This window comes from Beduini sp., from assembly GCF_047239305.1.
Lineage (GTDB): Bacteria > Bacillota_I > Bacilli_A > Erysipelotrichales > Coprobacillaceae > Beduini.
Map to the genome: position 1 here is coordinate 1 of NZ_JBKTEM010000005.1, position 57,671 is coordinate 57,671.

Consider the following 57,671-nt stretch of genomic DNA (forward strand, 5'->3'; position numbering starts at 1 on the left):
CTTTTTTTGTGTTGAGGAGAGATAGATTTCTACTCATTTTAGTGTACTATTTCTCTTTTTTTGTGTATAATAATAGTAACGAAGGGGGAATATTTATGAAACTCGTTATCGCAATTGTTAATAAGGATGACAGCTCTGCTGTTGCTTCTACTCTTAACAAAGCCGGACATTACGTCACTAAATTGGCTTCTACCGGTGGTTTCTTAAGTAAGGGAAACGTTACGTTATTGATCGGTACAGATGAAGATAAAGTAGATGCTGTTATTGAGTTAATTAAGTCAGAAGCTAAACAGAGAGTAGAGAAAATGCCTACAATGAACTCTTTAGCTTTACCAGAAGTTTCTTTAGCCACTATGATTGATGTTGTCGTAGGGGGAGCTACAATCTTTGTAATTGACGTTGATCAATTCAAAAAATTCTAATAATAGACTTCTATTGAGCATATGCCATAGCGTATATGCTCTTTTTCTTGTGCTGATTGTAAAATATAGTATAATAGGGCATATGAAGGAGGAATTTTATGCCAATAAATAGAATTCGACTTAAAGATAACGCAAAAGATTTTTTGAGAAGTCATTATATTTTCGCAACGATTATCTGTGCGGTTATCCTTATTGTATGTGGAAATGATACATTTCTATCTATTCGTTTTGACTGGAATACAACTCAGGTTATACATTTTTCTTTTAGTGGGTTCCTGCTGTTTATTACGGGTCTTGTTTTCTCACTGATTACTTGGATAGTTGTTTATCTTCTGCGTATATTTGTTTTTAATCCGCTGATTGTTGGGAAGGCCCGTTATTTTACAGGAGATAATTATGATTCTGTAGGGGACTTGTTTTATGCTTTTAGCGGCAGACACTATTTTAATATTGTTAAAACATTGTTTGTGAGAGATATTATTGTTTTTGTATGCACACTATTCTTTATCATTCCGGGTATTATTAAGCTGTATCAGTATAGAATGGTAGATTATCTGCTGGCTGAAGATCCGACGATGGATACCTCTGAGATTTTAAATCTATCTAAAGAAATGACGATGGGAAGAAAGATGGAGATTTTTTATTTGGATTTATCTTTTATTCTTTGGCGTTTCGTCGGCTCTTTTTTAGGTGGGTTGCTGCTGTTTTTTATTCAGCCCTATTTCGATGCAACTTATGCTCAGCTTTACTTTGAATTGCGTGATGAAAGAGACTATATTACTTATAAATAAATGAAAGGAAGTCTATTTTTAGATTGGTGAAAGAAATATGCTATTTATTGAATACCCAAAATGTTCTACTTGTCAAAAAGCAAAGAAGTTTTTAGTGAGTCATGGAGTAGATTTTACAGATCGTCATATTGTAGAAGAAACACCTACTGCAAACGAATTAAAAGAGTGGATGGAAAGATCTGGCTTGCCAATCAAACGCTTTTTTAATACAAGCGGTAATGTTTATAAAGAAATGAACCTAAAAGAAAAGGTAGATCAATTGACAATGGAAGAGGCATGTGAGCTGCTCAGTCTTAACGGAATGCTGATTAAACGTCCGCTGCTAATTACTGAAGATGCAATTTTGGTTGGATTTAAAGAAACTGAATATGAAATGATTATTAAATAATAAGAGGCTGTGTTTCTCTTATTATTTTTTTAAAAAATTGTTACTTTTTGCTTTACATCTGAAAAATTTATGATATACTAGTAAATGTAATAAATAGTAATGATTACTATTAATAAAGAGGAGGAAAAAATAATGGCAAAATATGTATGTTCAGTATGTGGATATGTTCATGAAGGAGATTCAGCACCGGAACAATGTCCGATTTGTAAAGTAGGAGCTGATAAGTTCGTAAAACAAGAAAGTGGAGAAATGACTTGGGCTGCAGAACATGTGTTAGGTGTAGCTGAAGGGGCTCCTGAAGATATTATCATGGGATTAAGAGCTAACTTTGAAGGTGAATGCACTGAAGTTGGGATGTACTTAGCAATGGCGAGAGTTGCACATAGAGAAGGATATCCAGAAATTGGTCTTTACTATGAAAAAGCAGCTTGGGAAGAAGCAGAGCATGCTTCAAAGTTCGCTGAATTATTAGGTGAATGTGTAACTAACTCAACTAAGAAAAATCTTGAATTACGTGTAGACGCTGAAAATGGAGCAACTGCAGGTAAGGTTGAATTAGCTAAACGTGCTAAAGAAGAAAACTTAGATGCAATTCATGATACAGTTCATGAAATGGCTCGTGATGAAGCACGTCATGGTAAAGCTTTTGCCGGATTATTAGAAAGATATTTCGGAAAATAAAAATTTATGAAAAAAGATCGAGTCTGGTGGACTTGATCTTTTTCTTTATCAGCAAAGTGGTTAGTCACTTTGCTTTTTTCTGTTTCAAAGAGATATTGGATCTATAATAATGGCAAATTATTAGAGAAACAGAAAGTTAGCTTTAACTAACTATATATTTACATTAAAGCATTAATGATATAAAGTCAATAGTTTGTTTTGTAAAAAATGACCATAATAGGTAAAATGACGTTAAATTAAAAAGATTTACAGAATATAATAAAACTAAATAGAGAATATCTAACATAAATTTAAAAGTAATATTGGAGGCATGAGATTATGAAATGGTTTCATCGGTGGGGGATTGCAGTTGTTTTAATAACCAGTATGCTGTTCGCTCTTATACAAGTACCCATATATGCGAATGGTATAGGAATAACTGTTGAGGGCAGTACGATTTATGCCAATGGGACCTCTTTTCGATTGAAAAAAGATAGTGATGGAAAAAATTATATTTACAATCTTAATGGGGAAACAAAATTGTTGGATACAGCAGTCAGCCCTTCAGCCATTTACGGGGGAAGTAAAAACAGTACAGTCAACAGCAATATTGAAATAATCATAGAAAACGTTAATGTAGGAACCATTCACGGTGGTGGTTATAGTGATGGTACGGGAAACGCTGATGTGAATGGGAGTGTTGTGGTACGTGTCATAGGTAACACAAATGGCGGTACTATTTACGGCGGTGGATACGCCTATGCACAAAAGGGTAATGCCCAAGCCAATGTAACTGGGTCTGTAAAGGTTGAGGTATCAGCAATCCCTTCCACTAATCATGGTAATATTACATGTGGCGGACATGCTTACACAAATGGAGCTTATCAGGCAATTGCACAGACAGGCAGTACTAACGGCTATGTGACAGACAGAACCTATTCGATCCGTGGAGGTGGCAGTGCTGTCTCAGGAAGCGGAGCTGCAGGCTATGCCAATGCGGATGTTAATGGCAATGTCACACTGAATGTGGATTATGCAGATATTCGTGAGGTTTACGGTGGTGGCTATGCTTCCGGGAATGCACAGGCAAATGTAAATTTGGTAACAGCCAATATCTATAATAATACCGAAATTATGATTCTTCAGGGAGGCGGACAGGCGAGCCAAGGCATCGCGAATGCAAATAAGGTTGCTTTATCGTTAAATAATTGCAGTAATATATATGGCTATATTCGTGCCGGTGGGACTGCAGGCAGTGGGGGCTCAGCGAATACAAATTCGACTAGTCTGAGTATTCAAAATTCAGTGATACCAGCTGATACACAATTTGGAAATATTGTGGCAGCGGGAATTTATGGCGGTGGATCAGCCAGCGGAGCAGGGGCGAACGCTGCGGTAGGACATGTTACTATGGACATTGGCAATTCTAGCACTGCCGGAACTATCTACAGTGGAGGAGAGACCTATAATGGCGGAAATGCAACTGTGACTTCGGCAAATGCCTACTATCATCAATTAACAGGAAATAGCTTTAATGGCAGCACTTATTATTCCACTATTATTGGCGGAGGAAGCGGAGCCGACGCTAATGCCATCAACCTGTCAGATACTCAAATTAGGGTTCAGGGATGTGCTTTGGAAAATATTTGGGGCGGAGGAGAAAACAGCGGTAATCCCCTGAGTCTAAGCGGAAATGCTGATCTAATGCTTGATGATGGGATAACATTACAGTCCCTTGCTAACTTTGACTCGATCACGCTGAACGCATCACTGCATGCTTCTATGATGATGGGTAAAACATTGGATAGTCCTACTCTTTTAATTGCGAATGATGAACTGGCAGTAGGGACACCGTTAGTTTATTGTGATGATATTGTGGACATGGAAAACACTTTCTTGTTAAATAATGGTAAATTAGATTATGCGATAGAGGAAAATCAGTCTGTTTGGAAAGTGGGGCAGATGATTTATACGATTGAAACGAAAGCAAGCAGTGGCGGAAAGATTACAGAAACACAACGCGTTAATAAAAATGGTACATCTACTATACAATGGGTGCCTGACGATGAATATGAGGTTATTCGTGTGGTCATTGATGGTCAGCCTTATGATATAACTGAAAATTCATGCACCTTTACAAGTGTCAGAGAAAATCATAATATTGAAGTCATGTTTAGAAAAATACCGGGCATTATTAAGGAACAGGTTGAAGTGGAGAAAGGGAATAATAGTGAACTTCCAGACCTTCAGGTTCATTTAGACCAGAACTTAGCGGTAGATTTATTAACTGAAGAAGATAAAGCCATTGTAGCGGATGGCAAGAATGTGGAATTTAATCTTAAAATGGAAGAAGTCACTAGAATCCCTAATCCGATTGTCCAAGGATTAAAAACGGTTATTGATGAAGAAAATGTATTATTAAGTCTCGATCTGACATTTTCTAAAAATGTAGCAGGAGCGATTTCTCCAATTAATCAAACCTATAAACCCATCAGAATTACAATCATGATTCCACAGGCATATTTAGATCAAAGCAACGGACGTGAATTTGCGGTGATTCGCAGCCATGTGAATGCAGATGGAACGATCACGACAGATATTCTTAAAGATTTAGATGATAATGAGGCGACTATCACTTTTGAAACCGACCGTTTTTCAATCTATACATTAATCTATGATGTACCAAAAGCTGAACAGCCTTTGATACCGCCACAGCCAGACAATGAGGAAGATATTCCTCATTCAAGCGGAGAAGGTGATTCGACAACGATCATAGAAAATAATACACCTAAGACAATTGATCAGACGACTGTCAAAAAAGTGGAAGAAACACTTCCTTCTTCCATCGATACCGGGGATCAAATCGAGTATAAGGGTTATATGGGTCTTTGTATCGGATCGATTGTTATCTTAGGAATGCTTTTGGTAAGTTCTAAAAAGCATTTGGTTAAAGTGAAATAGCGGCATAACAGATTTCTGTTATACCGCTATTTTTAATGATGTGCTAGTTCATTGATTAAGAACTGCTTAATAAAGAGATTGTTTTCCTCACTTAACGTTGGCATAAAGGCCATGAAACGACACTTTTGGTATTGCTCATCGTCGAGAGTGAACGTATATCCCATTGCACACTTAGGATTGCAGTCATTTGGATTAACCAGTCGCTTGCAAAGGGAAGCTTTACAAATTTCTTTTTTCATTTTCTTTGGCAGACTGTTTAAAAATTCCTGATATTGCTCAATATGATCGGCATAGATACGCAGCTTAATGCCACTCTTGCGAAATACAAAATTAGCTAAAGTCTTTTTGTTTTCTAAGAAAACATAGGATACTAAATAGCCGCTTTTAGCTGGCTTAATTTCGCATTTACACTGATCTTTAGTTAAAAGATCATGCAGCTCTTGGACAAAATCCTGGTATTGTTCTTCCACACTGCTTAGAAATAAGTTAAAATTGTCATTCATCTTTCGTTCTCCTTTATTCAATGATCGGAATCCAAATTTGACTCAAATATTGTTCATCGTAACTGTTTCCATTGCTGTACCATTCCAATTCGGGACAATCGGCATGATCGAAAGGATATTTAATGACCCATTCTTCAAGCAGATAGCGCCAGCCGTTTTGAATAGCCTGAGGTGTAGGTCCTAGACAATCAAAGATCGCCCAAGTTTCTTCGGGAATAATAATTTCTTCAAATCCATCTGGCAGCCCCTGATCAGAAATAACCATGATCGCATACTCTATTTCATCACTCAGGGGATCGGTTTTTCCAAATAATCCGAATATTCCTTGATTCTTTGACGTATCTAATGAAATCAATTTTGAAAATACACCATCTCTTTGACACTCACTCCAAAATTCGGGAACTTTGGAATAGTGAGCATTATTTTTACGGCTAACCTTTATTTTTTTACCAATTAGACGAAAGCCTTTCTTTTGTTCTAAGCGCCAGGCATACTGCTGTTTGGAATGCATCTGCATTTTAGGATATACTTTTAATTCGACATCTCTGCTTCTGGCAGCTTTAGGAGATACGCCATGAAACTGCTGGAATGCTTTCGTGAATGAAGTCGGAGAGTCATAGCCATATTTGTAAGAAATCTCTACGACTTTTAGATTGGTGCTTTTTATATCATATCCGGCTAAGGTCAATTTGCGATAGCGAATATATTCTGCAAAGCTGATTTTATTCATATATGAGAACACTTTTTGGAAAAAATTAAAGGAACATCCGGCGATTCTTGCGATCTCGTCATTGTTAATCGGTTCCTCATCTCTTTGCAAATGATTCTCTATGTAGTCAATAATGTCTTGAAGTACTGTATTCCAGTCCATTGGCTGCCTCCTTATTTGTTTGACTGCTACTATTTTATCATTTATAAAACTAGACTGCATCTTATTTTTAGTACTGAATGGATAGATAATAAAAAGATGACAAACTCTGTCATCTTATTTGACTATGTATTCTCTTAAATTCATTTCTCCTGAAAAATTGGAATCAAACTCACGCTTAAAATGAAAATCTAAACTTTCATATAAATGATTTAGTTTTTCATTGTGACGGCGACAATCTAGACGCAGATAATCTTTATGCTCCAATTTGGCATATTCTTTGATTTTTGCCATAATTTTTCCGGCATAACCACGTCCATTAAACTGAGGTAAAACAAAAAGTTTATGGATATAATAGGCATTATCCTGATTTTCTTCTTGAGTCCAGTAAGAATAGTCTTTCTCTAACAAGAGAAAACCGCCGATCACATGTTCATCTTCATAAACAAGATAGGTTTCATATGTATCATAGACTTCCCCTAATCCTTGGATAGTCAATGATTCATCACTCCACATTTTTTGCGGCAGACTGTCATTTTTTATTTTAATATAATTTAAAAAAGATTCAGGGGAAGCTAATTTAACGATCTCCATGGTTTTCCTCCTTCTCTTTTCTTAACAGATCATCAATACATTCACTGACACTGCCGACAAAATGATTGACATGTTTCTTTAATGCCGGTTCGATATGATCAAAAGAGTAAGCATGATCAGTAATATCAAACATAGAAACATCATTCATAGAGTCTCCGATTACTGCAATATCCTCTTTGTTAAGATTGAAATGTTCAGCGATCATCAATACACCTTTTCCTTTTGAACACCCTTTTGTTACCACATCGACATTGATTGTATTGCGGTAAGCTATGATTTCATCAGAAAAATGGGCATTGATAAAATCAACTGCCTCCTGAGCCTGATCTTCTTCTCCCTCCATAAACTTAATCGCCATAAAAGCATAATCGACATCTTCTAGTTCACTGATATCTTCAATCAGCCTAAATGCTCGATTGGAAACAGTGCGGTGAATCACAACCGCTCCCTGTTCCGTAAAGAACATATATTCCTTTGGACAGCGGGTAGCATTATAGATACGTGTCACAATATCTTTATTTAAAGGACGGTCAAAAAGGACCTGACCATTTTTGCCAATGAGTTTTGAACCACTGGCTAATACCAAGAAATCCAAATGAATGCCATAAGGATCAGTGACATGCAGAATTCCTTCTAAGTTACGCCCGGTTGACATTCCAAATAGGTTACCTGCCTCTTGAAATTCTTTAATTTTTTTAATATCACTTTCTTTGATTTCATTATTAAAGGCTAATGTACCATCAAAATCACTTGCTAAAAGTTTCATTTTATACCTCCATACCTGCTCATTTTATCATTTATTTCGTATGAGAGGATAGGAGTATCAAAAAATGAAAAAAAGTTTAGCTATATCGCTAAACCATTGAGACGATCTTTTTGCGTTTTATATTGATACAGGTAAATAGCACATAAACATTCTTTAGAGAACATCGGCATAATCCAATTCGATTCCCACAATGTGTTATCAACCAGTTTTAAGTATATGAAGCAAATCAATTCCTCAGTACCTAAATCGGTTAAGAACTTTGTTAAACGAGTGACTGAATAACCTTTTGTCTGAAAGATGTCGCAGCATTCTTTCAAGGTTTTTTCAAAATTTTCGACGATCGTTTCATTTATATCATTAAATCGATAGATCTGATAAGGATCTATTTTATATAATTCAGCCAAAATGTCTAAAATGATTAATGTATAGTCGGGAATATCTAAAGTGAGTTTATTGACATGCTCCAGCAAAAGGTGAGTAAACGGCATAATGTCAAAGATTCGTATGTGCTTTTTTATTGATTCACGGTTGATCTTTGCTTCATAGCCAAGAATGCTGTAGTAGATATGCTGACACAGCGTTTCATCAATCTCCGGATATAAGGTATACTTGAATCCCAAATAACGACCATAAGCCTTCATCGTGTCATAATATCCCATAAGTCGTCGGTGAGCCAATACATCACCATCAAAATCAAGGAATCCGCCGTTATCATTTAAGGGAGCAATATATTTAATATTAGGGCGATGTGTGTATTCTTCGTGAGTAAATGTTTTGACATTCAATTCTACAGCAATAATTTCCGTAGCCCCCATCTTAAAAGCAAGATGAATAGGCAGATTATCATAGTATCCGCCGTCGATATAGCCCTGATTATTGAAATAATGAATTGGGAATGCCGGGAAACAGGAAGCAGAGGCAATGAGGTAATCCGCTAGTTGTCCCTGCGGAATTTTTTTCTTAGTAATTTCAATCGGTTTAAGAGAAGGGTATTCCACCGTAACTAAACCAAAATCAACATTTGACTGATTTAGTCTGTCCTGATCGGCAAGACGATGCACCATATTGATTAATGGTTCAATATTAGCTCCTTTAGAATTAATATACGATTTAAAGAAGGGAATGATCAAGTTTGTATTGGAAATAAGTGAATCTAAAGAAAAATCGGTACTAAATCCATCTTTTACCACTTGATCGATCGTCATGTTCTGCCATAAATCAAGCAATGCATTATAATCTTTTTGAGCGATCATACACCCATTCAGAGCGCCAATCGAACTTCCGGTGACAATATCCGGATAAATCCCTAATTCGTCCATGGCTTTAAGAAAACCGGCTTCATAAGCGCCTTTTGCCCCACCACCGGATAATACGAATGCTCTTTTCATAAAATCAACTCCTTAATTACATTATACTACAAATAGAATGAAATTATTTCCCAAATTCATTTCAATATCTTAACCCGATAATTATCTTCACGTGTCTATTGACAAATGGTATAATTCAACTATTTAAAATCGGTCTAAAACAAATATTGAAGGATGGCATGTTGTTGGTTTTTATCCCTGCTCCTTTTTTAATAGGATTGTTTTCCAGGTGCGGTATTCCTTATATAATCAATGGCTGATTCAACAATTTTCGATAAGTCTCTGGTATGGAATGATCGATGGCATACTGATCTGTTTAAGTCTAATGTTTGCAGCCATGATCTTTTTAGAAGAAAGGGATGAAAGGACCAATGTTTTTTAATAGATTACATCGGCAGAAGGCTATTCTTACTTATGTGCATGCATTGGGTTGCTAATGCGGTGGCATTTCTATTGTTTTCAATATCTCAGATTTATTGGTTGAGGTTATTTTTTTAGTGTCGTAATCGGCAGTTTGACAGGAATCTTTTTAGCGATGATGTTCGTTTCTTTGGTAAATAATAGGGTTAAGGAGCTTGCTTTTTCAAAATGGAAGGGAATCCGCTTCATAAGTCTTATTTTAATCTAGGTTATCTTAGTCTTTTATTCTTTTCTAATGGTATCTCTTTCCTCTTTTTGGATTGGAAAGCTGTTAAAAGAGGGGGGTAGATTTTTTCGTTTATATGTGAACTTCTGTGTGGATTTCGTTTTTCACAAGAAGATTTATTAAAAAAATCTGAAATATTAGCACTCAATACTTGACGGTGCTAACAAGATGTATTAAAATAGCTTTAGCACATGTGATAAAAGAGTGCTAGGAGGATAATAGATATGAGTAAAAAACAATTTAAAGCCGAATCAAAACGCTTATTAGATCTAATGATCAACTCTATTTATACGCATAAAGAAATCTTTTTAAGGGAGTTAATTTCAAATGCCTCAGATGCATCTGATAAACTGTATTATAAAGCCTTAACAGAAAACTTATCTGACATCAGCAAAGAAGATTTAAAGATTGAAATTAAAATCGATAAGAATGAACGCAGTTTAACTCTGATCGATCATGGGATTGGGATGAGCAAGGAAGAGTTAGAAGAAAACCTTGGAACCATTGCTAAGAGCGGATCATTATCATTCAAAGAAGAACTTAAAAAATCGGAAGAAAACAACAGTGATGTAGATATTATCGGACAATTTGGAGTAGGATTCTATGCTGCTTTTATGGTAGCCAGCAAAGTTACTGTCTTATCTAAAAAATACGGAGAAGAGGAAGCCTACTTATGGAGCAGTGAAGGAGAAGAAGGTTACTCTTTAGAAAAATCAATGAAGAGTGAACATGGAACAACGATCACTTTATACTTGAAGTCAAATACGGATGATGAAAACTATGATGAATACTTAGATGAATATACATTACAGTCATTAATCAAGAAATATTCGGATTATGTACGTTATCCGATCATGATGGATATGACGACATCTAAAAAGAAAGAAGACAGTGATGAATATGAAGATATCATTGAGACAAAGACATTGAATTCAATGGTACCTTTATGGAAACGCAGTAAATCTGATATTAGTGCAGAAGAATATAATGAGTTTTATAAAGACAAATTTAATGATTATACAGATCCGTTAAAAGTGATTCATACAAGTGTAGAAGGAAATGTTTCGTTTGATGCTTTATTGTTCATTCCTTCAAAAGCACCAATGAATTATTATTCACAGGATTATGAAAAAGGATTGCAGCTTTATTCAAGAGGAGTATTCATCATGGATAAAGCCAGTGAGCTGATTCCTGAACACTTCCGTTTTGTGAAGGGGTTAGTGGATTCTCAGGATTTATCTTTAAATATTTCTCGTGAGATGCTTCAGCATGATCGTCAATTAAAAGTGATTGAAGGACGTATTGAAAAGAAGATCAAATCAGAGCTTGCCAATATGCTTAAAAATGACCGTGAACAGTATGAAGAATTCTATAAAAACTTTGGGTTGCAGTTAAAATATGGCATCTATCAGTCTTATGGAATGAAAAAAGACTTACTGCAGGATTTATTGATGTATTATTCTGCTAATGAAGGAAAGATGATCACTTTAAAAGAATATGTTGAAAACATGTTAGAAGATCAAAAACATATTTATTTTGCTTCTGGTGAGTCTATTGAAAAAATCTCTAAATTACCACAATGTGAATTATTGAAAGATAAAGGCTATGATCTTTTATACATGGTCGATAATGTAGATGAATTCTGTATTCAGATGATGCATGAATTTGAAGAAAAAACTTTTAAAAACATTGCTCAGGGAGATTTAGACTTAGAAACTGAGGAAGAAAAGAAGGAATTAGAAAAGCAAAACGAAGAAAATAAAGAAATGCTGGAATCAATCAAAACAGCTTTAGGAGATAAAGTTGTTGATGTTAAAGTGTCTTCACGCTTGAAATCACATCCGGTTTGCTTAGTCAGCAGTGATGGTATCTCATTCGAGATGGAAAAAGTATTGTCACAAATGCCAGGGCAGGAAGATATGCCGATGAAAGCTGGAAAGATTTTGGAAATTAACCCTAGCCATCCTATTTTCAATGCTTTGCAGGAAATCAAAGATGAAGATCAAATCAAGGATTATTCACAGTTATTATATGATCAGGCATTATTAATCGAAGGATTTGATGTGGAGGATCCAATCGAATTTTCTAACAAGATTTGTGAATTAATGATTAAAGCAAAAGTTGCACAGTAAAAAACCTACCATTTATAGAAAAGTGTGCTATAATGTTTCCAGGAGATTTTAAGGAGGATAAACACATGAGATCTAAATTATTTAAAGTGGCTTCAATTGGAATCACAACGATGATTGGTGCATTTTTATCTATTAAATATCTTGAAAACGAAATGGATAAATGCTTTAACGAAAGAAGAAATTCAGGTGAATAGATAAATAAAGGACTGTAACCCATTACATTTGGGGAAGTCCTTTTTTATTACATTGCAAGGGGGAGGAAAAGAGATGGATCAGAATTTAAAGACATTGATGGATCTAAAGATAGAAAAGACGAGGAATGCATTGATTAAAAATAATATGGAGGCACATATTGTAGAAAATACAGAGGAACTAAATAAATTAATAAGTAAGTTAATTAAACCGGGGACATCGGTCAGTGTCGGCGGAAGTCAAACCTTGTTTGAAGCAGGGATGATTGATCAATTAAGAAAGATGCCTATTACATTTAATGATCGTTATGATCAAAGTTTATCTGCAGAAGAGATCGATGATGTGCATCGTCAGGCCTTTTTAGCGGATTACCTGATTACCAGCAGCAATGCGATCACAGAAGACGGGCTGCTTTATAATGTAGATGGGAAAGGAAACCGTGTGGCAGCTTTGATTTTTGGACCTAAACATGTCATTGTGGTGGCAGGTATCAATAAGATTGTTCCTGATTTAGAGGCGGCAATGAAACGTGTCGAAAACGTAGCAGCACCGGCAAATGCTATTCGTTTAAATAAAGAGACACCATGCACTAATTTTGGTCATTGTGCTCACTGTAAATCCAAAGACCGTATCTGTTCTCATTATGTTGTGACAGGGCGTCAGGGAGCTCCCGGGCGTATTAGTGTTATTTTAGTAAAGGAAAGTTTAGGCTATTAATCCTAAACTTTTTTTTCTTATATTCATGGATAAGCGATTTATGCTATAATGAAACAAATCACTATGAAAGGAAGATTTACTATGAAAAAAACAATGATCGCAACAACAATAAAAAAGAGAGGTCATAATAAATAGGCCTCTATACTAGGAGGAACTATGAAATTTAACATTAAGAAATTTATTTCTTACTATAAGCCTTATCGCTGGCTGTTTGTAAAAGTGCTGTTTTGTGCGTTAGTCGCAGCAGGCATTACTTTGATTTACCCTTTGGGAATTCGTTACATTACCAAAGTATTATTGGTACAGGATCCACTCGGAGCTGTACGACCTATTTTGTTGATCGGATTAGGATTACTGGGACTGCTGGGGATCCAAACCTTCTGCGGCGGCTATTTTGATTATCAGGGACATGTCATGGGTGCTAAAATGGAAAGTGACATGCGTAAAGAGTTATTCACTCATTTAGAGAACTTATCTTTCCGCTATTTTGATAATCACCGTGTCGGAGAATTGATGTCACGTATTACTCATGATACCTTGATGTTAGCGGAATTGTACCATCATGGACCAGAAGACGTGATTATTTACTGTGTGAAATTCTTTGGGGCAATGGGAATCATGCTTACTATCAATTGGAAAATGACCCTTGTTTTGATTATCTTACTGCCGATTATGTGCGGCTATGTGCTGTTTTTTAGTAAATGGGTGCATCGAGCAGCCAAACAGGGATATGAGCGTATCAGTGATATCAATGCACAGATCGAAGAGACCTTTACCGGGATCCGAATGGTTCAGTCATTTACCAATGAAGAAGTAGAAAAACAAAAGTTCGAACAGGAGAATCGCCGCTTTTTAAAAGCTCGTAAGCGAATATATGGCAGTGAAATGCTCTGCTATCAGGGAATTGATACATTTGTCGAATTAATGAGCATTTTGATTGTTGTAATTGGCGGAATTTGGATTACCAAAGGAACGATGGATTTAGCGGATCTGATGACCTTTATTTTATATGCCGGATATTTAACCGAACCGATCCGTCAGCTGACACGCATTATCACTCAATACCAAGATGGCTTAGCTGGATTTCAGCGCTTTATGGAGTTATTGAATACACAATCGGAGATTCAGGAAGTACAAAATGCAATCGAATTAACCGATGTAAAAGGACAGATCACTTTTGAAGAGGTCAGTTTTGCCTATGAAAAGGATCAGGAGAATATTTTAGATTCTGTTTCTTTTGCTATTGAAAGTGGGGAATATATGGCTTTAGTGGGACATTCCGGAGGCGGTAAGACAACGCTTTGTTCTCTTATTTCTCGCTTTTATGATATTAGTGAAGGGAAAATTCTGATCGATGGGAAGGATATTCGAGAAGTGACGATCGAGTCATTAAGAAGAAATATTGGAATTGTTCAGCAGGACATCTACTTGTTTTCGGGAACTATCATCGATAATATTCGTTATGGAAGGATGGAAGCTTCAGAAGAAGAGATCACTCTTGCCGCAAAGAAAGCCAATGCACATGACTTCATCATGAATCTGCCAGAAGGCTACCATACCCATATCGGACAAAAAGGAATCAAGCTTTCCGGTGGACAGAAGCAAAGAATCAGCATTGCCAGGGCATTCTTAAAAGATCCCGCTATTTTGATCTTAGATGAGGCTACAAGTGCCTTGGATAGCAAAAGTGAAAAAATTATACAGGAATCATTAGAAAATTTAGCGAGGGGCAGAACGACCTTGGTTATTGCTCATCGCCTGAGTACCATTAAAAATGCGAGCCGTATTTTAGTAATCGATAATCATCATATTGCTGAGGAAGGAACGCACACGGAATTAATAAATAAAAACGGGGTATATGCCCATTTATATCAAACGATTTAAAGGAGAAGAAGTATGTTATTGTTAGAAGAAGAAATCATCAAAAGAGGGAAGATCATTAACGGAGAAATATTGAAAGTTGATTCTTTCTTAAATCATCAGGTGGATCCGAAGCTGATGGAAGCCATCGGAGAAGAATTCTATCACCATTTTAAGAAATATCCGATCACGAAAGTGGTAACGATTGAAACGAGTGGAATCGCTCCGGCTTTGATGTGTGCTTTAAAATTAGACGTACCGATGATTTTTATTAAGAAAGCACAACCTTCTACAATGCAGGAAGCGTACGTTTCTCATGTCTTTTCATTCACCAAAAATAAATCTTATACAATTTGTTTATCTAAGCATTTAATTGATAAAGATGATCATATACTATTTATAGATGACTTTTTGGCAAACGGTCAGGCGTTCTTGGGTGTTGAGCAGATCATCCATGAAGCCGGTGCCGTTATTGAGGGAGTCGGGATCGTGATTGATAAAACATTCCAAGACGGTCATCTATTGATAAAAGAAAAGGGATACGATCTGTATTCGTTAGCTAAAATTAAAAGCTTAGATGAAAATGGGGTAATTTTTGATGAGTCGATATAATACATTGTTATTTGATTTGGATGGAGTAATTTTTGATTTTAAAAAAGCCGAGAAACACTCTTTCATTGAAACATTCAGGAAGATTGGCATTGACGTAGATGAGTCACTATTCAAACGCTATCATCAGATCAATGATCAATTATGGAAAGAATTTGAACTGGGACATGTAACAAAGGATGAGGTCACAGTTGGACGCTTTAAACAACTATTTGAACAGTTAGGATTCGACTATCCTTATGATCGCTTTGCCAGTGATTATCAGGAGGGTTTGGCGGATGGCTATTTTCTGATTTCGCACGCTAAAGAGACACTGGAAACTTTATCTTCAACGTTTCGTTTATTTGCAGTGACTAACGGTGTATCGAAAACAGCGTTTAAGCGTTTGAAAGGAACCGATACATTGAAGTATTTTCAAGACGTGTTTGTATCAGAAGATCTGCATGCACAAAAGCCAAGTATGGAATACTTTAATCAGGTATTTTCAAGGATTAAAGGCTTCAATCCGAAAACAACTCTATTAATTGGAGATTCACTGACATCCGATATACAAGGTGCAAACAATGCCGGACTGGACAGCTGCTGGATCAATACAGCTAGGCAGCCGCTCACAGGATCCGCAGTTCCAACATATCAGATCACACATATTGAAGATATATTTGAAATATTAGTTAAACGCGCCTAAAACAGTTTGAAGCGTTTAACTTTTTTTGCTATAATAGGGCAAAGGGGTGAAATTATGACGTTAGATTTAGTACAGCCGGGGATGAGTGCTACCGTCGAAACCGTCGGGGGAGAAGGTTTATTGAGAAAGAGATTGCTGGAAATGGGGTTAACGCCCAATACTTTAATAAAGGTGAGAAAAATAGCACCGATGGGGGATCCTATCGAAGTTTATTTAAGAAGCTATGTATTGACAATCAGAAAAGAAGATGCAGCTAAGATTACGGTGAAGGGGGTAAAATAGTGGAACATTTGATTGCTTTAGTAGGAAATCAAAATTGTGGGAAAACTACTTTGTTTAACCAGTTGACCGGATCAAATCAGCATGTGGGTAATTTTCCGGGAGTAACAGTTGAAAAGAAAATGGGAACAATGAAACGGCATAAAGATATTACAATCGTTGATTTGCCGGGAATTTATTCGTTAACTCCTTATACATCGGAAGAGATTGTGACAACGGATTTTTTATTGAAAGACCGTCCGGAATTGATTATTGATATTATAGATGCAACTAATATCGAAAGAAATTTATATCTTACTTTACAGATGATGGAATTGAACATTCCAATGGTTATTGCTTTAAATATGATGGACGAGGTAGTAGGAAGCGGAAACAGCATTGATGTATCAGGGTTATCAGAGGCTTTAGGAATACCGGTATATCCTATTTCAGCCAGCAAGGGAGACGGTATCATTGACCTGGTCAATCAGGTCAATGCCATGGTCAAAAACCGTCCGCCGGTTCACCATGTTGATTTTTGTTCCGGGGAGATCCATCGTGCGATTCATGCGATTCGCCATTTAATTGAGGATCATACTGATCGTCTGCGTTTGCCAAATCGCTATGTTGTCACACGCTTAATTGAAGGAAATGAACATTTAGAACGAGAATTGGGCTTAACAGATGAAGAATGTCACATTATTCATCATATTGTGGAAGAAATGGAAAAAAACCTGCAGACCGATCGCGAAGCAGCAGTTGTGGATATGCGCTATAACTATATTGAGAAAGTCTGCCAGCAGTGTGTGTTTAAAGAAGGCGAAACGAATGAACAGATTCGTTCTGAAAAGATTGATAAATTATTGACGAATAAATATTTAGCGATACCGATCTTTATTGGAATTATGTTCCTGATCTTTTATTTAACGTTCAGTGTTATTGGCGGACCTCTTCAGGAATTGTTAGAGGGAGGCATTGATCAATTTAATCAGATGCTTTCAGGCTTATTGCAGACCTGGCAGGTGAACGATCTGCTCCAATCTTTAATCATTGACGGTATTTGCAGCGGGGTAGGAAGTGTCTTATCTTTCATGCCGATTATTGTCGTCTTGTTCTTCTTTTTATCTTTATTAGAAGACAGTGGTTATATGGCGCGTGTTGCTTTTGTAATGGATAAGTTTTTAAGAAAACTGGGGTTATCCGGACGTTCATTCGTACCGATGCTGATCGGCTTTGGCTGCAGTGTGCCGGCGATCATGGCAACACGTACCTTATCCTCTGAACGTGACCGTAAAATGACCATAGTGCTGACACCCTTTCTGTCATGCAGTGCCAAGCTTCCGATTTACGGAATGATTACTGCGGCATTCTTTTCAGAGAAAGCGGCTTTAGTCATGATTACGATTTACTGTATTGGAATCTTTGTTGCGATTTTATCAGGATTACTATTAAAAAGCACCGTATTAAAAGGAGAACCGGTTCCCTTTGTATTGGAATTACCAGCTTATCGCATTCCTTCTTACAAGAGTGTTTTGATGCATATGTGGGAAAAAGCAAAAGACTTTATCAAGAAAGCGTTCACGATTATTTTTATTGCTTCAATGGTTATTTGGTTCCTACAGTCTTTTTCATGGAACCTGACTTTAGTCGCTGATAGTTCAAACAGTATTTTAGCGTCTATTGGAAACTTTGTTGCCCCAATCTTTAAACCGATGGGATTTGATGACTGGCGTGCTTCTACAGCTCTGATTACCGGAATTACAGCTAAAGAATCAGTTGTATCTACACTAACGGTTCTCCTTGGCAGTGATAATTCCATGATGCTAAGTCAGATGCTGCAAACGATCTTTACCCCTCAAAGTGCCTTTGCCTTTTTAGTGTTTACGGTACTCTATATGCCTTGTGTAGCAGCTTTTGCTGCAACTAAAAAAGAACTGGGATCACTAAAGGAAGCCCTGTACTGTGCCTTGTTTCAAACCGGAACAGCTTACATCGTTTCACTCGTTGTTTATCAGCTTTCCTTACTGATGATGTAGCTTTCTAGTTTAGAAAAAATGACAAAATAATAAAAATATATGTTACATTGTATTTGCTAACATAAGTATATAAAAAGAGGCGCTCAAAGCGTCTCTTTTACTTTATAATTCTTGTCCACTGATATGGATCTTCTATTTTTCCCCATTGAATACCGGTTAATGTATCATATAAACGCTGTGTTAATGGTCCGGTTTTGAAATCATTGATTGTGACAATATCCTCTTTATAATTCAATTCTCCAACAGGGGAAATAACCGCTGCGGTTCCTGTCCCAAATACTTCCTTTAAAGTACCGTTGTGTCCGGCTTCCATTAAATCATCGATGCTTAATTCTCTTTCAGAGACTTTATATCCCCAGTCTTTAAGCAGTCTCAGCATGGAATCACGTGTTACACCGGGAAGTACAGAACCATCGATTGGGGCAGTGATAATCTCATCACCGATATAAAACATGATATTCATTGTTCCCACTTCTTCAACGTATTTACGATGAACGCCATCAAGCCATAGTACCTGTGTATAGCCTTTTTGTTCTGCTTTAACCTGTGCTGCAACACTGGCAGCATAGTTGCCTCCGCATTTTGTAAATCCGGTTCCACCTTTAACAGCACGAACATATTCATCTTCTACCCAGATCTTAATCGGATTTACACCTTCTGGATAATAAGCGCCTACCGGTGAAAGGATAATGATAAACTTATAGCTGTTCGCCGGATGAACCCCCACACTTGGCTGAGCGGCATACATGAAAGGACGAATGTAAAGTGATGTATCCGGTGCTGTTGGAATCCAATCCTGTTCATATTTAACGATCGCTTCGACGGCTTCAATAAACATTTCTTCAGGTAAAGCCGGCATACATAAGCGGGCATTAGAATTAATCATTCTTCGTGCATTCATTTCCGGTCTAAACAACATAACATCCCCATTTGGATTACGATAAGCTTTTAATCCCTCAAAAGTTTCCTGTGCATAATGCAGCACCATAGCGGCAGGATCCATGGCAATCGGCTCATAAGGTGTAATTCTGGCATCATGCCATCCTTGCCCTTCATCATAATCAATCGTCAGCATGTGATCGGTAAAGTAATTCCCAAAACCAAGATGATTTTGATCCGGTTTTTCTTTTAAATGTGTACTTCGTGTTATCTTGATATCCATATATAATCCCCTTTTTTAATGATTATAAGTAATAATACGCTTTTTTATTAGTCTTTTCAATAGTTTATTCCTATTATCTAAATATTTTTGTGATATTTCGCTTTCTTACAAAAAATATCTATTTTAATTAATTTGAAACCTTGCTATAATGGGGAGTAAGGGGTGAAGATATGGAAAAAGAATTGCGTCAGGCAAAAGTTTTAGAATTGATTAGAGAGACGAAAACTCCTTTAAGTGCCGGAAAATTGGGAAAAATGCTGGGTGTCAGTCGTCAGTTGATTGTCGGGGATATTGCCTTACTGAGAGCAAGTGGGGAAAAGATTTTCGCAACCCCTCGCGGCTATTTACTAGAAGAAGCTAAAGAAACAGGCATGACTGCTCAAATTGCCTGTATACATACACGTGATGAGATGGAAGAAGAGTTAAATATTATTGTTGATGAGGGCGGAGAAGTCGTAGATGTTATTATAGAACATCCGTTATATGGCGAATTACGTGGCAATCTTCATTTAATGACACGCCATGATGTACGTGAATTTATTGAAAGCTGTCAAGCTCAGGAAGCACCGCTTCTTTCCAATCTGTCTAATGGGGTTCACCTTCATACGATTCGCATAAAAGATACCGAGACGATTGAACGCATTGAAAAGCATCTGCGACAGGCACATTTGCTTTATGAAAAAGAAGAATAGTGAAACATCTTTTCGATACATTTGGAAATCATATTATTAAATGGCATAATGGCAATGATTGAAACGAGATTGAATAGGGCATGAAAAATAGCCAGCTGCATTTTAACAGGTACAACAAAGGTCAAGATGTAATTATAGATAGGAATGTAGAAAATAATAAAGACAACAGCACCGATTAAATTGAATAGAAAGTGATACATCGCTGCCATTTTACTTTCTTTACTGCCGCCAAGACTGGCAATATAAGCGGTAATGGTTGTTCCGACATTACTTCCTGTAATCATAAATAAGGCAATCGGCAGATTGATGATATTCAAAAAGCATAATTGCTGGATCAATGCAACAAAGGCACTTGAAGACTGGATACAGGTAGTCAGCAGGATACCGAAAATAAACGAGAATAGTTTATGCTGAGACATCAATAGAATTAGTCCCTGAATCTGAGGAAATTCAAGAATCTTAACGAGTTCGCTTTCCATCAAGGTGATACCAAAAAACAAAAGACCAAAATAGAAGATTCCCAGTGCGAGCTTGGAGTCTTTTTTGACCATATAGAAAACAATGCCTAAAATTAAACATAACGGTGCTAAGCCTTTAATCTCAATACCGGTAATAAATGCAGTCACCGTGGTTCCCAAATTGGCTCCCATAATAAAGCCGATACTTTGTTTAAAGGTGACGATATCCGCACGAATCAGTGAGATAATGATTGCGGTCGTCCCGGAGCTGGATTGAATCGTTCCCGTTAAAATAGTTCCCGCTAACAATGATAAAAAAGGATTATCGGCATATTTGGAAATCTTTAATTTGACAGAATCCGTCACACAGCTTTTTAAGAGTGATGAAATCTGAGTAATACTAAATAAGAATAATGCTAATCCGGATAAAATAGATAAAATAAACATAGGACACCTCCTTTATTCATTATATGTGAGAGGTACCTAAATATTTTGTGAGGTTATGTTGATATTTGCCTTAAAATCCTGTAAAATGTATCGAGTAAACAGGGGAGGGAAAAATGTGAAGAAATTTAAGAAATTTATCTCTTATTATCGACCGTATAAAGCTTTATTTATAGCCGATATGATATGTGCCAGCATTGCGGCGGGAGTGACCTTGGTATTCCCGATGGTAACACGCTATATTACCGGAACGATCTTGCAGATAGAGCCAATTGAATTCAATGCGATCTATAAACTGGGGATCTTTATGATCGTTTTAGTTGCGGTAGAATATATTTGCAACTATTTTATTGCGTATCAGGGACATGTCATGGGAGCTAAAATGGAACGTGATCTGCGTTCAGAATTGTTTGCTCATTATCAGAAACTGTCATTTAGCTTCTATGATGATCAAAAAACCGGACAATTGATGTCACGTTTAACCAATGACTTATTTTCATTGACTGAGTTGTATCATCATGGACCGGAAGATTTACTGATTTCACTGATTAAGTTTATCGGGGCATTCATTATTTTGATGACCATCGATGTTCAATTAACACTGATTGTTTTTGCTTTCTTACCGATTATGGTTATCTTTGCTTCTTATTTCAATAAGAAGATGAATCAGGCATTTACCAACAATAAACGTAAGATTGGGGATATCAATGCCCGTATTGAAGATAATCTTTCCGGGATTCGTGTGGTGCAGTCTTTTGCGAACGAGGAAAAGGAAAAAGAAAAATTTGCTTACAACAATAACCAGTATGTTTTAAGTAAGAAAAACAGCTATAAGTATATGGGAGGGTATCATTCGGGATTAAGCGCCTTCATCAGTATGATCACAGTCACAGTCATCATTGTAGGATCTGTTTTAATTGGGAAACAACAGATGTCTACACCGGATTTAATTGCTTTTATTCTATATATCAATAACTTAATTGATCCGGTTAAAAAGCTGATTAATTTTACTGAACAATTTGCAGAAGGAATTACAGGATTCAACCGTTTCTTGGAAATGCTGGAAATCGAACCTGATATTCAGGATCAGCCTAATGCCGTTGAACTGAAGCAGGTCAGTGGTGAAGTCACTTTTGAACATGTCGGATTCAAATATAAAGAAGGCTTGGATTATGTTCTTAAAGATATTGATCTGCATGTTGAAAGTGGAGAATATATCGCTTTAGTAGGTTCTTCGGGTGCCGGGAAAACAACAATCTGCAGCTTGATTCCACGTTTCTATGAAGTAAGCGAGGGACAGATTTTAATTGATCATCAGAATATTAAAGATGTAACGTTAAAATCGCTGAGACAAAATATCGGAATCGTTCAGCAGGATGTTTATTTGTTTGCCGGAACGATCATGGATAATATCCGTTATGGGAAGCCGGAGGCGACAGATGAAGAAATCATAGAAGCCGCTAAAAATGCAAATGCACATGATTTCATCATGGAATTGCCGGAAGGCTATAATACCGACTGCGGTCAGCGCGGGGTAAAATTATCGGGCGGACAGAAACAGCGTTTATCGATTGCCCGTGTCTTTTTAAAGAATCCGCCAATCTTAATCTTTGATGAAGCAACCAGTGCTTTGGATAATGAAAGTGAAAGAGTGGTACAGGAATCATTGGAAAAACTAGCTCAGAATCGTACAACGTTTGTGATTGCACATCGTTTATCAACTATTAAAAACGCTAAACGTATTATTGTACTGACAGAAGACGGGATCGCTGAACAAGGCGATCATGAAACACTGCTTGCTAAAGATGGTGAATACGCAAAATTGTATAATATGCAGTTTAAAGCTTAAAACGGATCAAAAGATCCGTTTTTTTGTATAGTCAGCCATCAATGCCTGTACTTTATTAGTTGGGTGTAAGCCATCGCTTAAACATTCTGATTCTTCCATTAATTCTTCAATCGTCAGCGAATGCAGCTTACTGTATTCACGAATCAGCGCATAGAGATCAACACATAATAAATCAAAATGAAACGCAGTATCACGAATAATTTGGGTAACTTCGTCTAAATGATAAAGACGATTGGGATAACTTTCGTTATCGATAGTTGATGGCGGCGGTGTCATTAAAACGACCTGACTACCATGTTTTTCAAAATGATGAATCATTGAGACTAAATCCAAACGAAGCTGTTCCATCCCATTTGGGATTTTACGGTTATTTGCTCCTACCAGCAATAAAACTAGATTTTCCTGATGATAAAGCTGATCAAGCCCTTTTAAAATTTGAGCAGAATCCGCTCCGCAGCAGCCATTGTTAATCAGATTCAAATCAGGATAGTCAGATCTTAAATCCTGTTCAAGCAGGGCAGACCAGCTGTTTTGGGACTTACTGCGATACCAGATTTTATCATCAAGCTCTAAGATCACTTCATTTGTATGACAAAAAGCAGAACAGCCCTGACCGGCTGCAATGCTGTCACCTATAATGTTTATTGTAAATTGATTTTGTATCATCTTGTTAAGTCCTCTTTAATATTTTCCCCATTATAGCATATCTTATGTTTAAATAAAAAGAAAACAGCCACGCTAAAAGAGGAGATGATAAAATGATTAAAACCATTTCAAAAATTACCCTATATGTAAAAGATCAAGAAGAAGCTGAACGTTTCTGGGTAGAAAAACTTGATTTTAAAGTAAAGATGAAACAGCCAATGGGAGAAAACCATTATTGGCTGGAAGTATGTCCAAAGGATGCTGAAACAAGTTTTGTTCTATATAATAAAGATATGATGAAGAAGCAAAATCCCAATACCAACCTAGAACATCCTTCGATTTTACTTTCAAGTCCAGATGTCATGTTTACGTTTCAAATGTTGAGTGATCGCGGTGTAAAAGTGGATCCGGTGATTGATATGCCTTACGGCAAGATGTTTACTTTCTATGATCAAGATGGAAATGCCTATTTGTTGAGAGAAGACAAATAAGCATTTCTTTTTTTAATAAACCATGATAGAATATGACGAAAAGAACGGAGGTATATAGATGAATACAATTTTGTTTGATTTAGACGGAACATTGACAGATCCTGCATTAGGAATTACCAACGCAGTAAGCTATGCATTAAAACATTATGGAATTGATGAAGACTATCAAAATTTACTGCGCTTTATAGGACCGCCGTTAGTCGATAGCTTTATGGAATATTACGGGTTTAATCAGGAAAAAGCACAAGAAGCGATTGTCTATTATCGTGAATATTTCAGTGATAAAGGTCTGTATGAAAATGAGGTCTATGACGGCATGGAAAATTTATTAGCTGCACTAAAAGATAAAGGATACATATTAGCTGTAGCAACAAGTAAACCGGAAGAATTTGCGAAAAAAATATTGGATCATTTCCACCTTTCTCATTATTTCACAGAAATTTGCGGAGCAACAATGGACAGCAGCCGTTCTAAAAAAGGAGATGTTATTGCTTACGCTTTAAATCAGTTAAAGATTTCAAATCCAAACACTGCCATTATGGTTGGGGACCGACAGCATGATATTGTCGGGGCACATCAAAACCAATTAAAAGCGATCGGCGTTTTATATGGTTATGGCGATGAAGCGGAAATGAAGGAATATCAAGCCGATTATATTGCCAAAGATTTAAAAGAATTAATGGACATCTTGTCTGCTTTATAATCATTCGCTAATTTAAGTCTATATTTTGTTTGATTATTATATAAATTTTTTTGAAATTTGTTGAAGACAGGAGAAATTTATCATATTTCCCAGGAAAATGTCATTAAAAACCTTAAAATGAGCAGACCATTACTGCATGCATATGGGTATTTATAATCAGATGAATGTAGTATGAAAAACTTAATAGTTTATTGTTGACAAATCTCTGACAAAACTTTATACTTTTTGCAGGGAATGAAGTTCTCCCTTAGTGATGAAACTAAAACTGCTTACGAGCTAATGACTTCTACATTTCATAATGTAGGGGCATTAGCTTTTTTTATGCCAAAGGAGGAAGTTGTATGTTGTTAAGTATTGCTTATATTTTAATGTTAGGAATGTTTATGGGATGGTTTTGCAAGAAGATTAAATTACCTAGTTTGACCGGAATGATTATCACCGGGATCTTATTAGGACCAAATCTTTTGAATTTAATTGACAGTTCTATATTGAATATATCATCTGATTTAAGGCGAATTGCTTTGATCATTATTTTAATGAGAGCCGGTTTGTCTTTAGATTTAAATGATCTTAAAAAAGTAGGCAGACCAGCCATATTAATGTGCTTTATACCTGCATGTTTTGAAATTTTAGGAATGGTTCTTCTTGCGCCTAAATTGCTGGGAATATCTTTATTAGATGCAGCGATCATGGGAGCTGTTGTCGGAGCAGTTTCTCCTGCTGTGATCGTACCTAAGATGCTGAAACTGATGGAAGAGGGGTATGGAGCTAAGAACAGTATTCCCCAACTTATATTAGCGGGAGCTTCGGTTGATGATGTCTTTGTCATTGTTATGTTTTCTGCATTTACCGGTCTAGCTCAGGGAAATGCTGTATCCGTGCAAAGCTTTATTAACATTCCGATTTCAATTATTTTGGGAGTACTGATTGGGATTGTGATTGGCGGAATTCTAGCTAAATATTTTGAAAATGTGCATATCCGTGATACGGCGAAAGTCATTATCCTATTATGTATCGCCTTTATATTAGTGAGTTTAGAGGATCAGTTTTCAACTATTATTCCTTTTTCTGCATTGATTTCAATCATGAGTATGGGAATTATAATGCAAAGAAAACGTGAAAATGTCGCTGTGCGTTTATCCACTAAGTTTAACAAACTGTGGGTTGCTTCAGAAATCATCCTGTTTGTTTTGGTAGGCGCAACGGTCGATCTCAGCTATGCCTTGTCAGCTGGGTTAATGGCAATTATTCTAATCTTTGGTGTCCTTGCTTTTAGAATGTTAGGAGTCTGGTTTTGTCTGGTAAAAACAAAACTGGATAAAAAAGAGCGATTGTTTTGTATGATAGCTTATACACCCAAAGCAACAGTACAAGCGGCTATTGGTGGTGTACCTTTAGCGATGGGATTAGCTTGTGGGGATATCATATTAACTGTGGCGGTTTTAGCTATTTTAATTACAGCTCCGCTTGGTGCCTTTTTCATTGATTTTACTTATAAACGCTTATTGAGTAAGTAAAATTAATAAAAGGTTGAGATAACAATTTTACTATTGAGAAATCATTTGTATAAAAGAACTGACTTTATGTTTAAAAAAGCCAGTTCCTTTCATTGATTTTATCCTAATAGGATATCGAGAGCCATCATGATAATAAATCCAACCATACAGGTTAAAGAACCTAAAATCGTCGCATCATTCTTTTTACTTTCAGGAATTAGCTCCTCAACAACGACAAACAGCATGGCACCACCGGCAAAAGCTAAGGCATAAGGAAGAATTGAATTGAAAACAGTAGCGGCTAAATAGCCAAGTAAGGCTGCGGGTACTTCTACCATTGCGGAATATTGCCCATACATCATGGCTTTAAATTTAGATGTACCGGCTTGATGCATCGGTAAAGAAATAGCTAAGCCTTCCGGAAAGTTTTGAATTCCAATTCCAATCGATAAGATTAATGCGGCAATGCGTGCTTCCGGATTTGGATTTGCAAAAGCAACGCCAACTGCAAGTCCTTCAGGAATATTGTGCAGAGTCATCGCCAGCATCAGCAGTTTGGCTCTGGAAAAATGTGATGATCTTCCTTCCGTTTCGTGGGTCAAAAGATGTTCATGCGGTAAATAACGATCCATCAAACCGACAAAGATCGCCCCGACCATAAAAGCAACCGGTAAAAAACCTAGAAAATATTTTGGCTGTCCTTCCAGCAGATCGATTGCAGGCATTAATAAAGAAAAGAAAGTAGCAGCAATCATGATCCCAGATGAACTTCCCAAAGCAATCTCATTTAGCTTATGATTATGGTCATTCACTAAATAAACAAGGGTTGAGCCAAGAAAAGTAGAAAACCAGTTAAATAGTGAGCATAGAAATACTATCAGTAAAGCAGGTAAAGCAAGTAGTTGTCCCATATTTTCCTCCATTCTCTATAGACTATGCCATAAATAAAAAAAGAGTGAAACTTGTAGAACGTTTAAAAATATGGTATTCTAAGCACAAGGAGTGATATTATGAGCGGGATTACAATCGCAATGGAAAATTATTTGGAAATCATTTATGAATTCCAGCAAAACGGCAAAAAAGCCAGAGTCAGTGATATTGCCAAAAAGAAAAATGTAAGCAAGGCAAGCGTCAATAATGCGATGAACGTATTAGCTGAATATGGTCTTGTTATTAATGAAAAATATCATGATATCCTACTTACTCCTGCGGGTGAAGAAAAAGCTAAATTTATATGTGAAAAGCACCATGTCATTCAGCTGTTGTTTGAAAAGGTGTTGGAAATAGAAGAAGAGCAGGCGAGTGAAGATGCCTGTCTGATCGAACATGTCATTAGCGATTATTCGGTAAGTAAGATCAAGAATTTTTTAATAAAAAATAAATACTATAAATAAAAAAGGGATTGCTCCCTTTTTTTAGTCTGAATATTCAAGTGTTAGTAACACTGCACGGCTTGTCTGTTCATCTTTTTTACGATCATATGCCGGTATAACAGTATATTCAACAACATCATATTTTTGCACTTCTTCATCATAAATATAATCTGCTTGTCTAAAGAAGATTGTATCATCCTGAGGTGTCTTGATGTTACCGAATTGTTTTTCTTTGTTGTAATAGATGACTTTGCCTTGAACACGTTCAACCAGTTTATCTAAATGAGTTGTCAGTTCTTCCATCAAACGATCATAAATGATTCCACTGTCTTCATTGGCATAGGGATCATTTTCAATTTCTGCGATTTTTCCGGCTTCTTTTTCAACCTTCTTCAAGAATAATGAAACAAGATCAGCTAAAGCTGTATATTCCGCTTTCTGACATGCCTTTAACAAGTTTTTAAATAGATCGGTTTTAGTAACATCATATCCGCTTTGATAAAGATCATAAAGCAGGAATGTGTTGGCTTTCTTATCATCATTCAATGAAGAATACGTAGTATACAATACTTCATAGAAATTGATATCTCTAATCTGTCCCTGCAAGGCTAAAAAATCACGCTGACCTTCTTCATAGTTGCCTAAAGCTACTTGACTGCATGCACGATAATATTTAATCCATTGTAAATTACGATAATGGAAATTATGGATCATCGCTAATGCATTGTTTGCATAAGTAATGCAGTCCTTGTAATTTTGCATATCATAATGTACCTTGACCATCTGGCGATACCATCTTTCCAATGGCGATTCGCCTTCTTGATTTCTTTCTTTGATCAGTAACGGCTGATCAGATAACAACTTTGGATCCAATAATTTTAATGTTTCAAGATATTTGTCATAATTGATTGGATTTTGTGAAGTGATGTACTTGATCATACGATTGACAGTGACTTCATATGGAGAGTACTTCTCCTGTTTGCACATTCCCAAAATATCATTGGCAAAACTGAAGAATAGAAATTCATTTTCAGAAATTTTATTTACCGGGATATTAATATGTTTATTGTATAAGGCATATCCATATTGGTTGATATATCCTTTTAAGTTTGGGCACATTGAACGGAAAGTACTGCCAACTTCAATCGCTTCATCAAGCAACCCCTCGTTTTTTAATGAGCGTACATAATCTGTCGCTTCATAGTCATTGAAAGATGTCACATCATCCTCAAATTTTTTTGCATAACCACTTAAATCTACTTTTGTCATAACTTTGCCCTCCTGTACAACATTATAACACTGTTTCTTATAAAAATAAATTTTTAAAGTCATTTTATAGCAGGAATTATTCACTAATATAGAAAGAATGTTAAGGATTGAATCGTTTTTTGAAGAATTCTTGATGATTTACTTTTGGGAAGATATGAATGAAATCAAAAAAAGAGTGAATACTGAAAGTGTAGTAAATAAGAGAAAAAATGTGAATAGTGAATTAGGAGGATAATTTTATGGGTATGAATGAAGATTTATTTGAAATCAGTAAATCCCTATCTCATATTAAAGAAACAGGTATGTATGATGTTGAAAAATATTGCTGTTCCCTGCTGCATTTAACCAATCAGTTAGAATATTTCTACTGCAATCTAGTCCCTAAAGGTTCCGGTGAAAGTGCAAGCACTTATTATCGTTTGCATGATCGACCTAAGGAACATCAAATGGCATATTTCAATATTGGGCGTGGATTCCCCAAAGAACTGATGGATGGTCATTGGTGTTATGTACTAAAAGATCTGGGATATAAAGCATTAGTCATTCCGAGTACATCTATAAAAAAAGATTCTAAACCGTGCCATCCTCAGTTTGAGATGGATATAGAAATTGAATATTATGGGAAAAGATTAAAAAGCAGAATACAGCTGAGTGATATACGTTCTATCGATATGCAGCGATTAGATTTAAGAAAACCGTTTTGTCCTGTTTTTACTGATCGAGAAGTGATTAAAGAATTTGTTGAAAACAATTTACTGAAATAAAAAAAGAGCCGAAGCTCTTTTTATTATAAGTTTAATAAACGTTTAGTATCTCTAGCAATGACTAATTCTTCATCAGTAGGGATAACAAAGACTTTGATCTTTGATTCAGGTGTACTGATTAAGGCTTCTTCACCGATTGCTTCATGGTTGATGTCTTCATTGATTTGAATTCCTAAAGCTTCTTTGATAGCTTCTAAGATATCATGACGACCGCTGAATGAGTTTTCACCGATTCCAGCTGTAAAGGCGATCGCATCACATCCACCCATTTGAACAAAGTAGCGTCCGATATAATCAGCAACACGTCTTACGAAAATCTGTCTTGCTAATTTCGCTCTTTCGTTCCCTTCCTTCATTGCCTTTTCAACATCTCTGAAGTCACTTGAAACACCAGAAACACCTAACAGACCAGATTGTTTATTTAAGATATCAATCATTTCTTCTACAGAAATATTTGTTTGTTCGCAAATATAAGAAATAATAGAAGGATCAACATCACCAGAACGAGTTCCCATCATGATACCTGCTAACGGAGTTAATCCCATTGAAGTATTAATTGATTTTCCATCTTTAACAGCACTTAAACTTCCACCAGCACCTAAGTGACAAACAATGATCTTTGAATGTTCAGGATTTCCTAATTTTTCAATAACTTTTTGTGATACATAGAAGTGGCTAGTCCCATGTGCCCCGTATTTTCTTACTTTATTTTCAGTGTAATATTTATATGGGATTGGATAGATATATGAACTTGGTTCCATTGTCTGATGGAATGCTGTATCAAATACCGCAACCGCTCCAGCAGTAGGAATGGCTTCTTTAAATGCATAATAACCGGTTAAATGAGCTGGGTTATGTAAAGGTGCCAACGCTCTGATCGCATCGATCTTATCTGCTGTATCTTGATCAAAGATAGCTGAAGAACTGAAATATTCTCCACCATGAACCACACGGTGACCAACACCTTTGATTTCGTCTAAAGAATTAACAATTTTTTTATCAATCAAAGCTCCCAGCAACAAATGCACTGCTACTTTATGATCTTTGATTGGTAATGTTTTTACGTCTTTTTCACCGTTGTATTTGATTGTAAAGATCGCATCGTCAAATCCGATTCTTTCGATAACTCCGGAAGTGATCGGAGTTTCGTCATCCATTTCAAACAAACGGAATTTTAATGATGAACTTCCTGCATTAACAGAAATAATTTTTGCCATAAATACACCCCTTTTTTTAAAATCAATTCTATTATATGCCTATTTATAAGAAAAGACCATACTAAAATGTGTTAATTATTTAACAAGCTTCCTATAAAAAATACTTGCTATTTAGGGGGAATGGTTCTATCATAATATCTGCCAGGGGTGCATCTGCTGAGAGAACCAATGTTCAACCCTTTGAATCTGATACTGGATAATACCAGCGTAGAGAGAGCTAAATAGGAACTATTGGCTTTCCGCTTTGGAAAGCTTTTTTATTTGGCGGTGGCATTATATAAAGATAGGAGAGAAAGTATGAAAAACAAAAAAGTATTATGGATGAGCTATATCGCAATGTTCATCGCCTTAGAAGTCGCAATGGAATTTGTCAATCGGGCAATGCCCGGCATGCCGTTTGGCGGCAATATTTCATTTTCATTGATCGCCATCTTTTTGGCGTCTTACCTTTTAGGTGTTAAAGGCGGCATCATTGTAGGGGTAGGGTCTTCCATCATTTTATTTGCAGTGGGGATCGCTACTTTTTGGGGATGGTGGTCTGTTGCATTAGACTATTTAATTCCATTTGGAGTATGTGGCTTAGCGGCACTGATTAAAAATATCCGTTTAAAAAACGGCTGGGAGGTTCCTATTGGAATAGGTTTTGCGATGATTTTGAAGTTTTTATCTCATTATTTTTCCGGAGTCTTCCTTTTTTATCAGAATACGCCAGCAGGAATGAGTAAATATTGGTATTCCTTTATCTACAATTTACCTTATAATTTGGCAACTTTAGTAGTTTGTTTCGTTCTTGTGATGGTTTTATTACCAAAATTAAAGAAGGTTGTCAAGCTGTAGTGTGTATACACACACATGACTATCATTCATAGTGAGATTTGCTATAATGGTTGAGTAATGGAAATAAGTAATGAAATTTAGGGGATTTACGCAATAAACAGTGGATCAAACGGAGTTTAAATGTGAAATTCAAAGTGAGTTTCCCTAAATTAGTTGAAAAAGCAACTTTTTTATAAAGCTGCTTTTTTTGTGTATCAACAAAATTATTTAGACATAATCCGACAAGATATTTAAATAAAAACTCAAATATGCAAGAAATGTGTAGACACACTTACCTATTTATCGAAACTTAAAGTTCTGTTAGAATGGTAACGTGGAGGTGAGAGGGACAAACCAAGTAATAAAGTCTTTTTTTAGTTGGGAATCAAGGGGAGGAAAACTAAAAAAAGCGCAAAGGCAGAAAACGGGATAAGAGTAAATAACCTAAGGAATACTAAAAACGTAGTAAATTTATCAAAAATCTTTGAATTGTTACGTTGTTTCGACAGTTTTTTCATTTTGCCTTTGTTAAAATAAGCGTGTATTCGAGTTATTACACGAATTTAAAACAAAAAATGGAAGAAGATATGCAGAAAATAAAGAATATAAAAAGAAAAGGAAAGTTCCGACTATCGGCAAATGGTGGAATAACACCTTGATGAAACTGTATATCCGGAACCATTTTTTTGTTTTTTAAAGACCATCTTCGATAAATAAAATTGAGACTATCTATTTATCTGTAAATTGTGTATAATATTTACGTTATAGAAAGAAGGCAGGTCATGAATAAACCTAAGTTAGGCGATGAAGTCCTTATCCATAGTTATAAACATGATGGGAAGATTCATCGCAGTTGGTCTAAAGGTTTAGTTCTTGATGCAAATGAGGATCATACGATTGTAATCAATGTTAAGACATTGGTGACAGAAGCGGATGGTAGAGTCTGGTGTACGAGGGAACCGGCAATCTGTTATTTTCCTAACCATGAATGGTATAATGTAATTTGTATGATAAGGAATAATGGAGTATATTTCTATTGTAACTTAGCTAGTCCCAGTCTTTGGGATGGAGAGGCAATAAAATATATCGACTATGATCTGGATTTAAAAGTTTTTCCTGATTGTAAATACAAAGTGCTTGATGAAGAGGAGTACCGTCAGCATCAGCGCAAAATGCATTATCCTGATGAATTAGATATTATTTTGAGGTCACAGTTAGAAGAGCTGATCGAGATGGCAAAAACATCCATTGGGCCTTTCAAGCATGGATTTAGTGAACATTGGTATCATGTGTATCAGGAATTTAAACGGAAGGAAAAGTAGTGGTATTCTACTTTTTTTCTTTTATAAAACTTGTTAAAATGAGGTGGGTGATAATATGTATAAAGTAACGGTAAACAGTGTAGAAGAAACAAACGGTATTGCAATAAAACTAGGACGGGCAATCAAGAAGCATACAGTCATTCTATTAACAGGAGATTTAGGAGCTGGGAAAACGACGTTTACAAAAGGTATTGCCAAAGGCTTAGGAGTAAAAGAAATTGTCAATTCTCCTACTTTTACGATATTAAAAGAGTATCATAGCGGACGCCTCCCATTGTATCATTTTGATGCTTATCGCTTAGAAGACGGCTATGAAGATTTGGGATTTGGAGAATATATCGACAGTGAGGCACTCAGTGTTATTGAATGGCCGATGTATATGCAGGAAGATATACCGGAAGAATATTTGGAGATCAATCTTCAATATGTAGACGAACAAACACGAACTATTGAATTTGTCCCACATGGATTTACTTATGAAGCATTATGCAAGGAGGTATTGGCATGAGAACAATTGTAATGGATACATCAAATCATTATTTAGCGATCGCATTATATGAAGATGGACTGCTAAGAGCCAGCCGTCAGCTGGAAGCATTGAAACAGCAGTCAGAACTTGCCATTCCGGTATTAAAAGATTTGATGGACGGACAGCACTGGCAAATGAAAGACATTGATGAAATGGTCGTTTCTTTAGGACCGGGATCATATACCGGAGTTCGCATTGCGATGACGATTGCTAAAACATTAAGCAGTGTGATGCCGATTCGTTTAAAGGCTATTTCATCTTTAGCGATGCTTGCAGGAGATCAAAAAGCCATTCCGATCATTGATGCCAGAGGCAATAAGCTTTATGTCGGTATGTATGAAAACGGTGAACCGTTAATGGAGGATACTTTAATGGAAGCAGAAGCTTTTGAAACATTTAAGGCTGAGCATCCCGATTTTCCGGTAGTGGCATTAGTCGATGAGATTCCATTGTGTGACAATCTCTATTTATTAAGCAGAAAAGTACCGTATATAAAAGAAAGTGATCGTTTAGTTCCCACTTATATCAAAGGGGTGGAGGCAAAGAAACAATGCTAAGAAAGATGCAGATCGAGGACTTGCCTTTAATCCTAGAGCTGGAAAAAGAACTGTTCAGCAGCCCATGGAAAGAAGAAGACTTTATCTTTGAACTGACGCAGAATCCTTTTGCAACCTACATCGTTTTAAGCATGGATAATGAAATCGTAGGTTACATCGGCTACTGGATCAAAAATCCTTATGTCGAGATTACTAATGTAGCAGTGGGGAAACGTTATCAACGCTGCGGATATGCCAAACAGCTTGTTGCGTACTGCTTAGAAGATGGTGTGAAAAATAATGCTCCGATCTTTACGCTCGAAGTTCGCTTCAGTAATACCCCTGCTATTTCACTATATGAATCCTTTGGCTTTAAACAGGTATCGGTAAGAAAGAATTATTATACAGATCCTATTGAGGATGCACATTTAATGATGAAAGAGGTGAAACAATAATGGCTGTTATACTCGCTATTGAATCAAGCTGTGATGAAACCGCAGCTGCTATTTTAAAAGATAAGAAAGAATTACTGGCTAATGTTGTATCGACACAAATTGCGACCCATAAGCTTTATGGCGGAGTTGTACCTGAATTAGCCAGCCGCATGCATGTAGAAAATATTTCCTATGTTATTAAAGACGCTTTGGCTAAAGCACAGATGACAATGGAGCAGATTGATGCAGTTGCCGTGACTCGCGGACCGGGACTGATCGGTTCTTTGCATGTCGGAATGCAGGCGGCTAAAACTTTAGCCTATGCCTGTGATAAACCTTTGATTGGGGTACATCATATTGCCGGGCATATCTATGCCAATCAGTTAGTCAGTGAACTGAAATTTCCATTGATGGCACTTGTTGTTTCCGGCGGACATACTGAACTTGTCTATATGCGTGATCATCTTCAATTTGAAATCATCGGAACCACCTTAGATGATGCGATCGGTGAAGCCTATGACAAAGTGGGAAGGGTGATTCATGTGCCTTATCCCGGTGGACCGGAAATTGACCGCTTAGCTAAAAACGGAAAACCGATCTATCCTTTGCCTCGACCATTGGATGATGATACTTATAATTTTTCTTACAGCGGACTAAAGTCAGCGGTGATTAATTTAGTACATAAAATGGATCAGCGTCATGAAGAAGTCAATAAGGAAGATCTGTCATGTTCTTTCCAAGAAGCGGCGTTAGGCATCTTAGTCAGCAAGACATTGCGTGCCGCAAAAGCCTATGAAGTGAAACAGGTTATCGTGGCCGGTGGTGTCAGTGCCAACTCTAAGCTAAGAGCAGATTTGACGGCGGCATTTGAAAAAGAACCGATTGAGCTTGTCTTACCGCCATTATGGTGCTGTACGGATAACGCGGCAATGATTGCCATGGCAGGAAGCTATATGTACGATCAAAAATGCTTTGCAGACTTAAAGCTAAGTGCAAGACCAAGTTTGGTGTTGTAAGAACTATAGAATTTAGGTAAAATAAAGGAAGAAAGGATGATTTGATGGATAAAAAAATGCCGAAAATATCAAAAGCCACCATGTCAAGATATCCTATTTATCTAAAAGCATTGCGTAAAATGCAGCATGAAGGAAAAGAAGTCTTTTTATCAAGTGAACTTTATGAAGCCACGGGGATTCAAGATACAACGATCCGACGTGATTTTACGTACCTCTCTAAAACAGAGAATTTAGGGCGCCGAGGAAAAGGGTATGATGTCAAGCATTTGATTGATATCTTTAACGAAGTGTTAGGATTAGGATTACATGAACCTATTATCTTAATAGGGGTTGGAAATTTAGGAAGTGCCATTTTAAAATATAATCGCTGGCAGTACACCGTGGGACAAATTGTCTGTGCCTTTGATTTAGATCCAAATAAAGTGGGAGAAAGATTCGGAGTTAAACTTTATAATATTGATGATTTAGAAGGAAATTTCCCTAAAGGGTGCAAGATCGCAATTTTAGCTATTTCTCAGAATGTTCAAGAAACGGTCAATCGTTTAATGGATTTAGGAATTAAGGGAATCGTCGATTTCACCCATACGCACTTTACTGTACGTCCGGGTGTTGAGGTACAAACTGTCGATGTAGTTGTCGCTATTCAGGAATTGGCAATCAAAATGCATCTAAATGATGATGTAGAAGAGGAATTGTAAAAAAAGTATTGATAAATATTTAGGAAGATGGTAATAATATAGGTACAAGTAATGATTTGAGAGCATACATCGCCTATTAAGCGAGTTTTGGATGGTGAAAGCAAAACACTTAGATGCTATGTAACACTCAATGAACTAGATAGGAGAAATGTGAGTAGACTATCTCGCTTAGCGGCGTTAAAGCTTAGAGAGCATCTTTTTTAAAGATGAAGTAAGGATGGTACCGCGCTTAGTCGTTCCTTTTTAGGAACGGCTTTTTTATTTACAAAAGGAGGAAAGAAACCATGTTTGAGTTTGAAACAATCAGAGAGTTATATGAAATGGTCATTTCAGGAAATATCGTAGAAAGTGAATCATTGGAATACGTCGAAATCGAAGGATGGGTACGTACAAATCGTGATAATGGAAAAGTAGGATTTATTGCATTAAATGATGGAACATATTTCAAAAATGCACAAATTGTGTATTTACAAGAAAGTTTAAAAAACTTTGATGAAATCAAAAAAGTAAAAACCGGAGCAGCTTTAAAAATCTTAGGAAAATTTAAGCTGACACCGGACGCAAAACAACCATTCGAAATCGAAGCTACTGAAATCACGATCGAGGGAGATTGTGACGAAGATTATCCGCTGCAAAAGAAACGCCATAGTATGGAGTATTTAAGAGAGATACCACATTTAAGACCTCGTACTAATACTTTTATGGCAGTATTTAGAATCCGCTCATTACTTGCAATGGCAATCCATGAATTTTTCCAAGATCAAGGATTTGTCTATATCCACGCTCCAATCATTACCGGAAACGATGCTGAAGGAGCAGGAGAAACTTTCACCGTTACAACTCGAAATGATGGCAACTATGAAGAAGATTTCTTTGGAAAGAAAGCCTCTTTGACAGTTTCAGGACAATTACATGTAGAATCTTTTGCCTTAGCGTTTAGAGATGTTTATACATTCGGTCCTACCTTCAGAGCAGAAATCTCTAACACCAGCCGCCATGCAAGTGAATTCTGGATGATCGAACCGGAAATTGCCTTTGCCGATTTGGATGATGATATGAACCTTATTGAAGATATGGTAAAATACTGTATTCAATATGTATTAGACAACGGAGCGGCAGAAATGGAATTCTTAAACCAATTTGTTGATAAAACCTTATTGGATCGTTTAACTCACGTCTTAAACTCTGAATTTAAACGTTTAAGCTATAGTGATGCTGTCGATATTTTAATTAAATCAGGGAAGAAATTTGAATATCCGGTCGAATGGGGAATTGATCTTGCCAGTGAACATGAAGTCTATTTATGCAGTGAAGTGGTGAAAGGACCAGTATTCTTAAAAGATTACCCTAAAGATATCAAAGCTTTCTATATGCGTGTTAACGATGATGGTAAGACTGTGGCAGCAGCGGACTTATTAGTTCCGGGAATCGGAGAATTAGTTGGTGGAAGTCAAAGAGAAGAACGCTATGATGTCTTAGCGGCACGTATGGATGAAATGGGTGTTGATCAGGAATCATTACAATGGTATATGGATCTAAGAAGATACGGTGGTGTTAAGCATGCCGGATTCGGATTGGGATTTGAACGTTTAGTCATGTATATTACAGGTGTTCAAAACATTCGTGATGTGCTTCCTTATCCACGTACACCAAGAAATTTAAAATTCTAAGCGGTCAATGACCGCTTTTTTTAAAAGGAGAAGAGGATGAAAATTGGAATTATAACTGCTTTGACAATAGAAGCGGCAGACTATATTAAACACTTTGGCTTAGTTGAACAAAGTGATAACCATGGATTAAAAACTTATTACGGACACTATAAAAAATATGATATTTATCTTACGATCACCAGCTGTGGAAAAGTCAATGCAGCTTACTGTACGAAACATATGATTGATGCGATTCAACCGGATTGTCTTCTTCACAGCGGCATTGCGGGTGGAATCGGAAGTGACATTCGCCCACTTGATCTTGTTGTGGCAAAAGAGGTAACGTATCATGATGTCGATCCACAGCAAATGATTGAATTTCCACCTTGTTTAAGCGCCTTTCAATGTGATTTGGGATTGATTGATATAACTCTAAAACATATGGAGATAATGAAAATTCCTGCTAAGGTTGGTCGTATCATAAGCGGAGACAGTTTTATTGCAGATGAAGCAAAAGCAAAGCTTTTAGCGAAAACTTATCAGGCAGAAATGGTCGACATGGAAAGTGCCGCAATTGGACAGGTATGTCAGTTGGAGAATATTCCATTATTGATTATTCGTTGTGCCAGTGATGAAGCGGGGAACGAAGCCATTGATACTTATGAAGAAAACGAAGAAAAAGCCTCAAATCAGGCAGCACAAGTTATTTTATCACTATTAGAAAATGAACTTATATAGACATTTAGTACAACAATGTGTTTTTTCTTTAAGAGTGAAAAAAATGATAAAACATAAATAACTGGCAGTCCGCACTAAAATGCGCTAGAATTTAAATAGATTTAATATAAAGGAGAGCGAATCATGAAAACAATTTATATCAATGGGGAGGTTTACACTGTTACTCAGGGATTCTGTGAAGCCTTTGTGGTACAGGATAATCAATTTATCTATGCCGGTACGAATGAAGAAGCTCTGCGACATGCAGATGAAGCTTCAGCAGTAATTGATCTGGAAAATAAGTTTGTCACGGCAGGATTTAATGATAGTCATATGCATGTCTTAAATTTTGGTTATACATTAAATATGGCAAACTTAGCCGCTGCCACAACATCTCTTAATGATGTATTAGAATGCTTAAAGACATATATTCAAAAGAATCATATACCAGAAGGCAGCTGGGTAAAAGGAAGAGGCTGGAATCATGACTTCTTTAATGATGTTCATCGTTTTCCGACACGTTATGACCTTGATTCAGTATCTACTCAACATCCGATCTTAATTACCCGTGCCTGTGGTCATGTGTTGGTATGCAATTCAAAAGCGATCGAACTTTTAGGATTAACACCGAATATGGAACCAGTAGTAGGCGGAGAATTTGAGGTCGTTGATAATGAATTAAATGGAGTGTTTAAAGAAAATGCCTTAAACCTTATTTATAGTAAAGTCCCTCAGCCCACAGTAGATGAAATAAAAACAATGCTTGTTAAAGCGTTTCATGAATTAAACACATATGGCATTACATCAGCACAGTCAGATGATTTAGTGGTATTTGAAAACTATAAAGATATTTTGCAGGCATTCAAAGAATTAGATGAAGAAAACAAGATGACGATAAAACTTTATGAACAATCGCATTTTACTAGGTTAGATACATTAAAAGAATTTTTACATGATGGCTATAATACCGGTAAAGGAACGGAACACTTTAAAATTGGTCCGTTAAAGCTAATGGCAGATGGTTCTCTAGGGGCAAGAACTGCGTTAATGTCAGTCCCTTACGCAGATGATCCAACACGTACCGGTGTTCAGGTATTTACTCAAGATGAATTGAATGAAATGGTAGATTATGCATCAAGTCATGGTATGCAGGTTGCTATTCATTCAATCGGAGACAAATCAGCCGATATGATTATCGAAGCCTATGAAAGAACATTGACCAGACATCCGCGAACAGATCATCGTCATGGAATCGTTCACTGTCAAATCACTCGACCTGATATTTTAGATAAATTTAAAGAATTAGAACTACAGGCTTATATCCAATCTATTTTTTTAGATTATGATATTATGATTGTTGAAGACCGTGTCGGACATGAGCGGGCTCAAACAAGCTATGCATTCAAAACTTTATTTGATGTCAGCCACGCTTCAAACGGTTCAGACTGTCCTGTTGAATTACCGGATGTCTTGAAAGGTATGCAATGTGCTGTGACACGCTGTTCAACTCATGGTCAGGGACCTTATATTCCAAGTCAAGCTTTAAGTGTTGAAGAAGCTATTCAGTCTTTCACAATTCATGGTGCTTATGCTTCATTTGAAGAGAATTTAAAAGGATCCATTGAGGTTGGCAAAGCTGCTGATTTCGTTGTCTTAGAACAGTCTCCTTTTAAGATAGATACATTTAAAATTAAAGATATAAAAGTGTGTGCAACTTATCTGAATGGACGTTGCGTATATAAAAATTAATTGAATTATTTCTAAAATATAACGAAAATAAGGGGGTAAATTGATTTCCAATCGTTTACCCCTTGCTTTATTTGTTGACAATAATACATAAAACTTGATCTCATTTGATGGTTTTTAATTTTATCGTTGCACTTTTGTCAAGTTTCTACAATAAGCTATAGATAAATTTTTATTAATAATATATAATCTACTCGTAAAATTATTTTGAGGAGGAAAATGATATGAAGAAATTATTGAGAAATCTAGCCGTTGTAGCTTTAGTATTGGGAGTCTGCAGCTTTGACCCTATCCATGGTACTCCATGTGATCACCAACATGACGCTGAATGTGGATACAACGAAGTAACAGGAACAGGGTGTACCCATGCGCATGATGATGGTATAAGACCTTGCGATAATGATAACGGACCACTTGGGTAATGGAAAAATTCAATTTAAATGAACGCCGTCTGGTAACGTTTAAACGAAAAGAACTGGGGTTAACTGTTGGACAAGTAGCAGATGAACTCCATATGAGTAAAAGTAATCTTAGTAGGATAGAGAACGGTAAAATAATGGTTTCAGAAGATAATAGGGAACTGTTAGAGACACGTTTCTCTATCAATTTTTCTTTAGAAGATAAATATTATTATTTAACATTAGAAAAATTAAATAAGGTTACTGAATTATTGATATTTTATAAACTTTTTGATGAATATTCTCGTAATCAGGTCGATAATGCTAATCAATATGTATTGCAATCGGTAGCTTATCCTGTACATATATTATTAAGACTTCTAGTTTATTCTGTAAAATATATGGAATGGAAATTTGTAACTAAGTATATTGCAATTTTTAATAGCATAATAGATTTACTCGAACCCTCACTTCAGAAAATATTTTATATTAGTAAAATAAGCTTTTTATACTTTAATAAAGATTACAATAAATCACTTAGTTTATGCATGTACGTAGAAGAAAATTATAATCCTGAGCCATTACTGGATTCTTATATCTATCATGTTAAATCAATGATATATATTTGTTTAGGGGATCAAGATTTAACTGTTAGGTCGATAAATAGAGCAATTGAATTATCAACATCTATTGGAAACTCCCCACGATTAGTAGCATTAAACATCTTAAAAGGAAATAGTCTTCGGCTACGAGGAAAGTATAAAGAGGCATTGGTAGAGAACAATAAAAATTTAGAATACGCTAATACTAATCATATTCATATTTATGATTATACGTTACTTAAAAATCGAGGGTGGACGTATTATCTGCTTAATAATTATGAAAGTGCACTAAAGTATTATCAAGAAGCTGAAAAGATTGGTTTAGATGATGATATTTGTTTTATAGCTGGTCTATGCTCATATCGTTTGGGTTTAAGAAAACAATGTAAGGATTACATAATTAAAGGGCGAAAAACTAAAAATGCAGGTATTGCTTTCCCTTACTTAATTGATTGGCTTGAATTAACTTTAAATAAAAGATACAGTATTAAAGCAGAAAACAAGTTACTCTATTGTTTGAAAAAAATGGGAAATAAAATGCATATTGATAGTAGAAATAATATCTGCAGATTGTTAATAGAGCATTATACTTTTCACAATGATTTTGATAAAGTAAAAGAATTCGAGAGTAAATTAAAATATATGGACACGGATGATTAGTTTAGTAACTAAAAATAGAGATAAAATAGAGTATATTTAAAATTTTGTTGCACAAAGTAATGTTTCTAAAATCTGTTGTAGAAAAAAGTTGATGAATAATATATAATCTAGTCGTAAATAGTTAGGAGGATAAAAATGAAAAAATTATTAACAAGTTTAGTAGTATCTATTTTAGTGTTAGGAATGTGTTCTTTTAACACAATTAGCGGTGTTCCATGTGATCATCAGCATGATGCTGAATGTGGTTACAATGAAGCAACAAAAAATGGTTGTACACATTCTCATGATACAAAACCATACATTAATGGTGGAGAAGGTCCAACTGCATAATGCGAAATTTTAGTACAGATGAACGCTTACTGATAATTTTTAAAAGAAAGGAAAGCGGATTAACTGTAGGTCAATTGGCTAAAGAGCTAATGATGAGCAAAAGTAATATGAGTAGAATAGAGAATGGCAAAATAATGGTTTCTGAAGATAACGAGGAATTATTAGAGAAGCGATTCTCTATTAATTTTCATAACAATAATCAAGATATGAAATTAATAGATCATCAGTTTAAAAAATTAATTAGGATGTTACTTTATTATAAGTTGTTTGATGAGTTTTCATATAATCAATTGGATCAACTGTGTGCTAATGCTAGTAAGTTTATATCATATCCTGTATTAATGCTACTGAAATTTTGCATTTGTTCAGCTAAAAATATAGAGCGCAAATTTGTTGAAAAATATTTTAAAATTTTTGATTCCTTAATAACTATGTTTAGTAAAGATAAACAAACAATTTATGCAATTTGTAAAGTAAATTATTTATATCATAATAAAGAATATAAAAAGGCTTTACAGCTATGTGAATATATTGAAAGTACATATAACTATGAAGACTTTCTTGAAGCATATTTACTACATTTAAAGGCAATTACAAATATTTGTTTGGGCAATAAAAATGCTGCATTATTAACATTAGATAGCGCAATATTTTTTTCAAATAAAACTAACAATTGGATACGATTAATAGCTTTGAATATTACTAAAGCTAATTTTTTGAGACTAAATGGGCGAGTTAATGAATCAATTTTATTAGACTCCAATACTTTACAGTATGGTGAACAAATGAAGGTGCATATATACGATTATATCCTTTATAGAAATTTGGCGTGGAGTCATTATTTACTGAAAAATTATGATAAAGCTGTAGAATATTATTTGTTGGCAGAGAAATATGATAGTGATGACGATTTATATTTTATGTCAGCTTTGTGTAGTTTTAAACTAGGATATAGAAATCGTTGTCGTAAATATTTGATCAAGGCTAAAGCAGCTAAAAAAACAGATATTTCATTTGAATACTTAATTGACTGGCTGGAATTAATGTTGAATAAGAAATATAGTTTAAAAGCTGAACAAAAATTATTGTATTGTTTAAAGAAACATGAAACAACGATGCATGTTGACAGCAGAAATAACATATATAAATTTCTGATTGAGCATTATGAATATCATCAAGACAGTAAAAATGCAGATTATTATCGTAAAAAATTACAAAATGGGTAGAGGGTATTGAATAAAATGCCCTCTTTTATTAAAATAATTAGAAAAGTTAAGTGATTTTTATAAAAAAAGAGAATAGATAAGTAAGAGAAAATTTATTATAAAGTTTCTTAAAAAATATCCTATTTTTTAGTGAAAGATAAAATCATTCTTTTTACTTTTTAATTCGACGGTTTTTGCGTTTCCTGTTGCAACGGGTCTCCAGAGAGTTGAGTTATCGAAAAGATGGTGGTATTATCGTAGTCAAGAAGTAGGCATTTATTTTATAAGACAATTCATAACTCTAAGGGAAAAGAGTCTTCATAGTAATTGTAATGATTACCCTTATTTTATACCTAATGACACTTAAAAACTTATTCTTTTCCCAAACCTATTCGCACTTATATTGTTTGTTCTGTCTTGTGAAGTAATAACCTACTTCTTTTTTATTTCCCTAAAAGAAAAATAGAAAGTGAGACAAGTTGGCGGAATGCTTACTTGTTTTCTTATTATGTAAATAATAAAGACAATGGCTCGTATCTGTTAAAATGGTGGGCGAGGTGAAAGAGATGAGTAAAAGGAAATATTTCTTCTTTGATATAGATGGAACATTAGCAGTAGGAACACCGGGGGCACAATATATTCCTGCATCTACTAAATTGGCAATAAAAAAACTAGAGGAACAAGGACACTTTGTAGCCATTGCGACAGGGCGAAGTTATGCCATGGCGAAAGATCATATGAAAGAATTAGGCTTTAAGAATATGGTCAGTGATGGTGGAAATGGGATTACCATAGACGGACAATTACTAGAAGTTAAACCATTGGATTATGACAAGTGTTTGGCACTGATTGATGAATGCAAAGCAAAAGGTTATATTTGGGCAATTTCTCCTGATAATGAGACGAGAAGACTTGCTCCTGATAATCGCTTTTATGAGTTTACTCATGATCTCTACATGGAGACCGTTATAAAAGAGGGATTAAACCCGAGAGACTTCGATGCAATTTATAAAATCTACATTGCTTGTTATGCTCCGCAAGAAGAGAACTTAGAAGCATTAAAAGAATTACCGTGGTGTCGTTTTCATAAAGAATATCTGTTCGTGGAACCGGCAGATAAATCTGTGGGGATTAAAGCGATCGTAGATCATTTTGGTGGCGATTATCAAGATGTCGTTGTCTTTGGTGATGAAAAAAATGATTTAAATATGTTCATTGACGAGTGGACTTCAATCGCTATGGGGAATGCAATTGAGGCATTAAAAGCAAAGGCCAGTTATGTGACCACAAATGCTGATCAAGATGGAATATATCGGGCATGTCTGCATTATGGCTGGATAAAAGAATAACGATATAAATAAAAAATGAGCAGAATTCTGCTCTTTTTAATTACTCTTTACTAAATACACTCCATATGACACAACATAATATAAATACGACCGGTTTTAAAAATAAATGCAGTATACTGCTGACACCGTTGCAGGCTAAATAACTGATGATCAGATAAATAATTCCAAAAACAACAGTATGGATCAGCGGTTTTGATGGCACAAAATGAATAAACAAATAACTTCCGGCAATAATAACAATATAAGACGTCACTAAGATGATCATATTATAAGTGGCGCTGCTTAATGGCAAGAGATACGTAATAGTCACCATTAGTAGTGATATGATCATAAATAATCCAAAAATAAATGTTAAAGTAAAAAGATATGGGGTCAAGTATTTTTTCATAACGATCCTCCTTAGGGGTGTGCCAATGGAATATATAATTATTATATTAAAGAGTATTTTTGTTTATGTGTATTTAATTTGTTTACTGCGATTTTTAGGTAAGAAAGAATTTAGTCAGCTTTCTGTTTTTGATTTTGTCGTCTTTTTGATTATTGCAGAGTTAATGACAATGTCATTTGATGAGACATTGCCGGAAATGATTGATTCAATCATCGCAACATTATCTTTGGTGATCCTTGATAAAATTAGTTCTTCTTTATCAATGACAAGCAAGAAATTGAGAGATTTTCTGGATGGAACACCATCCTATATTATCACGAATGGAAAAGTGAATCAGAAAATGATGCGTAAGCTTAAATATAATGTTGATGCCTTATGTCAGCAGTTAAGACAGCAGCAGATCGGCAGTATCTCAGAAGTGGAGTTTGCTATCTTGGAGACAAACGGAACTTTGTCGACCTTACTAAAAAAAGATTGTCAGGTTGCGCATCCGGAACCCGTGATTATTGATGGGGAAATCATCAAAGACGTATTAACGACTTTAAATAAAGATGAAAACTGGTTAGTCAATGAATTAAAGCGTCACCATGTTCAAGATTATCACGATGTATTTTATTGTGTGGTTGAAAAGGAACGCCTATTCTTTATTATGAAATAAAGGTTAGGTTTATACCAAAGATAATGAAATTACAGGTACAAAGATGTGCCTGTTTTTTTATTGGAACAAAGCACGATAGACATTCCATGCACTTAAAATCAAAGTAATGCAGATACCAATCAATAAAGTAATACCCATAGCTAAGATCTTAAACTGCGGTGTTAAAACAATGAGTAAAACAACTTCCATAACACATTCCGCAACACTGATATAAAACATTGTTTTATTTTTATCTAACGCCTGAAGCAGGGCGCTGAGTGGAGTTTGCAGATAGAATAAAATAAAGGGAATGCTGAGATATTTTAGATATTGCCAGCCAGAAGTGGTATTATAGAGTAAAGATAAACATTGCTGTGGGAAAAAGTAGAAAATAAAGGTAAAGGGCAAAGCAATTAAAAAACAGACAAACAAACCGGTATATAAATACTTTAGGGTTGTTTTGCGGTTATCTAGATGTTCTAAAAAGATCGGCAATAGGATACGGTAAATAACGGTTGTGAAAAAGGTAGGGATCGTAATTAAACTCATGACATACCCGCTCATCATACCGTATTCAAGCTGAATCTGAGTGGATTGGTAGCCGAGCGATAATAAAATGGTAGTAATGATGATGGGTTCTAAAAAGCCGGCAACAGAATGAAGCAGACGACTTCCGGTCATCGGTAAACTGATTCTGAAAAAATCATAGTATAGATGAGGTTCACTGAAATCAAACATCTCTTTTTTTCTTCTTGGCTTAACATAAAAGAGTAGATGCAGGAGTGAAGCAAGCTCACCTAAACTCATCGCTACAAATGCCAGTGTAACTAAAATGGGCATGGAGTAATCCGTGAAAATCATTAAAAAGGCAATCGTAAAAGCTAATCGTGATACTTCTTCGGTAATCTGTGTTTTAGCTATTACTTTATGTTGCTGCTTACCTAAAAAATAATTCTTAATTACGGCACTTAAACTGGTTAACGGAATAAAGAGGATTAACGATTTAAGTGGAAGCAGAGTATCGGCATTTTTAAGCATGTTGGTGGCAATAAAAGGAGAAAAGATAGTAAACAGCAGCATCATCAAACAGGTGGTGAAAGTTGTAATTAAAAAGCCGGTCGTCATCACTTTCTTATTCTTGTACTGCGGATCAGCAATCAGTTTAAAAATAGCACTGGGAATACTGAGCTGGGATAAAGTGATCCATAATCCTAAAGTCGGCATAATCAGCATATAAAGACCAAATCCTTCACCACCTAACAGACGGGATAAAATGATTCGGTTAATGATATTAAATATTTTTGAAAGAGCAGTCGTAAAGGATAAAATAAAAAAAGCTTGAATTGTTTTCTTTTTCATAAAGCAGGACCTGTGTTTTGGTACATATTAAGGACCACCTTTCCGTATGATTGTAAAAGATACATTACATAGGTATTCGTCTTTATAATTAAATATACGTGAAGAAGACGAATAAAAAGACAATCACTTATGATGTTAGAAGCATTTAAAAGTCTTGTAAGCTGTGATAAGATAGAATTAAGAAAAATAAAGGCTATTTATGAAAAGAATTGACGAAGGAGGGGAGGTTATGAAAAAAAGATACTGGAAATATCCTGTGTTTGTTCTTCTTGTACTCACTTTCATAATCAGCGGATGTTCAATAGAAGGGAAAGTGCGGTTTTTACGAGTCAGTATTTCTGAAACCATCTTAAATCTGCATTCTGCTAATATTGTATGGGTGAATGATATGGTGAATGAAGAACATTATCAGATCGATCAATTTAACTTAGACGTAGAAGAAGGGGATTTGTTTAAAGTAGACAGCAACGAAGGTTATGATCTGATCCTTGAATTTTCAGCTTATTATTTTGGACGCTATTATCACTTGCAGCTCTTTTGGCAAGATGATTCTTATATTGTAGGAACTGTATGTTATATGGCATCAAAAAGCATTCCCCTTACCTACAGCAATCAGACCTATTATGCTGCTTCTTTAAATTTTGTCGATCAACTTAGAACAATCTGTAAAACTTTTCAAGAAGATATGAAGTAAAAGCAAAGAAATAATGGTCATTTTTTACAATCAAATTATAAACTAACGAAAATAAACCTTTCCATATGTCGAAATATCATTTATAATATCTTTTATAAGAGTTTAGTGAGTGAAAGTGGTGGTTTTAAAAATGATTTTGTCAGAAAAGCAAATCGAAGATTTGGATGTTCTACTGGCATTGAAAGTTAGAGAATTTAGAAAAGAAAATATAAAATCGATTGATAAGAGTCAAATTAAGGATTATCTTTTTTCAATCAAATGGAAAGCGAAAAAAAGACTGGAAACATGCGATCTGGTAGATGATGTTTTTGCAGTTAGCTCTGCCCAGATATTTGAATATATGAGTCGTAAAGCGATTCAGGATGCAGCCACTTTAAAAATTGATGATTTTATGGATTTAATTGCGAAATAGCTGAGTAAAATCAGCTATTTTTTTTGGAGGAAAATATGGAATGGAAAAAATTTAGAAGTGAAAACTATCGACACTATCAAGAGCTTTATCAGATGAACAGTCTGTTAAGTAAGGTGCTTGATCAGCGTCAGATGAGTGAAGAACAAATCAAACAGCTAGGTAAGATGGTTTTTCATGATTATGAATTATTTGCGGAAAGCCAGGAAGTGATTGAAAGGATCTTAGAAGCCATCGATCAAGATGAATCGATCTGCATTTACGGTGATTATGACTGTGATGGTATTTTAGCAACAACGATCTTAGTTAAAGCTTTTAAGATGCTGGGAAAAGATGTGGGTTATCATATTCCCAATCGCTTTGTTGACGGATACGGATTAAATGAAGCCAGAGTGCAACAAATGCATGAAAAAGGGTATACTTTAATTATTACTGTAGATAATGGCATCAAAGCGATGGAAGCCATTGATCTGGCAAATGAATTAGGGATTGATGTCATTGTAACGGATCATCATGCTTTCAGCGATGATTTGCCGAATGCCTATGCTTTCTTGCATACAAAGCTGTCGCCGTCTTATCCTTTTAAAGAGATTTCCGGCGGGGTTGTTGCTTATAAATTAGCGTATCGTTTACTAGGAAAGCATGACCGCTATTTATACTGTCTGGCAGCGATCACGACAATCAGTGATATGATGCCATTAGTCGATGAAAATAAAGCGATGGTCAAGAAAGCTCTGATGCTGATGAAAGAATGTCACTTTCCGGCAATCGATCTGCTTTTAGGGGATAACCCTGTCTACAGTTCGACTTCAATAGGTTTTAATTTAGCGCCAAAGGTGAATTCGTTTGGACGTTTGCCAGAGGAAGTTAATCCGGCTAATTGTGTGAAATATTTTATGATGGGAGAACACCCGAATTCTTCACAGATGTCGTTTCTGCAGACTTTTGCCAATAAAGCAAAAGCAATCAATTCTAAAAGACAGACCATGACCAATCAGTTATATGGGATGCTTAAAGAAGAAATGAAGCCGGAAGATGATTTTATCTTTCTTTATGAACAGCCAGTGCATGAAGGGTTAATTGGCTTATTAGCCGGTAAATTTACAAAAGAATACAATAAAGTCAGTTTTTTAATGAATTATGATGAAACAAATAATGTCTATAAAGGGTCAGCACGTTCTCTTGATGGTTTTAAATTAAATGAGTTTTTAGAGACCGCCAGTGATGATCTGCTGTTTTATGGCGGACATGCGCTAGCTGCCGGTTTTACGGTTAAATTTGACTGTATCCCATCTTTCTATGAAAAAATAAAAAATGCAGTGGAACAGACAGATTTTCAAGAAGAAAATAAAGAATGCATTGTTTTAGATGAAGAAGATATTACATTAAAAAACGTTGCCTCTTTACGTTTGCTGGAACCTTTTGGCAGTTGCAATGAGGAACCCATCTTTTGTGTTGAAGATGTTTTAGTAGCAAGAAAGAATGTACTTAGCGGCGGTAAGCATTTAAAGATCAGCTGTATCAAGGATCATGTGAGCTTTGATGCCATCTGCTTTAACTGCGGAGATTTAATCGAACAGGTGAATGAAGGAGAAAAACATTCTGTTATTGGTCAAATTGCGATCAATGAATACCAAAATCGACAGTATATTCAAATAATTTTAAAGGATATACTTTAAACAACCGATTGGGTTTGATATAATTTTAATTATACTAGGAGGAAAAAATATGGACTTCAAACAATATATTGCAGATATACAAGATTTCCCTATTGAAGGGGTTTTATTTAGAGATGTGACACCACTAATGAAAGATCCAAAGGCATATCATGAAGTAATCGACCAAATGAAAGCATATGCGATCAGCAAAGAGGCAGATTTGATTGCCGGACCGGAAGCCAGAGGCTTTTTATTCGGCTGTCCTGTTGCTTATGCGATGGAAGCTGGCTTTGTTCCTGTTCGAAAACCGGGAAAACTGCCTCGTGAAACGATTGAATCGACTTATGAATTGGAATATGGACACAATACATTGGAAATGCATAAAGATGCGATTAAAAAAGGACAAAAAGTCGTTTTAATCGATGATTTGCTGGCGACAGGAGGAACGATCGAAGCCAGCTGTAAGATGATTGAAGCATTAGGCGGGATTGTTACCGGAATCTGTTTTTTAATTGAGTTAGAAGATTTAAAAGGCAGAGAAAAACTAAAAAATTATGATGTGTATTCTATTTTAAAATATTAATTCTGACATATTTTTAAACAGGGCATAAGATAGAAGGGGTGAATATCATGGTGAAAATCAAACAGGCAGGAGATCCAATGAGTTTTGAAGATGTCTTGGAATTGGCTTCGACATACATCAAAAGTGATGAAAGTATCGATCTGATTAAACGTGCCTATGCATATATTATGGAAAAGCATGCGGGACAAACAAGAAAAAGCGGGGAGCCGTATACTATTCATTTGATTTGGGTTGCTTATATTTTAGCGAGCCTGCAAACCGGACCAATGACGATTACTGCCGGACTGCTTCATGACGTGATGGAAGACTGTGATGTATCGCAGGCAGAGATGATCGAGCGTTTTGGCTCTGAGATTACAACGCTTGTTGAAGGCGTGACGAAGATCACCAAGATGCAGTTTAAGGATGAAGCGGATGTTTATGCGGAAAACCATCGCAAGATTTATATTGCGATGGCAAAGGATATTCGAGTGATCCTGATTAAATTTGCTGACCGTCTGCATAATATGCGCACATTGCAGTATATGCCGGAACATAAGCAAAAGCGTATCGCCAAAGAGACGCTGGAAGTCTATGCACCGATCGCCCATCGTTTGGGGATCAACGATATTCGCATAGAACTGGAAGATTTAAGCTTATACTATCTAGACCCTGTGCCTTATCATGAAATCTCAGAATTATTAGAGATCAAGCGTGATGAAAGAAAAGAAGCCGTCGAAGCGATGATGGGAAAGGTCAGAGAACTGCTTGATCAGCACCATATTCAATACCGTATCTTAGGACGTGCCAAACATATTTACAGTATCTATAAAAAGATGGTCATCAAACATAAGCGTTTTGATGAATTGTATGACTTGAATGCCTTACGTATCATTACCGATAATGATAAAATGAAATGCTATGAGGTACTGGGAATCATTCATGAGTACTATCGTCCTTTACCGGGACGTTTCAAGGATTATATTGCCATGCCAAAGCCAAATATGTATCAGTCTTTACATACGGCAATCATCGGTGAAATGGGACAGATCTTTGAAATTCAGATTCGTACCGAAGAAATGGATGCAATTGCGGAAAGAGGGATTGCCGCTCATTGGCGCTATAAAGAAAATGCTCAGTACTCAAGCAAGATGGAACAACAGGAAATTGGTGAAAAACTGCAGTGGCTGCGTGAATTCATCAGCTTATCAGAAGATATTAAAGACGGTGATGCCAAAGAATATTATGATTCTTTAAGACAAGATATCTTTGAAGCCAATGTTTATGTATTGTCACCACAAGGCAAGATCATTGAGCTGCCAAACGGTTCAACGCCGATTGACTTTGCTTATCGTATTCATACGGAGGTTGGGCATCATGCCGTTGGGGCAATTGTGAATGGCGTGATCGTTCCGATCAATACCGCTTTAAAAACCGGTGATGTGGTGGAAATCAAAACAAATAAGAACTCTTCTGGTCCAAGCGAGGACTGGCTGAAAGTAGTGCATACTGCCGGAGCTAGAAATAAGATTCGTCAGTTCCTTTCTCAAAAGGAAGCAGAGAGCAGAAAGGTTTTTATTGAAACCGGTAAAAAACTGCTGAGAGAAGAAGTAAAAAAACGTGAACTCGATGAAAAAGTTTACTTAGACGGAGAGGTTTATAAATCGTATTACAGTTCTTTTGGTGCCAAATCTTTTGAGGAACTGCTTTACCAGATTGGACGAAAGGCAATTACTGCCTATGCGTTATTAGATCGTGCCAATCCGAAGCGAAGCAGCTTTATCGACAGCATTTCAAAAATGCTGCAGAAAAACAATACTAACAATGATCGTGATAAAATGGCAAATGCCACCGGTGTAGTTGTCAGCGGCATGAGTGGATTAAAAATTCAGCTGAGCAAATGCTGCAATCCGATTCCGGGAGACGAGATTATCGGTTTCGTTTCCAAAGGTCAGGGAATCAAGGTGCATCGTAAAGACTGTCCGAACGTCAAAGGTCTGGATATGAAAAAACGTTTGATTGATGTTTACTGGGATTATGCCTCTTTAATGGCTAAAAAGTATGAAGTGGAATTTACTATTGATGCGACCGATCGAACGAATTTGCTGACAGACATCATCAACACGTTGGGACAATCCAAAATTAATATTTTGAATATACATGCTGATGTGGTGGATACCCGAGCAATCATTAATCTAAAAGTAACGGTAGAAAACGGTGAGCATTTAAAAACCGCATTCGATAATCTGCATAAGGTTCAAGGTATTTACGGGATCGAAAGAACGATTCATTAGCACTTCTTTTGAAGTGCTTTTTCATAACTTGGCATGAATTATGAAATATCGATTATACTAAAAAGAGAGGTCTTAAAATGAAAAAAATAGTGATGGGTTTAATTGCTCTTTGTGTGGTTGTTTTAATTGCCTTTGCTTTTCTTTACAATAAAGGCGGGGCAGATATTGCTCCATTAAATGAGACAGCCATTGCGGTTGAACTGCCAAAGAAATATCAGAATGATTTTTCTGATGTGACCAATCCGGCTAGTTCAATTCCAGTCTTTATGTATCATTATTTCTATGATGAGACATCAGAGACAGCGGAAAACGGAAACTTCTACAGCATTCAGAAATTTGAGCAGCAGCTGGCTCATTTTAAAGAAGAAGGCTATAAAACATTGACTATGGAAGAGCTGTATGACTGGCTTGAAGGGAAGATTGAAGTCCCTGAAAATTCAGTGGTGATTACGATGGACGACGGCTATCATTATACTTATGATATGGCATTGCCTCTATTAGAAAAATATGGCTTTGTGGGTGTGAGCTTTGAAATTACCTCAGCACCGGAGGATTATGCATCACGTTTATCTCATCTTAATTTAGAATTAGAGAGCCATACCCATAACATGCATCAGGGAACTTGTCCGGGGATGAAGCCGATCCAGTATGGCGCTATTCAATGTCAGGACTTTGAATCGGCAGTTGCGGATATGAAAGCATCAGCGGATACGATTGATCAGCCGATTGCTATGGCTTATCCGTTTGGCGGATATGGCGGTCAGGCAAAAGATGTATTGAGAGCCGCCGGTTATAAACTGGCATTTACTACTCAATATGGGAGAGTAGAAAGAGGTATGGACTATTTGGAACTGCCAAGAGTCAGAATGTCTACGGATTCGTTTTATTATTAATTCATTCTAATTGACAAGTCATAGGAAGTATGATATAAAATGATTAATATCAATCCAATGAAAAAGAGAGCGTCATTATAAAGTGAAAAGAGATAGGTATCGAGGCTGAAAGTACCTGCATGGTTAATGACGGAGACACTTTGGAGGAGCTATTAAAAGCATAGCCGTTTGTCGCGTTAAGACCTTAAGTGCATGAGAAATCATGAATTAAGGTGGCAACGCGTGTAATACGTCCTTATTTATAAGGGCGTATTTTTTATTTAAATAAAGGAGGAAGAAAGAAATGGCATACAGCGCACCAAGAGGAACAGTAGATCTGCTTCCACAGCAAACAAAAAATTGGCAGTATTTAGAACAGTTATTACGTACCATTGCATTTAACTACAACGTAAAGGAAATTCGTGTTCCCATCTTTGAACATACAGAGTTATTTAATCGAGCAGTGGGTGACACCACCGATGTTGTGTCAAAGGAAATGTATACATTTCAAGATCGTGGAGATCGTTCATTAACGCTGCGTCCGGAAGGAACAGCCGGAGTCGTAAGGGCATTTGTTGAAAACAAACTTTATGTGAATCCTGATAAATTGACAAAGCTTTACTATATGGGACCGATGTTCCGTTATGAACGTCCGCAAAAAGGAAGACAGCGTCAGTTTCACCAGTTTGGCGTGGAAATGCTGGGATTGGAAAATCCGGAAGTCGATGTGGAGTGCATGGTCATGGCAGTGACGATCATTGAATCATTAGGATTGCAAAACGTTAAACTGCATATCAATACATTAGGAGATGAAATCAGCCGTGATAATTATCGTCAGGCACTGATGAATCATTTCAAGCCGGGATTAAACGAATTATGCGGAGACTGTCAGGCACGCTTTGAAAAAAATCCTTTGCGTATTTTAGATTGCAAAGTGGATAAAGATAACCCGTTGATTACGACAGCACCTAAGACGATTGACTATTTAACACCGGAAGCAAAAGCACATTTTGAAAAAGTATGTGCGTTATTAGATGATCTGGAAATTGATTATATGGTGGATACCAACTTAGTCAGAGGATTGGATTATTACTGTCATACAGTATTTGAAGTCATCAGTGAAGATCCAACTTTCGGCAATGCCGCAACCTTAGGCGGAGGTGGTCGCTACAATAAATTAGTTCAGGAAATGGGCGGTCCGGAAACACCGGGTGTCGGGTTTGCCTTTGGAATGGAACGCTTAGCCTTAGCTTTAGACCAGATGGAATTAGAAGATGACGATGCTTTAGATATTTACATCATGCCATTAGGTCAGGAGGCTAGAGATTTATCTTTACAGATCGTGACAATGCTCAGAGCCAATGGATTCAGCTGCGATATGGATTATGCTAATCGTTCAATGAAAGCGATGTTTAAAACAGTCGATCGCCTGCAGGCTCATTTTGCCATTATTATTGGTGAAGAAGAAGTGAAAAATGAAGTGGTTAACATTAAATGTACACATGATAAACAGCAGGAAACAATTCCATTAGAAGATATTGTTGCTTATATTGAACATCATTTAGAAGGGGGACATGAGCATGAATAGAACACATCATAATGGGGAATTAAGAATTGAAAATGTAGGAGAAACCGTTGAATTAAAAGGATGGGTCGCAAAAAAGAGAAATCTTGGGGCCTTAGTCTTCATTGATTTAAGAGATCGCTATGGTATTACTCAGGTGATTTGTGATGAATCTATGGAATATATAACGAAAGAAGTAAAGAATGAGTTTGTCATTCATGTTGTAGGAAAAGTAGTCGAAAGAAGTTCAAAGAATCCCAAGATGCCAACCGGAGATATCGAAATTGAAGCAACTCAGCTGGATATTATTTCTACGGCTGCATTGACACCAATGATTATTGCCGATGAAACAGATGCATTGGAAGAAACGCGTTTGGTCTATCGTTATTTAGACTTACGTCGTCCTAAGATTCAGCAGAATATCTTATTACGTCATCAAATTACCAAGAGTATTCGTCATTATTTAGATGACTTGGATTTTGTGGATATCGAAACTCCTTATTTAACACGCTCAACACCAGAAGGCGCAAGAGACTTCTTAGTTCCAAGTCGTGTACATAATGGAAAATTCTTTGCTTTGCCACAGTCTCCGCAGCAGTTCAAACAGCTGCTGATGATTGCCGGATTTGAAAAATATTACCAGATAGCCCGCTGTTTTAGAGATGAAGATTTAAGAGCAGATCGTCAATTAGAATTTACACAGGTCGATGTTGAAATGTCATTCATGAATACAGACGAAATCTTAGCGGTTTGTGAAGGCATGATGGCAAAAGTCATGAAAGATGTTAAAGGGGTTGAGCTTCCTTTGCCATTACCAAGAATGACTTGGCAGGAAGCAATGGAAAGATATGGAATTGATAAACCGGATATTCGTTTTGGTTTGGAATTAGTTAATTTAAATGAAACTGTCAAAGAGGTTGATTTTATCGTCTTTAAATCTGCTTTAGAAGCAAATGGACACGTAAAAGGAATCAACGTTATTGGTCAAGCAGCCAATTATTCACGTAAAGCACTGGATAAATTGACGGATATTGCAAAAACGTATAAAGCCAAAGGTTTGGCATGGATGAAAGTGAATCAAGATAAAGCGGAAGGACCGATCGCTAAATTCTTTAACGAAGAACAAACACAGTCTTTATTTGAAGCTATGAATGCACATGATGGTGATTTGCTGTTATTTGTGGCAGACGCTAAATATGAAGTCGTCTGCGATGCTTTAGCGGCTTTACGTAATCATTTGGGAAAAGAATTAAAACTATATGACCCGGAAGCATTTGCTTTCTTGTGGGTAACGGACTTCCCGATGTTTGAATATGATGATGAAACACAGCGCTATTATGCTAAACATCATCCGTTTACACGACCAAAAGAAAGCGATCTGGATTTGATCGAAAAAGATCCGGCAAACTGCTTGGCAGATGCTTATGATATCGTTTTAAATGGTTTTGAATTAGGTGGAGGATCTATTCGTATCCATGAACAAGACTTACAGAAACGTGTCTTTAATGCATTAGGATTTACAGATGAACAAATTCAAAGACAATTTGGCTACTTTGTAGAAGCTTTTAAATACGGAACTCCTCCTCATGGCGGGTTTGCTTTAGGCTTAGACCGTATTGCGATGCTGCTGACACAGTCTGAATCATTACGTGATGTGATTGCTTTCCCTAAAATTTCAAGCTCTAGCTGTCCGATGACGAAAGCACCGACAGCTGTGGAGAAACCGCAGTTAGATGAACTAGGATTAGAGGTGATAGCAGATGATGAAGCCTAATCGCTTAGAAAAAGTAATCCATAAAATGAAAGAAAAGAAGATGGATTATATGATTATCAGTGATCCTTCTTCTATCGAATATCTTTGTGAAGTCAATAATCATCCCGGTGAAAGAATGTATGCACTGTTGATTGATATTAACGGAGAACATCGTTTATTTTTAAATAAATTATTTTTTGTGCCACAAGATGTGGGCATTGAAAAGGTTTGGTTTTCAGATACCGATGACAGCATAGCCTTACTTGCTCAGACGATGCAGGAAGATAAAACGATTGGGATCGATAAATTCTGGGCAGCACATTTCTTACTGGCATTACAAGAAAAACTGCCAAACAATACGTTTGTGAACGGTTCGAGTGTGATTGACGAAGTGCGTATGGTTAAAGAACAAGATGAGATTGAAACAATGATCAAAGCCAGCCAAATTAACGATGA

The 57,671-nt window shown here is 36.2% G+C and carries 58 protein-coding genes and 2 riboswitches (1 of these 60 running past the window's edge); of the genes, 45 read left to right on the top strand and 13 right to left on the bottom strand.

The window, feature by feature from the left end:
- Window positions 1–95 precede the first annotated feature (95 nt).
- The 5 genes from ACLRVU_RS09065 (at window position 96) to ACLRVU_RS09085 (ending at window position 5,222) form a co-directional block, all read left to right on the top strand.
- On the top strand, window positions 96–422 hold the full coding sequence (locus ACLRVU_RS09065) for a cyclic-di-AMP receptor (RefSeq protein ID WP_041138124.1): 327 nt from the start codon (window positions 96–98) through the stop codon (window positions 420–422).
- A 98-nt stretch (window positions 423–520) separates the two neighbouring features.
- The gene (locus tag ACLRVU_RS09070) at window positions 521–1,213 is read left to right on the top strand and encodes a DUF975 family protein (RefSeq protein ID WP_412891577.1); all 693 of its coding nucleotides are present in this window, start codon (window positions 521–523) and stop codon (window positions 1,211–1,213) included.
- Window positions 1,214–1,250: 37 nt separating this feature from the next.
- Complete coding sequence (locus ACLRVU_RS09075) at window positions 1,251–1,601, top strand: arsenate reductase family protein (RefSeq protein WP_412891578.1); 351 nt, start codon at window positions 1,251–1,253, stop codon at window positions 1,599–1,601.
- A gap of 132 nt (window positions 1,602–1,733) precedes the next feature.
- Window positions 1,734–2,282, top strand: coding sequence for an NADH peroxidase (locus tag ACLRVU_RS09080; protein WP_041138126.1), 549 nt, complete (start codon window positions 1,734–1,736; stop codon window positions 2,280–2,282).
- 318 nt (window positions 2,283–2,600) lie between these two features.
- A complete protein-coding gene (locus ACLRVU_RS09085; RefSeq protein WP_412891579.1) occupies window positions 2,601–5,222 on the top strand; it encodes a hypothetical protein in 2,622 nt (873 codons plus the stop codon).
- Between the two features lie 32 nt (window positions 5,223–5,254).
- Here the strand turns inward: ACLRVU_RS09085 and ACLRVU_RS09090 are convergent, their stop codons facing one another.
- The 5 genes from ACLRVU_RS09090 to ACLRVU_RS09110 form a co-directional block, all read right to left on the bottom strand.
- Complete coding sequence (locus ACLRVU_RS09090; protein WP_412891580.1) at window positions 5,255–5,725, bottom strand: hypothetical protein; 471 nt, start codon at window positions 5,723–5,725, stop codon at window positions 5,255–5,257.
- A gap of 13 nt (window positions 5,726–5,738) precedes the next feature.
- Entirely contained in the window at window positions 5,739–6,596 is an 858-nt protein-coding gene (locus ACLRVU_RS09095) for an AraC family transcriptional regulator (RefSeq protein WP_412891581.1), read from the bottom strand.
- A gap of 114 nt (window positions 6,597–6,710) precedes the next feature.
- Window positions 6,711–7,187 (bottom strand): GNAT family N-acetyltransferase, encoded by a 477-nt coding sequence (locus ACLRVU_RS09100; RefSeq protein WP_412891582.1) that lies wholly within the window; start codon window positions 7,185–7,187, stop codon window positions 6,711–6,713.
- The gene (locus tag ACLRVU_RS09105) at window positions 7,174–7,953 is read right to left on the bottom strand and encodes an HAD-IIB family hydrolase (RefSeq protein ID WP_412891583.1); all 780 of its coding nucleotides are present in this window, start codon (window positions 7,951–7,953) and stop codon (window positions 7,174–7,176) included. Before ACLRVU_RS09105 ends, ACLRVU_RS09100 begins: the two co-directional genes overlap by 14 nt.
- An 80-nt stretch (window positions 7,954–8,033) precedes the next feature.
- Entirely contained in the window at window positions 8,034–9,341 is a 1,308-nt protein-coding gene (locus tag ACLRVU_RS09110; RefSeq protein WP_412891584.1) for a patatin-like phospholipase family protein, read from the bottom strand.
- 849 nt (window positions 9,342–10,190) lie between these two features.
- Here ACLRVU_RS09110 and htpG point away from each other — a divergent pair.
- The 8 genes from htpG to feoB all read left to right on the top strand — a co-directional run bounded on the left by htpG (window position 10,191) and on the right by feoB (window position 18,455).
- On the top strand, window positions 10,191–12,098 hold the full coding sequence (gene htpG, locus ACLRVU_RS09115; RefSeq protein WP_412891585.1) for a molecular chaperone HtpG: 1,908 nt from the start codon (window positions 10,191–10,193) through the stop codon (window positions 12,096–12,098).
- Window positions 12,099–12,163: 65 nt separating this feature from the next.
- Complete coding sequence (locus tag ACLRVU_RS09120) at window positions 12,164–12,292, top strand: hypothetical protein (protein WP_412097014.1); 129 nt, start codon at window positions 12,164–12,166, stop codon at window positions 12,290–12,292.
- 73 nt (window positions 12,293–12,365) lie between these two features.
- The gene (locus tag ACLRVU_RS09125) at window positions 12,366–13,007 is read left to right on the top strand and encodes a lactate utilization protein (RefSeq protein WP_412891586.1); all 642 of its coding nucleotides are present in this window, start codon (window positions 12,366–12,368) and stop codon (window positions 13,005–13,007) included.
- A gap of 156 nt (window positions 13,008–13,163) precedes the next feature.
- On the top strand, window positions 13,164–14,891 hold the full coding sequence (locus ACLRVU_RS09130; protein WP_412891587.1) for an ABC transporter ATP-binding protein: 1,728 nt from the start codon (window positions 13,164–13,166) through the stop codon (window positions 14,889–14,891).
- A 12-nt stretch (window positions 14,892–14,903) separates the two neighbouring features.
- Window positions 14,904–15,479: a xanthine phosphoribosyltransferase gene (locus tag ACLRVU_RS09135; protein WP_412891588.1), complete on the top strand. Its 576-nt coding sequence runs from the start codon at window positions 14,904–14,906 to the stop codon at window positions 15,477–15,479.
- Window positions 15,466–16,161 carry a YjjG family noncanonical pyrimidine nucleotidase gene (locus tag ACLRVU_RS09140; RefSeq protein ID WP_412891589.1) on the top strand — a complete coding sequence of 232 codons (696 nt, stop codon included), beginning with the start codon at window positions 15,466–15,468 and terminating at the stop codon, window positions 16,159–16,161. The genes ACLRVU_RS09135 and ACLRVU_RS09140 overlap by 14 nt, the downstream gene beginning before the upstream one ends.
- A gap of 54 nt (window positions 16,162–16,215) precedes the next feature.
- Window positions 16,216–16,443, top strand: coding sequence for a FeoA family protein (locus ACLRVU_RS09145; protein ID WP_147551613.1), 228 nt, complete (start codon window positions 16,216–16,218; stop codon window positions 16,441–16,443).
- Window positions 16,440–18,455 carry a ferrous iron transport protein B gene (feoB, locus tag ACLRVU_RS09150; protein WP_412891717.1) on the top strand — a complete coding sequence of 672 codons (2,016 nt, stop codon included), beginning with the start codon at window positions 16,440–16,442 and terminating at the stop codon, window positions 18,453–18,455. The genes ACLRVU_RS09145 and feoB overlap by 4 nt, the downstream gene beginning before the upstream one ends.
- A gap of 97 nt (window positions 18,456–18,552) precedes the next feature.
- Here feoB and ACLRVU_RS09155 read toward each other — a convergent pair whose 3' ends face one another.
- Entirely contained in the window at window positions 18,553–19,617 is a 1,065-nt protein-coding gene (locus tag ACLRVU_RS09155; protein ID WP_412891590.1) for a branched-chain amino acid aminotransferase, read from the bottom strand.
- Between the two features lie 170 nt (window positions 19,618–19,787).
- Between ACLRVU_RS09155 and ACLRVU_RS09160 the strand changes: the two genes are divergently transcribed.
- The gene (locus ACLRVU_RS09160; RefSeq protein WP_147551619.1) at window positions 19,788–20,309 is read left to right on the top strand and encodes a transcription repressor NadR; all 522 of its coding nucleotides are present in this window, start codon (window positions 19,788–19,790) and stop codon (window positions 20,307–20,309) included.
- On the opposite strand, the gene ACLRVU_RS09165 is transcribed toward ACLRVU_RS09160, so the two are convergent.
- Complete coding sequence (locus ACLRVU_RS09165) at window positions 20,291–21,214, bottom strand: Na/Pi cotransporter family protein (protein WP_412891591.1); 924 nt, start codon at window positions 21,212–21,214, stop codon at window positions 20,291–20,293. The two genes, ACLRVU_RS09160 and ACLRVU_RS09165, sit on opposite strands and share 19 nt — an antisense overlap.
- A gap of 85 nt (window positions 21,215–21,299) precedes the next feature.
- Here ACLRVU_RS09165 and ACLRVU_RS09170 point away from each other — a divergent pair, with 85 nt between their 5' ends.
- The gene (locus tag ACLRVU_RS09170) at window positions 21,300–23,060 is read left to right on the top strand and encodes an ABC transporter ATP-binding protein (RefSeq protein ID WP_412891718.1); all 1,761 of its coding nucleotides are present in this window, start codon (window positions 21,300–21,302) and stop codon (window positions 23,058–23,060) included.
- A 6-nt stretch (window positions 23,061–23,066) separates the two neighbouring features.
- Here the strand turns inward: ACLRVU_RS09170 and ACLRVU_RS09175 are convergent, their stop codons facing one another.
- On the bottom strand, window positions 23,067–23,726 hold the full coding sequence (locus tag ACLRVU_RS09175; protein ID WP_412891592.1) for an SGNH/GDSL hydrolase family protein: 660 nt from the start codon (window positions 23,724–23,726) through the stop codon (window positions 23,067–23,069).
- 92 nt (window positions 23,727–23,818) lie between these two features.
- Here ACLRVU_RS09175 and ACLRVU_RS09180 point away from each other — a divergent pair, with 92 nt between their 5' ends.
- From ACLRVU_RS09180 to ACLRVU_RS09190, 3 genes are all read left to right on the top strand, one after another.
- On the top strand, window positions 23,819–24,196 hold the full coding sequence (locus tag ACLRVU_RS09180) for a VOC family protein (RefSeq protein WP_412891593.1): 378 nt from the start codon (window positions 23,819–23,821) through the stop codon (window positions 24,194–24,196).
- A 58-nt stretch (window positions 24,197–24,254) separates the two neighbouring features.
- On the top strand, window positions 24,255–24,899 hold the full coding sequence (locus ACLRVU_RS09185; RefSeq protein ID WP_412891594.1) for an HAD family hydrolase: 645 nt from the start codon (window positions 24,255–24,257) through the stop codon (window positions 24,897–24,899).
- A 221-nt stretch (window positions 24,900–25,120) separates the two neighbouring features.
- A riboswitch (Fluoride riboswitch) is annotated at window positions 25,121–25,195 on the top strand.
- Between the two features lie 45 nt (window positions 25,196–25,240).
- On the top strand, window positions 25,241–26,416 hold the full coding sequence (locus tag ACLRVU_RS09190) for a cation:proton antiporter (RefSeq protein ID WP_412891595.1): 1,176 nt from the start codon (window positions 25,241–25,243) through the stop codon (window positions 26,414–26,416).
- Window positions 26,417–26,514: 98 nt separating this feature from the next.
- On the opposite strand, the gene ACLRVU_RS09195 is transcribed toward ACLRVU_RS09190, so the two are convergent.
- Window positions 26,515–27,306, bottom strand: coding sequence for a ZIP family metal transporter (locus tag ACLRVU_RS09195; RefSeq protein WP_412891596.1), 792 nt, complete (start codon window positions 27,304–27,306; stop codon window positions 26,515–26,517).
- A 99-nt stretch (window positions 27,307–27,405) separates the two neighbouring features.
- On the opposite strand from ACLRVU_RS09195, the gene ACLRVU_RS09200 reads away from it, so the two are divergent.
- Window positions 27,406–27,789, top strand: coding sequence for a metal-dependent transcriptional regulator (locus ACLRVU_RS09200; RefSeq protein ID WP_412891597.1), 384 nt, complete (start codon window positions 27,406–27,408; stop codon window positions 27,787–27,789).
- A 21-nt stretch (window positions 27,790–27,810) separates the two neighbouring features.
- On the opposite strand, the gene ACLRVU_RS09205 is transcribed toward ACLRVU_RS09200, so the two are convergent.
- A complete protein-coding gene (locus ACLRVU_RS09205; RefSeq protein WP_412891598.1) occupies window positions 27,811–29,037 on the bottom strand; it encodes a hypothetical protein in 1,227 nt (408 codons plus the stop codon).
- A 239-nt stretch (window positions 29,038–29,276) separates the two neighbouring features.
- Here ACLRVU_RS09205 and ACLRVU_RS09210 point away from each other — a divergent pair, with 239 nt between their 5' ends.
- Window positions 29,277–29,801 (top strand): hypothetical protein, encoded by a 525-nt coding sequence (locus ACLRVU_RS09210; RefSeq protein ID WP_041138145.1) that lies wholly within the window; start codon window positions 29,277–29,279, stop codon window positions 29,799–29,801.
- Between the two features lie 23 nt (window positions 29,802–29,824).
- Here the strand turns inward: ACLRVU_RS09210 and ACLRVU_RS09215 are convergent, their stop codons facing one another.
- Window positions 29,825–31,018, bottom strand: a complete 1,194-nt coding sequence (locus ACLRVU_RS09215) for an acetate/propionate family kinase (protein WP_412891599.1) — start codon at window positions 31,016–31,018, stop codon at window positions 29,825–29,827.
- Window positions 31,019–31,151: 133 nt separating this feature from the next.
- A riboswitch (TPP riboswitch) is annotated at window positions 31,152–31,250 on the top strand.
- 65 nt (window positions 31,251–31,315) lie between these two features.
- On the opposite strand from ACLRVU_RS09215, the gene ACLRVU_RS09220 reads away from it, so the two are divergent.
- The 15 genes from ACLRVU_RS09220 to ACLRVU_RS09290 all read left to right on the top strand — a co-directional run bounded on the left by ACLRVU_RS09220 (window position 31,316) and on the right by ACLRVU_RS09290 (window position 45,025).
- A complete protein-coding gene (locus tag ACLRVU_RS09220) occupies window positions 31,316–31,855 on the top strand; it encodes an energy-coupled thiamine transporter ThiT (RefSeq protein ID WP_412891600.1) in 540 nt (179 codons plus the stop codon).
- A 761-nt stretch (window positions 31,856–32,616) separates the two neighbouring features.
- Entirely contained in the window at window positions 32,617–33,156 is a 540-nt protein-coding gene (locus ACLRVU_RS09225) for a DUF402 domain-containing protein (RefSeq protein WP_412891601.1), read from the top strand.
- A gap of 55 nt (window positions 33,157–33,211) precedes the next feature.
- Window positions 33,212–33,664, top strand: coding sequence for a tRNA (adenosine(37)-N6)-threonylcarbamoyltransferase complex ATPase subunit type 1 TsaE (tsaE, locus tag ACLRVU_RS09230; RefSeq protein ID WP_412891602.1), 453 nt, complete (start codon window positions 33,212–33,214; stop codon window positions 33,662–33,664).
- Complete coding sequence (gene tsaB, locus ACLRVU_RS09235) at window positions 33,661–34,242, top strand: tRNA (adenosine(37)-N6)-threonylcarbamoyltransferase complex dimerization subunit type 1 TsaB (RefSeq protein ID WP_412891603.1); 582 nt, start codon at window positions 33,661–33,663, stop codon at window positions 34,240–34,242. Before tsaE ends, tsaB begins: the two co-directional genes overlap by 4 nt.
- Complete coding sequence (gene rimI, locus ACLRVU_RS09240; protein WP_412891604.1) at window positions 34,236–34,676, top strand: ribosomal protein S18-alanine N-acetyltransferase; 441 nt, start codon at window positions 34,236–34,238, stop codon at window positions 34,674–34,676. The genes tsaB and rimI overlap by 7 nt, the downstream gene beginning before the upstream one ends.
- Entirely contained in the window at window positions 34,676–35,671 is a 996-nt protein-coding gene (tsaD, locus tag ACLRVU_RS09245) for a tRNA (adenosine(37)-N6)-threonylcarbamoyltransferase complex transferase subunit TsaD (RefSeq protein ID WP_412891605.1), read from the top strand. Before rimI ends, tsaD begins: the two co-directional genes overlap by 1 nt.
- A 44-nt stretch (window positions 35,672–35,715) precedes the next feature.
- On the top strand, window positions 35,716–36,369 hold the full coding sequence (locus tag ACLRVU_RS09250; RefSeq protein WP_412891606.1) for a redox-sensing transcriptional repressor Rex: 654 nt from the start codon (window positions 35,716–35,718) through the stop codon (window positions 36,367–36,369).
- Window positions 36,370–36,653: 284 nt separating this feature from the next.
- Window positions 36,654–38,039 carry an asparagine--tRNA ligase gene (asnS, locus tag ACLRVU_RS09255; RefSeq protein ID WP_412891607.1) on the top strand — a complete coding sequence of 462 codons (1,386 nt, stop codon included), beginning with the start codon at window positions 36,654–36,656 and terminating at the stop codon, window positions 38,037–38,039.
- Window positions 38,040–38,075: 36 nt separating this feature from the next.
- Complete coding sequence (locus ACLRVU_RS09260; protein WP_412891608.1) at window positions 38,076–38,756, top strand: 5'-methylthioadenosine/adenosylhomocysteine nucleosidase; 681 nt, start codon at window positions 38,076–38,078, stop codon at window positions 38,754–38,756.
- 123 nt (window positions 38,757–38,879) lie between these two features.
- Window positions 38,880–40,484 carry an amidohydrolase gene (locus ACLRVU_RS09265; protein ID WP_412891609.1) on the top strand — a complete coding sequence of 535 codons (1,605 nt, stop codon included), beginning with the start codon at window positions 38,880–38,882 and terminating at the stop codon, window positions 40,482–40,484.
- A 221-nt stretch (window positions 40,485–40,705) separates the two neighbouring features.
- Window positions 40,706–40,903, top strand: coding sequence for a hypothetical protein (locus ACLRVU_RS09270; RefSeq protein ID WP_412891610.1), 198 nt, complete (start codon window positions 40,706–40,708; stop codon window positions 40,901–40,903).
- Entirely contained in the window at window positions 40,903–42,141 is a 1,239-nt protein-coding gene (locus tag ACLRVU_RS09275) for a tetratricopeptide repeat protein (RefSeq protein ID WP_412891611.1), read from the top strand. The genes ACLRVU_RS09270 and ACLRVU_RS09275 overlap by 1 nt, the downstream gene beginning before the upstream one ends.
- A 135-nt stretch (window positions 42,142–42,276) precedes the next feature.
- Window positions 42,277–42,471 (top strand): hypothetical protein, encoded by a 195-nt coding sequence (locus tag ACLRVU_RS09280; protein WP_412891612.1) that lies wholly within the window; start codon window positions 42,277–42,279, stop codon window positions 42,469–42,471.
- Window positions 42,471–43,697, top strand: a complete 1,227-nt coding sequence (locus ACLRVU_RS09285; RefSeq protein ID WP_412891613.1) for a helix-turn-helix domain-containing protein — start codon at window positions 42,471–42,473, stop codon at window positions 43,695–43,697. Before ACLRVU_RS09280 ends, ACLRVU_RS09285 begins: the two co-directional genes overlap by 1 nt.
- Before the next feature lie 545 nt (window positions 43,698–44,242).
- Window positions 44,243–45,025, top strand: a complete 783-nt coding sequence (locus ACLRVU_RS09290) for an HAD-IIB family hydrolase (RefSeq protein ID WP_412891614.1) — start codon at window positions 44,243–44,245, stop codon at window positions 45,023–45,025.
- A gap of 40 nt (window positions 45,026–45,065) precedes the next feature.
- Here the strand turns inward: ACLRVU_RS09290 and ACLRVU_RS09295 are convergent, their stop codons facing one another.
- Window positions 45,066–45,413 (bottom strand): hypothetical protein, encoded by a 348-nt coding sequence (locus ACLRVU_RS09295; RefSeq protein ID WP_412891615.1) that lies wholly within the window; start codon window positions 45,411–45,413, stop codon window positions 45,066–45,068.
- A 25-nt stretch (window positions 45,414–45,438) separates the two neighbouring features.
- Here ACLRVU_RS09295 and ACLRVU_RS09300 point away from each other — a divergent pair, with 25 nt between their 5' ends.
- On the top strand, window positions 45,439–46,071 hold the full coding sequence (locus ACLRVU_RS09300; protein ID WP_147551679.1) for a DUF421 domain-containing protein: 633 nt from the start codon (window positions 45,439–45,441) through the stop codon (window positions 46,069–46,071).
- Window positions 46,072–46,128: 57 nt separating this feature from the next.
- On the opposite strand, the gene ACLRVU_RS09305 is transcribed toward ACLRVU_RS09300, so the two are convergent.
- The gene (locus ACLRVU_RS09305) at window positions 46,129–47,409 is read right to left on the bottom strand and encodes an oligosaccharide flippase family protein (protein ID WP_412891616.1); all 1,281 of its coding nucleotides are present in this window, start codon (window positions 47,407–47,409) and stop codon (window positions 46,129–46,131) included.
- Window positions 47,410–47,638: 229 nt separating this feature from the next.
- Between ACLRVU_RS09305 and ACLRVU_RS09310 the strand changes: the two genes are divergently transcribed.
- From ACLRVU_RS09310 to ACLRVU_RS09350, 9 genes are all read left to right on the top strand, one after another.
- Window positions 47,639–48,103 (top strand): hypothetical protein, encoded by a 465-nt coding sequence (locus ACLRVU_RS09310; RefSeq protein ID WP_412891617.1) that lies wholly within the window; start codon window positions 47,639–47,641, stop codon window positions 48,101–48,103.
- Between the two features lie 130 nt (window positions 48,104–48,233).
- Window positions 48,234–48,515, top strand: a complete 282-nt coding sequence (locus ACLRVU_RS09315; protein WP_041138164.1) for a post-transcriptional regulator — start codon at window positions 48,234–48,236, stop codon at window positions 48,513–48,515.
- Between the two features lie 35 nt (window positions 48,516–48,550).
- The gene (gene recJ / locus ACLRVU_RS09320; protein WP_412891618.1) at window positions 48,551–50,191 is read left to right on the top strand and encodes a single-stranded-DNA-specific exonuclease RecJ; all 1,641 of its coding nucleotides are present in this window, start codon (window positions 48,551–48,553) and stop codon (window positions 50,189–50,191) included.
- A gap of 49 nt (window positions 50,192–50,240) precedes the next feature.
- Window positions 50,241–50,753: an adenine phosphoribosyltransferase gene (locus tag ACLRVU_RS09325; protein ID WP_412891619.1), complete on the top strand. Its 513-nt coding sequence runs from the start codon at window positions 50,241–50,243 to the stop codon at window positions 50,751–50,753.
- Window positions 50,754–50,800: 47 nt separating this feature from the next.
- Window positions 50,801–53,026 (top strand): RelA/SpoT family protein, encoded by a 2,226-nt coding sequence (locus ACLRVU_RS09330; RefSeq protein WP_412891620.1) that lies wholly within the window; start codon window positions 50,801–50,803, stop codon window positions 53,024–53,026.
- A 77-nt stretch (window positions 53,027–53,103) separates the two neighbouring features.
- Entirely contained in the window at window positions 53,104–53,919 is an 816-nt protein-coding gene (locus ACLRVU_RS09335; RefSeq protein WP_412891621.1) for a polysaccharide deacetylase family protein, read from the top strand.
- Between the two features lie 283 nt (window positions 53,920–54,202).
- On the top strand, window positions 54,203–55,486 hold the full coding sequence (gene hisS / locus ACLRVU_RS09340) for a histidine--tRNA ligase (RefSeq protein ID WP_412891622.1): 1,284 nt from the start codon (window positions 54,203–54,205) through the stop codon (window positions 55,484–55,486).
- Window positions 55,479–57,236 (top strand): aspartate--tRNA ligase, encoded by a 1,758-nt coding sequence (gene aspS / locus ACLRVU_RS09345; RefSeq protein WP_412891623.1) that lies wholly within the window; start codon window positions 55,479–55,481, stop codon window positions 57,234–57,236. Before hisS ends, aspS begins: the two co-directional genes overlap by 8 nt.
- Window positions 57,223–57,671, top strand: partial view of a M24 family metallopeptidase gene (locus tag ACLRVU_RS09350; protein WP_412891624.1) — the start only. 631 nt of this gene lie beyond the right edge of the window; only the first 449 of its 1,080 coding nucleotides appear in the window; its start codon is at window positions 57,223–57,225; its stop codon lies off the right edge, out of view. The genes aspS and ACLRVU_RS09350 overlap by 14 nt, the downstream gene beginning before the upstream one ends.

What these genes read in the sequence shown, in the direction of transcription:
- ACLRVU_RS09065 (WP_041138124.1), top strand. Translation starts at nt 96, where the DNA reads ATGAAACTCGTTATCGCAATTGTTAATAAGGATGACAGCTCTGCTGTT.
- ACLRVU_RS09070 (WP_412891577.1), top strand. Translation starts at nt 521, where the DNA reads ATGCCAATAAATAGAATTCGACTTAAAGATAACGCAAAAGATTTTTTG.
- ACLRVU_RS09075 (WP_412891578.1), top strand. Translation starts at nt 1,251, where the DNA reads ATGCTATTTATTGAATACCCAAAATGTTCTACTTGTCAAAAAGCAAAG.
- ACLRVU_RS09080 (WP_041138126.1), top strand. Translation starts at nt 1,734, where the DNA reads ATGGCAAAATATGTATGTTCAGTATGTGGATATGTTCATGAAGGAGAT.
- ACLRVU_RS09085 (WP_412891579.1), top strand. Translation starts at nt 2,601, where the DNA reads ATGAAATGGTTTCATCGGTGGGGGATTGCAGTTGTTTTAATAACCAGT.
- ACLRVU_RS09090 (WP_412891580.1), bottom strand. Translation starts at nt 5,725, where the DNA reads ATGAATGACAATTTTAACTTATTTCTAAGCAGTGTGGAAGAACAATAC.
- ACLRVU_RS09095 (WP_412891581.1), bottom strand. Translation starts at nt 6,596, where the DNA reads ATGGACTGGAATACAGTACTTCAAGACATTATTGACTACATAGAGAAT.
- ACLRVU_RS09100 (WP_412891582.1), bottom strand. Translation starts at nt 7,187, where the DNA reads ATGGAGATCGTTAAATTAGCTTCCCCTGAATCTTTTTTAAATTATATT.
- ACLRVU_RS09105 (WP_412891583.1), bottom strand. Translation starts at nt 7,953, where the DNA reads ATGAAACTTTTAGCAAGTGATTTTGATGGTACATTAGCCTTTAATAAT.
- ACLRVU_RS09110 (WP_412891584.1), bottom strand. Translation starts at nt 9,341, where the DNA reads ATGAAAAGAGCATTCGTATTATCCGGTGGTGGGGCAAAAGGCGCTTAT.
- htpG (WP_412891585.1), top strand. Translation starts at nt 10,191, where the DNA reads ATGAGTAAAAAACAATTTAAAGCCGAATCAAAACGCTTATTAGATCTA.
- ACLRVU_RS09120 (WP_412097014.1), top strand. Translation starts at nt 12,164, where the DNA reads ATGAGATCTAAATTATTTAAAGTGGCTTCAATTGGAATCACAACGATG.
- ACLRVU_RS09125 (WP_412891586.1), top strand. Translation starts at nt 12,366, where the DNA reads ATGGATCAGAATTTAAAGACATTGATGGATCTAAAGATAGAAAAGACG.
- ACLRVU_RS09130 (WP_412891587.1), top strand. Translation starts at nt 13,164, where the DNA reads ATGAAATTTAACATTAAGAAATTTATTTCTTACTATAAGCCTTATCGC.
- ACLRVU_RS09135 (WP_412891588.1), top strand. Translation starts at nt 14,904, where the DNA reads ATGTTATTGTTAGAAGAAGAAATCATCAAAAGAGGGAAGATCATTAAC.
- ACLRVU_RS09140 (WP_412891589.1), top strand. Translation starts at nt 15,466, where the DNA reads ATGAGTCGATATAATACATTGTTATTTGATTTGGATGGAGTAATTTTT.
- ACLRVU_RS09145 (WP_147551613.1), top strand. Translation starts at nt 16,216, where the DNA reads ATGACGTTAGATTTAGTACAGCCGGGGATGAGTGCTACCGTCGAAACC.
- ACLRVU_RS09155 (WP_412891590.1), bottom strand. Translation starts at nt 19,617, where the DNA reads ATGGATATCAAGATAACACGAAGTACACATTTAAAAGAAAAACCGGAT.
- ACLRVU_RS09160 (WP_147551619.1), top strand. Translation starts at nt 19,788, where the DNA reads ATGGAAAAAGAATTGCGTCAGGCAAAAGTTTTAGAATTGATTAGAGAG.
- ACLRVU_RS09165 (WP_412891591.1), bottom strand. Translation starts at nt 21,214, where the DNA reads ATGTTTATTTTATCTATTTTATCCGGATTAGCATTATTCTTATTTAGT.
- ACLRVU_RS09170 (WP_412891718.1), top strand. Translation starts at nt 21,300, where the DNA reads ATGTATCGAGTAAACAGGGGAGGGAAAAATGTGAAGAAATTTAAGAAA.
- ACLRVU_RS09175 (WP_412891592.1), bottom strand. Translation starts at nt 23,726, where the DNA reads ATGATACAAAATCAATTTACAATAAACATTATAGGTGACAGCATTGCA.
- ACLRVU_RS09180 (WP_412891593.1), top strand. Translation starts at nt 23,819, where the DNA reads ATGATTAAAACCATTTCAAAAATTACCCTATATGTAAAAGATCAAGAA.
- ACLRVU_RS09185 (WP_412891594.1), top strand. Translation starts at nt 24,255, where the DNA reads ATGAATACAATTTTGTTTGATTTAGACGGAACATTGACAGATCCTGCA.
- ACLRVU_RS09190 (WP_412891595.1), top strand. Translation starts at nt 25,241, where the DNA reads ATGTTGTTAAGTATTGCTTATATTTTAATGTTAGGAATGTTTATGGGA.
- ACLRVU_RS09195 (WP_412891596.1), bottom strand. Translation starts at nt 27,306, where the DNA reads ATGGGACAACTACTTGCTTTACCTGCTTTACTGATAGTATTTCTATGC.
- ACLRVU_RS09200 (WP_412891597.1), top strand. Translation starts at nt 27,406, where the DNA reads ATGAGCGGGATTACAATCGCAATGGAAAATTATTTGGAAATCATTTAT.
- ACLRVU_RS09205 (WP_412891598.1), bottom strand. Translation starts at nt 29,037, where the DNA reads ATGACAAAAGTAGATTTAAGTGGTTATGCAAAAAAATTTGAGGATGAT.
- ACLRVU_RS09210 (WP_041138145.1), top strand. Translation starts at nt 29,277, where the DNA reads ATGGGTATGAATGAAGATTTATTTGAAATCAGTAAATCCCTATCTCAT.
- ACLRVU_RS09215 (WP_412891599.1), bottom strand. Translation starts at nt 31,018, where the DNA reads ATGGCAAAAATTATTTCTGTTAATGCAGGAAGTTCATCATTAAAATTC.
- ACLRVU_RS09220 (WP_412891600.1), top strand. Translation starts at nt 31,316, where the DNA reads ATGAAAAACAAAAAAGTATTATGGATGAGCTATATCGCAATGTTCATC.
- ACLRVU_RS09225 (WP_412891601.1), top strand. Translation starts at nt 32,617, where the DNA reads ATGAATAAACCTAAGTTAGGCGATGAAGTCCTTATCCATAGTTATAAA.
- tsaE (WP_412891602.1), top strand. Translation starts at nt 33,212, where the DNA reads ATGTATAAAGTAACGGTAAACAGTGTAGAAGAAACAAACGGTATTGCA.
- tsaB (WP_412891603.1), top strand. Translation starts at nt 33,661, where the DNA reads ATGAGAACAATTGTAATGGATACATCAAATCATTATTTAGCGATCGCA.
- rimI (WP_412891604.1), top strand. Translation starts at nt 34,236, where the DNA reads ATGCTAAGAAAGATGCAGATCGAGGACTTGCCTTTAATCCTAGAGCTG.
- tsaD (WP_412891605.1), top strand. Translation starts at nt 34,676, where the DNA reads ATGGCTGTTATACTCGCTATTGAATCAAGCTGTGATGAAACCGCAGCT.
- ACLRVU_RS09250 (WP_412891606.1), top strand. Translation starts at nt 35,716, where the DNA reads ATGGATAAAAAAATGCCGAAAATATCAAAAGCCACCATGTCAAGATAT.
- asnS (WP_412891607.1), top strand. Translation starts at nt 36,654, where the DNA reads ATGTTTGAGTTTGAAACAATCAGAGAGTTATATGAAATGGTCATTTCA.
- ACLRVU_RS09260 (WP_412891608.1), top strand. Translation starts at nt 38,076, where the DNA reads ATGAAAATTGGAATTATAACTGCTTTGACAATAGAAGCGGCAGACTAT.
- ACLRVU_RS09265 (WP_412891609.1), top strand. Translation starts at nt 38,880, where the DNA reads ATGAAAACAATTTATATCAATGGGGAGGTTTACACTGTTACTCAGGGA.
- ACLRVU_RS09270 (WP_412891610.1), top strand. Translation starts at nt 40,706, where the DNA reads ATGAAGAAATTATTGAGAAATCTAGCCGTTGTAGCTTTAGTATTGGGA.
- ACLRVU_RS09275 (WP_412891611.1), top strand. Translation starts at nt 40,903, where the DNA reads ATGGAAAAATTCAATTTAAATGAACGCCGTCTGGTAACGTTTAAACGA.
- ACLRVU_RS09280 (WP_412891612.1), top strand. Translation starts at nt 42,277, where the DNA reads ATGAAAAAATTATTAACAAGTTTAGTAGTATCTATTTTAGTGTTAGGA.
- ACLRVU_RS09285 (WP_412891613.1), top strand. Translation starts at nt 42,471, where the DNA reads ATGCGAAATTTTAGTACAGATGAACGCTTACTGATAATTTTTAAAAGA.
- ACLRVU_RS09290 (WP_412891614.1), top strand. Translation starts at nt 44,243, where the DNA reads ATGAGTAAAAGGAAATATTTCTTCTTTGATATAGATGGAACATTAGCA.
- ACLRVU_RS09295 (WP_412891615.1), bottom strand. Translation starts at nt 45,413, where the DNA reads ATGAAAAAATACTTGACCCCATATCTTTTTACTTTAACATTTATTTTT.
- ACLRVU_RS09300 (WP_147551679.1), top strand. Translation starts at nt 45,439, where the DNA reads ATGGAATATATAATTATTATATTAAAGAGTATTTTTGTTTATGTGTAT.
- ACLRVU_RS09305 (WP_412891616.1), bottom strand. Translation starts at nt 47,409, where the DNA reads ATGAAAAAGAAAACAATTCAAGCTTTTTTTATTTTATCCTTTACGACT.
- ACLRVU_RS09310 (WP_412891617.1), top strand. Translation starts at nt 47,639, where the DNA reads ATGAAAAAAAGATACTGGAAATATCCTGTGTTTGTTCTTCTTGTACTC.
- ACLRVU_RS09315 (WP_041138164.1), top strand. Translation starts at nt 48,234, where the DNA reads ATGATTTTGTCAGAAAAGCAAATCGAAGATTTGGATGTTCTACTGGCA.
- recJ (WP_412891618.1), top strand. Translation starts at nt 48,551, where the DNA reads ATGGAATGGAAAAAATTTAGAAGTGAAAACTATCGACACTATCAAGAG.
- ACLRVU_RS09325 (WP_412891619.1), top strand. Translation starts at nt 50,241, where the DNA reads ATGGACTTCAAACAATATATTGCAGATATACAAGATTTCCCTATTGAA.
- ACLRVU_RS09330 (WP_412891620.1), top strand. Translation starts at nt 50,801, where the DNA reads ATGGTGAAAATCAAACAGGCAGGAGATCCAATGAGTTTTGAAGATGTC.
- ACLRVU_RS09335 (WP_412891621.1), top strand. Translation starts at nt 53,104, where the DNA reads ATGAAAAAAATAGTGATGGGTTTAATTGCTCTTTGTGTGGTTGTTTTA.
- hisS (WP_412891622.1), top strand. Translation starts at nt 54,203, where the DNA reads ATGGCATACAGCGCACCAAGAGGAACAGTAGATCTGCTTCCACAGCAA.
- aspS (WP_412891623.1), top strand. Translation starts at nt 55,479, where the DNA reads ATGAATAGAACACATCATAATGGGGAATTAAGAATTGAAAATGTAGGA.